The following is a 57671-nucleotide window of genomic DNA, read 5'->3' as shown; positions in this document are numbered from 1 at the left end:
CCCGGCCGCGACCATCACCCGGAAGCTCCAGAAGAGCGGTGCGACCTCGGGGATCGAATCCTTGACCGCCATGCGGATCTGCTCCTCGCTCGCTTGGCTCGGGTCGTCGATATAGCGCTTGAGCAGGAGCCCGTAGCCGAGATCGTCCTTGTGGTCCTCGAAGACCGCGCGGTTCTCCGGCGTGTCTTGATCCCCGCGCAGGCGCTGCAGATAGTCGTAGGCGATCATGCCGCTGCGGATGCGGATCTCGTGATCACGCATCAGATCCTTGAGTCCCTTCACCTCGGTGTCGAGCGATCGCGTCGCGATCAACCCCAGGAGCCAGGGGATCTTGATCGCGCCGTGCGTCTCCTCGTCCTCGTTGCTCGGGAAGCCGATGATCGTAAAGCCGGCCGGCGCGGGCTCGGAATGCCACTCGGCCTCGATCGCCGCGAGCTTTACCTTCTGCACGTCGCCGACCTCGTAGCCGGACTCGTCGCCGAGCAGGATGACCGAGAGGATCCCGGCCAAACCGAAGCCGATCGCGACCGAGAAGGAGCGTTTGGCGAACGCCAGATCCCGCCCTTTGAGCATGTACCAGGAGCTGATGCCGAGCACGAACATGGACGCGGTCACATAGCCGGCGGCCACTGTGTGCACGAACTTGACCTGCGCCACCGGGTTGAGCACGACGTCCATGAAGTTGGTCATCTCCATGCGCATGGTCTCGTAGCTGAACTCGGCACCCACCGGGTTCTGCATCCAGCCGTTGGCGACCAGGATCCAGAGCGCCGAGAGGTTGGACGCCAGCGCCATCAGGAAGGTGACGGTCAGATGCTGGCGTTTGGAGAGTCGCTCCCAGCCCAGAAAGAACAGACCGATGAAGGTCGATTCCAGGAAGAAGGCCATCAGACCCTCGATGGCGAGCGGCGCGCCGAAGACGTCACCGACATAATGGCTGTAATAGGCCCAGTTGGTCCCGAACTGGAACTCCATGGTCAGCCCGGTGGTGACGCCCAACGCGAAGTTGATGCCGAAGAGCTTGCCCCAGAACTTGGTCATGTCCCGGTAGATCTCGCGTCCGGTCATGACATAGACGCTCTCCATGATCACCAGGATCCAGGCGAGGCCGAGTGTGAGAGGTACGAACAGGAAGTGGTACATCGCGGTCATGGCGAACTGCCACCGCGAAAGCTCGATCATGGTGCTGTCAAGCATGGCGATATTCCCGAGGTCGGAGATCAGGAACGCAAGGAGGGCCGTCGGGTGCCGGGCAGTGTGTCGGCGATCCGGGAGATCGCCGACGGTCCGGATCAGGCTGGCCCGCCGGTCGGAAGCACTTAGGCTAGGCCGGTCGGGCGATATCGGAAATGATGAATCGCAAGCTGCTTTCGGCAGGGCCGATTGTGTGCCGGGGGAGGAGCCGACGCCGACCTTGTCGAGGCGAATAAGGGGTTGCGGACAGCGTCAATCGTGATGGTGTGCGCCGTGACCGGCCCCATGGTCATGGGTGTGCGGAGCCGCCGCGGGCAGCGGTTGTCCGGAGAGGATGGCCGACACGGCCTGCAGCGGGTCCGTTGCGCTGGTGGTGTAGACCTGGATTCCGTGGCGGGCCATCCGTTGGAGAAACCCATTCCCGGCGCCCTGCGTCACGATCCCGTTCAGCTTGAGCTCGAACAGCGGGTGATCTTCCCCGTGATACTCATGCAGGGACAACTCCATCGGCAGATCGAGTCGATCGACCTCGGTCGGATTGCCGTTGGCGTCCGCCTCGTAGACGATGAAGCGACGGCTCTTGCCGGCGTGTCCGGTGATGGTTCGAAAGTTCTGGCTGGTCACGGCGATACGCATGGATTTCCCCGTGTTCAAAACGGCGAAGACGCTTCGATTGGTCATGGATTTCGGATCTCGTAAGGTGTGTTTCAGTCGGGTGTCTTTCCGCAGGACTCAGGCCGGAGCCGCCTCTGATTGAGGCAGGCGCATCGCCCAGTCCTCCATCGCCGCGTTCGCCACCGGCATCGGTGATTCAATGAAGGTGATGACGAAGCCGTCGTCGGTCTCGGCGATACCGATCGATCGGGGACGCATCGCGAGTGACTGCGGGTTCGGCAGGGTGATGCCGAAACAGAAGACCAGGTTCCTTGCGGCGCGGATGCCTTCGCCGATCCGTCCGTCCGGCAGGGATCGGGTGTGTCGGAGGTGATCGAATTCGGCGATGAAGACGGCCGACGGATGTGCCTCGATGCAGGCCCTGAAATAACCGCAGACGGCATCGACCGAGTCGAGCGGGGTCTCCTCGCGGTCGATCTCCAGCACGTAGACCGGAAAGGTCTCCTGCAGCACGGTCTGTTTCATGATCTGCACTCCCGGCCTCGGTCAAGCGGCGGTGTTTCACCGCGGAATGCGCCATCATTGGGGGTGAGGGGTGCTCGGGGCATTGAAATCGGTCAACTCGGCTGAACCGCGTCTTCGCTCCGTGCCGACCTGGGTTGTAGATGAAGGCGATGGAGTACACCCGATGTGTCTGCAGGGACGCGGTTCAGGATAGTAAAATCAAACAGCTTCTTGAAACGCGTCTCCACGGCGCTTTCGGGTACGCGCGATGTCGAGCCTCGCCGAGAACACGGCATATCGCACCGGACGCGTTTCAACCCTCCGCGATGCGCTTGAGGTTGGGGATGTCGAGCAGAAAGCGGTTGGGGCTGGTCTCGACCAGAAGGCTCTGGCGTTTGAATTCGGCGATGGTGCGGCTGGCGGTCTCGGTGGTGATGCCGAGCATGGCGCCCATGTCTTCGCGGCTGAACAATTGGCACGCACTGCTCTCGCGATCGCGGACCAGGCGCAACAAGAGCCGGGCGATGCGCTGCCGGGCGGAACCGGTGGAAAGCTCGGTCAGCCAGGCGTCGGCCTCGTTCAAGGCGCGTTGCCAGCGCGAGATCAGCTCGCGATGCAACTCCGGGTTGTTGCTGCCCAGGTCGCGGACCAATCGGGCGGGGAAGCGGCAGACCTCGGTTGGCTGAAGGGCGATGGCATCGTGTTGGTAGGTGCCGCCTTCGAGCATCGCCTCCAGGCCCAGGACATCGGTGGTGCGCGCGATCCGCACGATCCGCTGACTCCCGTCCGGGAGATACTGCACCAATTTCAGGACACCGGTGCGTACGGTGAACATGTGCTCGGCAGCGTCGCCCGTATGGTAGAGGCTGGTGCCGGGTTTTAAGGTGTACTGGTCGATCGGGTCGTGGATCTGCTCGAAATCCGATTCGGCCAATCCCGCGAAGAGGACCGAGGTGCGAAGCGAGCAGTTGAGGCAGTCGGCCTCACCGGACCAGGCTTCCCGCAGCGTGACACTTTTGACCATTTGGCTCGTCTGAATCTCGTCGTTCGGGGCGCCTAAAGCACCTGATGCCCCAGTGTAGCCCATCGAACCGACGAGATCATTTCGCACGCGCGGGGTTGCGCATCGTCGTCGCCCTCTCTAACGTGAGCCACCAACTTGAGCCACCAAGGTGAGCCACCAAGGTGAGCCATCGTTGCTCGCCCGTCCGCCGCGCGCCGTCACTTACACGTTCCCTTCGACCAGGTATCCCGATGACCTTGCTCAGCCTCGACTCCGTCGCCCTCTCCTATGGCCTGCCGCCGCTCTTGGAGGACGTCTCCTTCAGCATCGAGCGAGGGGAGCGGATCTGTTTGATCGGCCGCAACGGCGCCGGCAAATCGACCTTGCTGCGGATCATCGACGGGGAGATCCAGGCCGACTCCGGTCAGATCCGCGCGGCTACGGGGTTGAAGGTCGCGCGCCTGACGCAGGAGATCCCGCGCGGGGAAGAGGGGAGTGTTTTCGAGGTTGTCTCGGCCGGCTTGGGCGATCTCGGGGTGCTTCTGAGCGATTACTTCAAGCTCTCACACGGCTTGGGGAGCGACCCGAGCGAGGAGGACCTGACCCGTCTGGCACGGGTTCAGCAGCAATTGGAGGACGGCGGCGGCTGGGCGATCGAGCAGCGCACCGAGCGCGTCATTTCGCGCCTCGGGCTCGACGCCGAGGCCCGCTTCGGGGCGCTCTCGGGCGGTCTGCAACGTCGCGTGCTGCTTGCCCGTGCCTTGGTGACCGAGCCGGATCTGCTGCTGCTCGACGAGCCGACCAACCATCTGGACATCGATGCGATCGATTGGCTCGAAGACTTCTTGATCGACTTTCCGGGCTCCTTGCTCTTCGTCACCCACGATCGACGCTTCCTGCAACGGGTCGCGACCCGGATCCTGGAGCTCGATCGCGGGCGGATCACGGATTGGCCCGGCGACTACGCCAACTATCTGCGCCGCCGCGAGGAGCGTCTGCATGCCGAGGCCCAGGCCGCAGCGCACTTCGACCGCAAGCTCGCCGAGGAAGAGGTCTGGATCCGGCAAGGCATCAAGGCGCGACGTACCCGCAACGAAGGCCGCGTGCGCGCGCTCGAATCCATGCGCCGCGAACGGCTCGAGCGGCGCGAGCTGCAGGGCACGGCGCGTCTGCGTCTGAGCGAGGCGGATCGCTCCGGCAAGCTGGTGGTCGAGGCCGAGGAGATCAGCTTCGCCTGGGGCGATGCCCCGGTGATCCGCGACTTCAGTACCCTGATCCTGCGCGGCGATAAGATCGGCATCATCGGCCCGAACGGTGCCGGCAAGAGTACGCTTCTGAAGTTGCTGCTCGGTGGCTTGGAGCCGCAGGTCGGCGAGATCCGACGCGGGACCAACCTGCAGGTGGCCTATTTCGATCAACTGCGTGCCCAATTGGACCTCGACAAGAGCGTCCAGGACAATGTCGCGGGCGGCAGCGACAAGATCGAGGTCGATGGCCAGAGTCGGCACGTCCTGTCCTATCTGAAGGACTTTCTCTTTACCCCGGAGCGCGCGCGCCAGCCGGTCAAGGCGCTCTCGGGAGGGGAGCGCAATCGCCTGCTGCTCGCCAAACTTTTCACCCGCCCCGCCAATCTGCTGGTGCTCGACGAGCCGACCAACGACCTGGATACCGAGACCCTGGAACTGCTCGAAGACCTGCTGGTCGAGTTCAAGGGCACCCTCTTGCTGGTCTCTCACGACCGGGCACTGCTCGACAATGTCGCCACCAGCACCCTGGTCTTCGAGGGCGAAGGACGGGTCCGCGAGTATGTCGGCGGTTACGAGGACTGGGTGCGGCAACGCGATCCGCGGCGCTCGGGCGAGTTCAAGACGAAGCCGGCGGACTCCGCGACACCGGCGTCGGCCCCCGCGGGCGGGTCGACTCAACCCAAGGCCGCGTCCAAGGGCGAGAAGCTGAGCTTCAAAGAGACGCGCGAGCTTGCCGAGCTGCCGGCGCGCATCGAGACGCTGGAAACCGAGCAAGCCGAGCTGCACGCACGCCTGGCCGATCCGGCCTTCTATCAAGCCGCCCCGGAGGAGGTGGCTGCGGTGAAGGGGCGTCTGGAGGCGCTGGAGTCCGAGCTCGAGACCGTCTATGCGCGCTGGGAGGCGCTCGAGGCGCGGCGCTGATCGGGCGGGAGCGAGGCCCGACGCACGCAGCCGGGACGACCGCCGGATGTTGTCTCGGTCCCGCTCGGCTCGACCAACCCTGAACCCTGAACCCTGAACCCTGAACGGCGCGTTTGTCGCCGTCCGCGTCCTGAACTAACATCACCGTTCGTCCCGGGTGTGCTTGATCGCGCGTTCCGCATCAGACGGGTATTTCGCAGTCGGTCCGGCCTCGCACGCATCCGCCATCATCGCGCAATGCGCTGTTCAACGCTTGAAATGCTAAACAATTTGAACCGCGTCAGGCACGGGGCTCTCCAAGTGCTCGCGCGGCCGTTTCCCGCCAAACATCGGTTATCACTCAGGACGCGGTTCAATCCATGAAGTTCAAGGTCGATGAATTCCGAAGCTGGAAGCACAAGTGCATCACGCTGCTTGGGATGTCGGGGGTCGGCAAGACCTATCTTTCGGAAATGCTGCGTCGTAACGACTGGTTTCACTACTCCGGCGACTACCGGATCGGGACCCGTTATCTCAACGAGCACATCCTCGACCTGATCAAGGCGCATGCGATGCGCGATCCCTTCCTGCGCGATCTTCTGCGCCACGATTGGGTCGCCATCCACAACAACATCAAGATCAAGGATCTGGGGCCGGTGCTGAGCTTCGTCGGGAAGCTCGGGAACCCCGAGCGCGGGGGGCTGCCGCTCGGCGAGTTCAGCCGTCGCCAGGCCCTGTATCGCGAGGCCGAGATCGCGGCCATGATGGACGTGCCCGATTTCGTGCGAAAGGCCCGGGAGATCTACAGCTATCCGCATCTGATCAACGACGTCGGAGGGAGCCTCTGCGAGCTCGACGAGCCGCGGGTGATCGACCTGCTCGCCAAGCACAGCCTGATCCTCTACATCCGGGTGCCGGAGGCGGACGAGATCAAGCTCATCCAACGCGCACAGGCCGATCCCAAGCCGCTCTACTATCGCCCCGACTTTCTGCGTGCCGCGCTGAAGGACTATTTGTCGGTGCATGGTCTGGACTATGTCGCGCAAGTGGACCCGGACGACTTCACCCGCTGGGTCTTCCCGCGTCTGTTCCATTCGCGGGTGCCGCGCTACGAGGCGATCGCGCGGCCTTACGGCTACACGGTCTCGTCCGAGGACGTCGCGCAGGTGCGCGACGAGCAGGATTTCCTGCAGTTGATCGAATCGGCGATCGGACAGGCCGAGACGCCGGTCTTCGATCCCGAGATGCAGTAACCCGAACGACAGGACCGACCCCATGCCGATCGTCGCCCACAATGAGCTGCCTACGTTCGAGCGTCTGCGCGAGGAGGGTCACAAGATCCTCGAGCCCGATCACGCGCTTCAGCAGGACATCCGAGAGCTGCACATCGGCCTGCTGAACATGATGCCGGATGCCGCACTTGCCGCGACCGAGCGGCAGTTCTTCCGGCTGATCGGTCAGAGCAACCAGATCGCGCAGTTCTATGTCCACCCCTTCACGCTCGACGCGCTCGAGCGCGGCCCCATCACCCGCGAGTATGTCGAGCGCTTCTACGAGCCGTTCGAGAAGATCCGCGCGGAGGGGCTGGATGCCTTGGTGATCACCGGGGCCAATGTCATGGGTCCGGACCTTGCCGGCCAGACCTTCTGGGAGCCGCTGATCGAGGTGGTGGACTGGGCCTATCACAACGTCAGCTCGACCCTCTGCTCCTGTCTGGCGACCCATGCGGTGTTGCAGTTTCGCTATGGTCAGCGGCGCCGTCCGCTGGGCGAGAAGCGCTGGGGGGTCTATGTGCATCGCGTCATCGACCGCAGCCATCCCTTGGTGGGCAGCGTCAATACGCTTTTCGACGTGCCGCATTCGCGTTTCAACGAGATCGGTCGCGACCAATTCGAGGCGGCAGGTCTGCACATCCTCGCCGAGAGCGAGGAGGCGGGGGTGCATCTCGCGGTCAGCCCGGACGGCTTCCGGCAGGTGTTCTTCCAGGGCCACCCCGAGTACGACATCATCTCGCTGCTCAAGGAGTACAAGCGCGAGGTCAACCGTTTCGCTGCCGGAGAGCGCGACCAATACCCGCCGGTCCCCGAGAACTATTTCGGCGTCCAGTCACGCGCCATCTTGGACGAGCACCGCGAGCGGATCCTCGATGCACTCGATCAGGGACGCGATCTGCCGGCCTTCCCCGAGCAGCATATCGTCGACAGGCTCGACAACACCTGGCACGACAGCGGCGAAGGCGTCCTAGGCAACTGGATGGGGCTCATCTATCAGGTCACCCACAACGACCGCAGGCTTCCCTTCATGTCGCATGTAGACCCCGACGATCCGCTTGCGCTGAGTTGGCGCCGACCGCGCGGTTAGGTGATTTCCGGGAATCGTCATCCCGACTGCGCATGCCCGGAAGACCTGTCGGGACTCTAAACCGCGTCCAGAGCGACATGCGTCGTTTTCACGTTGCGTTTGGCTTCGGAGATGTCCTCGACTCCGGCGAGACGCGGTGTAGGGGCGAATGAATTCGCCCCTACACCGCAAGTAGATCCGCAACCAGGAAAAGTGGTCGAAGCCGCCTCCGCGTTGCATCTCGACAACAGATGCGTCTCTCTGTCCTGCAAAGTACCGCTGATCGACTCGATGTTTTTTTCGCTTCCCGTGATCGATTTAGCGAAAAAAAGCGTTTGCCTGGTTGTCGTTTGTTGCGTTTTGATACTAAACTTGACGCATGAGATGCAGTGTGTGACGAAAAGGAAACAGCTTGTTGTCGGCATGTTTCCTTTCGTTGCCGAGCGGGCAGCTCAACCGACTCTCCCGGGCGGGATTATCGGCGTCCAAGCAACAGATTCCACTGAGAAAACCATGTTCGAGCAAACCGAAAACACGATCCGCTACAAATGGGATCCCAGTACTTACACCGGGTTCAAGCTGCGTTACGACGCCGAGGGTGCGGCCAAGGGCGGGCACTGCTGCTTTCACGTCGAGGACTGGACCTTCCGCAGTATCACCAACGAGTGGCCATGCGAAGACCTCGACGAGGCGCTGGAGGTGCTGAACCACTTCTTCGCGATCGACATCACCCAAGAGCGCGAGCGCCTGGCTTCGTGGCTCCCGATGACGCTGGCGGAAGCGGCCTAGTCCGCGACGCCCTTCGGGTCGGGCTCCGGCGCTCGGCCCTCTCGGAACGCGTCAAGACCCGCATCTTCGGGCGCCTATCCCGGAGATGCGGGAGTTCATTCGCGGCAGCAAGGCGGGTCTTTCGCCACTCGCCGTTTCCCGCCGACAGCGTTTTTCATGAGCCCCCCGGTAGGGTGGACTGCGCTGCGCTTGTCCACCCGACTCCCTAGCTTGTCCGCCTGACGCCCCGCTTGTCTTCAACCGCTCCGATTTGCGACGTGGCCCGGTTTCTGCGCGATGCTGCGCCGACAGGCGCCCCATACAACGATCTTTGGTGGTCACCGATTTCCCGGGCCGCCATCAAGTTTGAAACATAGACATCCGCAATATTAGAATGCGGTAATCGTCTGGCTTATTACCTCGCATAAAGGTGCTCACATGCAGGATCCCATTGCTCACTCCGACAGCACGGTCGGGCGAGTCGAGGTCAAGGAAACCACCTGCTACATGTGTGCATGCCGCTGCGGCATCCGGGTTCACATGCGCGACGGCGAGGTCCGCTATATCGACGGGAATCCCAATCACCCCTTAAATAAAGGGGTGATCTGCGCAAAGGGCAGTTCGGGGATCATGAAGCAGTACTCGCCGGGGCGCATCACCAAGCCGTTGCGTCGCAAGGCGGGGGCCGAGCGTGGCGCGTCCGAGTTCGAGACGATCTCTTGGGACGAGGCATTCGACATGCTCGAGGAGCGCCTCGGGCGGTTGCGGGCGGAGGATCCAAAGAAGTTCGCCCTCTTCACCGGCCGCGATCAGATGCAGGCCCTGACGGGTCTCTTCGCCAAACAGTTCGGCACTCCGAACTATGCCGCTCACGGCGGCTTCTGCTCGGTCAACATGGCCGCGGGCATGATCTACACCATCGGCGGCTCCTTCTGGGAGTTCGGCGGGCCGGATCTGGATCGCGCCAAGCTCTTCGTGATGATCGGCACCGCGGAGGATCACCATTCCAACCCGCTGAAGATCGCCATCTCCGAGTTCAAACGACGCGGCGGCCGCTTCATCTCGGTCAACCCGATCCGCACCGGCTACTCGGCAATCGCCGACGAGTGGGTGCCGATCAAGCCCGGCACCGATGGAGCGTTGCTGATGGCGATCTCCCACGAGATCCTCAAGCAGGGTCTGTTCGATCGCGACTTCCTGGTGCGCTATACCAATTCCGCGGAGTTGGTCATCGACGATCCGGCGCGCGACGATCACGGTCTCTTCTATCGCGCCGAGATGCACGTGGAGGAGGGCTGCTTCGATCCGGAGAACAAGCTCTGGTGGGACCGCAACATCGACGGCCCCATCAGCACCCACACCCCGGGGGCGGATCCGCGTCTGATGGGCAGCTACAAGCTCGACATGGACGACGGGATCCCGGTCAAACCGGCGTTTCAGCTCCTCAAGGAGCGGCTTGAGCCATGCACACCCGAGTGGGCCGCCGAGATCACCGGCATCCCGGCCGACACCATCCGGCGTCTCGCCCACGAAATGGGCGTCACCGCGCGCGACCAGAAGATCGAGCTGCCGATCCCCTGGACCGATTGCTGGGATGTCGAGCACCCCTCGGTCACCGGCAACCCGGTCGCCTTCCATGCCATGCGCGGGATGGCCGCCCACTCCAACGGCTTCCAGACCATCCGCGCGCTCGGCGTGCTCATGACCCTGCTCGGCACCATCGACCGGCCCGGCGGTTTCCGCCACAAGGCGCCCTTCCCGCGCCCGATCCCGCCCTGCGCCAAGCCGCCGCATGGACCCGAGGCCGTCCAGCCGAACACGCCGCTCGACGGCATGCCGCTCGGTTGGCCCGCCAAGCCCGAGGATCTGTTTGTCGACGCCGACGGGGGGCCGGTGCGCATCGACAAGGCCTTCTCCTGGGAGTACCCGCTCTCGGTGCACGGCCTGATGCACAACGTCATCACCAACGCCTGGCGCGGCGACCCCTATCCGATCGACACCCTGTTCCTCTTCATGGCCAACATGGCGTGGAACTCTTCCATGAACACCAGCGAGACGCGCAAGATGCTGGTGGACAAGGATGTCGAGGGCAAATACAAGATCCCCTTCATCGTCGTTTGCGACACCTTCTCCTCGGAGACCGTCGCCTTCGCCGATCTGGTGCTGCCCGATACCAGCTATCTGGAGCGTCACGATGCGCTCTCGATGCTTGACCGCCCGATCTCGGAGTTCGACGGCCCGGTCGACGCGGTGCGCATCCCGGTGCTGCCGCCCAAAGGCGAGTGCAGACCCTTCCAGGATGTGCTCATCGAGCTGGGATCGCGCCTGAAGCTGCCGGCTTTCGTCACCGCCGAGGGCGAGCGCAAGTTCCGCGACTACCCCGACTTCATCGTCAACTACGAGACCTCACCCGGCTCGGGTATCGGCTTTTTGGCCGGCTGGCGCGGCAAGAACGGCGATCAGGTCCTCAAAGGCGAGCCCAACCCCAAGCAGTGGGAGATGTACGCCAAGAACGGCTGCGTCTTCCATCACGAGCTGCCGCCCAGCTACCAGTACATGCGCAACTGGAACAAGGGCTATCTGCACTGGGCGCGGGCGCACGGCATGATCCGTTATGCCGAGCCCATCACCATCCATCTCTACTCCGAGGTCCTGCAGAAATTCCGCCTGGCGGCGCAGGGCAAGTGGCCCGGACGACAGCCTCCGGATCGGTTGCGCGAGCGCGTCGAGACCTATTTCGACCCCTTGCCTTTCTTCCATCGGCCCTTGGAAGACCAACTGGTCGACACGGTGCGCTATCCGCTGAACGCGCTGACCCAGCGTCCGATGGCCATGTATCACAGTTGGGACAGCCAAAACGCCTGGCTGCGTCAGATCCACAGCCACAACTATCTCTTCGTCAATCCGCTCGTCGGCAAGAAGCACGGCTTCGCCGACGGTGACTGGATCTGGGTGGAGTCCACGCTGAGCAAGGTGCGCTGCATGTGCCGCTTCTCCGAGGCGGTCGAGCCCGGCACGGTCTGGACCTGGAACGCGATCGGCAAGGCCAACGGTGCCTGGGGTCTGGGAAGCAACGCGGATGAGTCGCGCAAGGGCTTCCTGTTGAACCACCTGATTTCGGAAGAGCTTCCGCCGAATCCGGCAGGCGAGCATCTCTCCAACTCGGATCCGGTCACGGGTCAGGCCGCGTGGTTCGATGTTCGGGTCCGGGTCTATAAGGCCGGTCCGGACGAGCCGCGTGTGTCCTCGCCCCAGTTCGACGCCATGCCGCGACTGCCCGGACAGGAGAAGCAGCGCGGCAAGTGGCAGGCCTACATGGCCGGCGTGTTCGGGAAGAAGTAGCTTCGGCGCTCAGCGGTTTGTCCAGGGTCCGGCGATGAGAGGCATCGCGGGCTCGCAACCCGACGTCCGATCCCGCGGCTGATGGCCGACAACGAAGAGATTTAGACATGACTCAACTCGCCCTGGTCATCGACCTGAACGTGTGCGTCGGTTGCCATGCCTGCGTGACATCCTGCAAGGAGTGGAACACCTCCGGCTGGGCAGGCCCGATGGTGGACCAGAACCCCTATGACGGCAGTCCGACGGGGACCTTCTTCAATCGGGTGCAGACCTTCGAGGTCGGTGTCTTCCCGAATACCGAGACGGTCCATTTCCCGAAGAGCTGTCTGCATTGCGAGGAGCCGCCTTGCGTCCCGGTCTGCCCGACCGGCGCCTCGCACAAGCGCGCCGACAACGGCATCGTGCTGGTCGATTACGATAAGTGCATCGGCTGCAAATACTGCTCTTGGGCCTGTCCCTACGGTGCGCGTGAGTTGGACGAGCAAGAGAAGGTGATGAAGAAGTGCACACTCTGCATCGACCGCATCACCGACGCCACGCTGTCCGATCGCGACCGTCAGCCGGCCTGTGTGCTCGCCTGCCCGACCAGTGCGCGGCTCTACGGCGACGTCCACGACCCGGATTCGGAGGTCTCGGTGGCGATCCGCGAGCGCGGCGGCTATCAGTTGATGCCCGAATGGGGCACCAAGCCGGCCAATCACTATCTGCCGCGCCAGAAGAACCGGATTTACATCAGTCCGGACGAGCTGACGCGTGTCGACAACCCGTTACGCAAAGAGGATCTCACCACCTACACGGGTGAGGAGACCTTGGACGACGTGGCCTGGTAGGGATGCCCGCGGATCGGAGCGCGCAGGACGGGTCGAGTACAGCGACACCCGTCTTCGCGCTGCGAGCCGATCCGGATGAATCCGACTCGCCGACGCGACATTCGTTACAGGACATTGGTTACAGGACAAAGGCATCCACCCATGCACCCCGCATTCTCCGTTATCTTTCTGACCACGCTGCTCGGCGCCGGTCAGGGCCTGTTTTTGGCCATGTTTACCGGCCAACTCTATGCGCTCGCTCGGTTCCTCCCGGCGCAGGAGGACCAGTTCTATGCGATCGGAAGCCTGGTCGCGCTCCTCTTGCTCGTGATCGGACTCGGTGCATCCTTCTTCCATCTCGGACGTCCCGAGCGGGCTTGGCGCTCCGCCGCCATGTGGCGCACCTCTTGGTTGTCGCGCGAGGTCATCATCCTGCCGATCCTCATGGCGCTGGTATTTGCCTACAGCGTGGCGCACTTGATGCATTGGACGCAGCCCTGGTTCCGCATCGGCGAGGCGCTCAACGTGGATGCAACCCTGATCCTGGGGCTGCTCGGGACGATCGCCTCCTTCGCGCTCTTCGTCTCGACCGCCATGATCTACGCGAGCGTTAAATTCCTCGAGGAATGGCACTCGACCTTCACCGTCATCAACTTCACGCTCCTGGGATTGGCCTCCGGGTTCATGCTGGCCGCCGCTTATTCGGCCTACATCGGTAACCCTTTGGTGTCCTTCTTCGGCACCTGGGCCGTGGTGCTGACCCTGGTGTCACTCCTCTCGCGCGGCGCCCATCTCAGGCGCAACGCTCGGCTCAAGCACAAGAGTACCGTGCAGACAGCCATCGGCGTGCGTCACACCGCCGTCGTCCAGAAGGCGCAAGGTGCGATGGGCGGCAGCTTCAACACGCGCGAGTTCTTCCACGGACGCAGTCCCGAGACTGTTCGACTCGTGCGCAACAGCTTCCTCGTCCTGGTCTTCCCGATTCCGATCCTCTTGATCTCCGGCGCCTACCTGATCGAATCGACGACGCTCCCCGTCCTCGCCTTCGTGATCCAGTACATCGGGCTCATCGCCGAGCGCTGGTACTTCTTTGCCGAGGCTAAACATCCGCAGAATCTCTACTATCAGAGCATCTCCTGACGCCGGAAATGGCCTTAAACCGCGCTCGGTGCGGTATGCGTAATTTGGTGGATGGCTTGGCCGCGCCGGCTCCCACGACTGTCGGAGCCGGCGCGGTTTAAAGTATTAAAAATCTTAAATTCTAAACCGCGTCTCACTGAGACCAAGGATATCTCCGAAGCCAAACGAACAATGAAAATTACGCATGTCGCTCTGGACGCGGTTTAGAACCAGCGGCCTTGATCATCGATTGGTCCACTGTTGCTAAGCCGCCACAGGAACGAGGTAAGGCTGCCTTGCCGGGCGCGGTCGTCGTCGGGCCGGTCGGGCGGGCCAGGGCATGCGCTCGAGCACCTGCTCGAACAAGGATGGGTGGGGTTGAGCGAAGAAGCGCTCGGCGGCCGTGGTGCCGTCGGGCCGCTTGATCGCAAAGTTGTGCAGGGCGGTCAAGACCTGCTGCTTGCGCGGACTGAGTCGGTGATGCCCGTGCTGATAGAGCGCGAGGAAGCCGTTGCGTCCCTCGACACAGGAGCTGCTGCGCTGGAACAGATCGGCACACTCCCCGGCGACCTGCTCGAGATGGTGACGGGTCTGCGGATCCAGCGACTGGATCGGGTGCGAGGGCTGCCTCAGCGGGGCGAGACGCTGCGCACTCAGTGCTCGGAGTCGATGACGGGGCTCGGCGCGGGTGCTGCGTGCGGCGACGCGCTCCAGATAAAGCGCCGGGATCAGATCGTCGAGCATCGCCTGCTCGATGGCCGGTGCCAGGTCCAGCGCCTGCACCCGGGTGTTGACCATCATGAAGAAGAAGGTCAGCGTGGCGACGAGGCTTTGAGTCAGGCGCTTCGCCTTGGCCAGATGTGCGCAGAGACGCTCGGAAAGATCCGCTTCCTCGGCGATCGCCTCCAGGCGCGCAAACAGCGTTCCCAGACGCGCCTCCAACTGCTCGGGGGTTTGCGCCTGTCCCTGTTGGATCTCGTAGGGATGATCGACCTCGCTGAACGCACCGATCAGGGCTTTGGCCTCGGCGCGGTGCGCGTGGGCCTGCTCGCGCGCAAGGCTGGCTTGGACGTAAGCGCTCAGCGCCTCGTCGATGCGCGCGGCGAACGCCGGCGGGCGCCCGGGGCCGTGGCGGCGCCGATGATAGGCCTGCTCGGCGGCGCATTCGTCTTGCCAGCGCGCCTTCGCCTCGGTCTCCGCCGTCTCGGCCTGTTGCTCGGCGCGCTTCAGCGACAGACTCATCGCCTGGCTGACCTCATGCTGCAGATGAAACAGGTCCGTGGCATGGTGTGCGCCCAGATCACGCTCGACATGCGCCAACAGCCCCTTGGCCTCATCGCTGGTGCCTTGCACCACCGTGACATTCAGCCCCTCGAGTCCACCCTCGAGCGCCCGTGTCCAGGCCGCCGCCGAGCGCTCATCGCTCCTGTGCTCGAGCAGGATGAAGTTCGAGACCGCATCGATGCCCACCAAACGCATGCCGTCTTTCCACGTCTCATCTTCGGCGATGCTCAGTGTGCGATGGGGCATGGCTTGGGCCAGCGTCCCGCGCAGTTCGGTGGCGGCGGTGACGATCTGCTCCTCCAAGCCGGCATGGAACGCCTGCTGCGCACCGTAGGAGGCGCCGATGAATGCCGACAGCCCACTGCGCTCGAGAAAATCGCAGACCACGCGCACGCCCGCGCCGCCCTGCTCGCCGATGCTCCAGTGCGCGGCAACCAGGATCCGGCGCAGCCACACCACGCCCTCGGGCGTCTCGACGAAGGCCGACAGCGCCGCCGGCGCCGATGGCGCAGGGGACGCGTTCCAGTGACGCAGGGTGCTGCGCGCCACGCCGGCGCCGCTGACCGCCGCGCGTTGACTCTGCCCATCCTGCTGGGCTTGCGCCACCGCATGCAGGTGCTTGGCGCGATCCAAGCGATCGTGGATTGGCGTGGGGCGTCGATCTGCACTAGAGTCGACACAGGCAGGAGCATCGGACAACGGCGTTTCCCTCGGTCAGTTTGCACTTCCAAGGGTACGCCTCCCCGGCGCTCCTGCCACTCCTTCAGGATGCTTGATCGCCTACCGAAACACGCGGTTTTGGACCAACCGATGATCAAGGCCGAACCAGCGTTTAATGCGAAAGAACACCAGCATTCCCAACGCCAGGATCAGCATCAGCCCCAAGAGGCCGAAATAGCCCCAGTGCCATTTAAGCTCCGGCATGTACTCGAAGTTCATGCCGTAGATACCGGCCAAGAACGTCAGCGGGATAAAGATGGTCGCCGTGATGGTCAAGACCTTCATGACCTCGTTGGTGCGGTAGCTGATGCCCGAGAGATAGAGGTCGAGCATCCCCGAGATAATGTCGCGAAAGGTCTCGACCGTGTCGACCACCTGGACGGTATGGTCGTAGACATCCCGCAGGAAGACCCGTGTGGTCTCGCCGATCAGCTTCGAGTCCCCGCGCTGCAGACCGCCGATCACCTCGCGTAGCGGCCAGACCGACTTACGGAGGTGAATCGTTTCACGCTTGAAGTGATGGATCGCCTCCAAGGTCTTGGTACCGGGAGCCGTGAAGAGTTCTTGCTCGAGATCTTCGATGTCGTCGCCGATGCTCTCCAGCGTCGTGAAGTAGCGGTCGACCACGGCGTCGATCAGCATGTAGGCCAGATAATCCGGTCCCATCGCACGGCCATGAACCTGACCGCTCCTCAATCGCTCGCGAATCCCATCGAACAGGGGACCGCTCTTCTCTTGAAACGAGAGAACGAAGCTCGGACCCAGGATCAGACTCAGCTGCTCGACCCGGAATCCATCTGCCTTGTCGTAGAAGGGAATCTTCATCACCAAAAACAGGTAGTCGCCGTAGTCCTCCAGTTTCGGCCTGTGATCGCTGTTGAGGATATCTTCGAGAACCAAGGGATGAAGGCCGAAGCAGGCACCGATGGTCTCGATGTGGCCGACGGCATGGATCCCGTTGATGTTGGCCCAGGAGACGGCGCGACCCTTGTCGAACCCGCAACAGCGGTTGACCTCACGGATGCCGAAGGTGACCTCGGAGAAGTGCTCGGCATCGTAGGTGACGAGATCGAACGTGATGGGCTCCTGACTCGGCTCTCCCACATGCACCAGGGTCCCGGGCGGTGCCCCGATCTTGCGATGCGGACGCTTTCTGAGCAGCTTCTTGCGGGCCATGAGGCGACTCCTCGTGGGGCGGAGCCCGAGGATAGGGCAGGGGGCGCCTCGGGTACAGTTGGTCGTCGTCCGACGCACGGCGGGGCCGAGGCTTATGCCGCGTTCCTCTCGCCGGGGTTGCGGCAGGCGACTCCCAGGAAACCGCATACCCGCGAAGCCACCGCTGGTGGGTCGTGCTTCAGCCCGGCAAGAACGCGCGGATTAGCAAGACGCCGCCGATAGCATTCAGTCCACGCCGGTTGCCCCGTCCAAACGCCGGGGGGATACAGCCTTGGCCGACTACGGCCGACCGAATCGCACCTTGGCGCTGCGCTTCATCCGGGGTAGCCTCCTTGACCATGACCCTCACGCGAGGAGCACCCTTCGATGTTGACGAAGCAGCCCGACCAACCCGCGAGTGCCTTGTCCGAGCTCTACAAGACCGACTTCCATGCCTGGACCCGTCGTGCGGCGGAGCTTGTACGCCAACACAAGCTCGACGCGCTTCATCTAGAGGATCTTGCCGAGGAGTTCGACACAGGACTGTCCCTATGCGCTCGACGAGATCCTCGATCGGACCTTCTATCCCGGCGAGGCTTGAGTCCAGCGTATCGGCACGAGGCGAGCGGCACCTTGATCAGCATCGGACTGCAATAGCGTGACCGCCGAGTCGATTCGTGTCCGTGGCCTGGTCCAAGGCGTGGGCTTTCGGCCCACCGTCTGGCGACTGGCCCGCGCGTGCGGCTTGTCCGGCGATGTACGCAATGACGGCGAGGGCGTCCTGATTCGGGTGTGCCGGAGTGACGACGGCGACGATCCCGGCGTGAGCGGATTTCTGGAACGGCTGCGCGAGGAATGCCCGCCGCTGGCGCGCATCGATTCGATCGAACGCAGTCCGATCGCGGATGTGCAGGAGCTGGCCCACCTCGCGCAGAGACAGGACTTCGTCATCCTGGAGAGCGCGGCGACCGCGGTGCACACCGGGATCGTTGCCGATGCGGCGACCTGCGCGGCCTGTGTCGCCGAGATTCGGGATCCCGCCGATCGGCGTTACCGCTATCCCTTTACCAACTGCACCCACTGCGGGCCGCGTCTGAGCATCGTCGCCGGGATCCCCTACGACCGTGCCCGGACCAGCATGGCGGCCTTTCCCATGTGCCCGGACTGTGCGGCAGAGTACAAGGATCCGGCGGACCGACGTTTCCATGCCCAGCCCAACGCCTGTCCTGTCTGTGGCCCCAAGGTTTGGCTTCAGGATGCCGCCGGGCACCTCTTGGATCCAACGGCGTTCGGTGCCGAGGACGCGATCGCCGCGGCGAGCCGGCTGCTGACCGAGGGGCGGATCCTTGCGATCAAGGGGATTGGCGGTTTTCATCTCGCGTGCGATGCGACCAACCCCGATGCGGTCGCCGAGCTGCGTCGGCGCAAGCGGCGGTATGCCAAGCCGCTGGCGCTCATGGTGCGCGACCTGGATGTCATCCAGGGCTATTGTCGGGTAACGGGGCGGGAGGCGGCGGTGCTTGCGGGTCCGGGTGCGCCGATTGTGCTGTTGGAGCGGGGCGGGGCGGATCGGGGTGGGACATCGGTGGATGATGCGATGGCGTTTGATGGGTTTCGCTGCGCTCTACCGAAGCTGGAATCGGGCCATCCGAGCGGGGGGGATGGGTTTCGCTGCGCTCTACCGGAGCTGGGACTGGAGCATCCGAGCGGGGAAGATGGGTTTCGCTGTGCTCTACCCATCCTACGTGATGGCGCTGGGGCGCTGCGACCCTTGGCGGCGGATGTTGCGCCGGGTCAAACGACCTTGGGGGTCATGCTGCCTTACAGCCCGATCCACCATCTGCTTTTGACGGACTGGGATCGGCCCCTGGTGATGACGAGCGGCAACCTGAGCGAGGAGCCGCAGTGCATCGACAACGCCGATGCGCTCGGACGGCTCGGGCAGCTCGCCGATGTTCTGCTGCTGCACGACCGGGCGATCATCAATCGGGTCGACGACTCGGTGGTTCGGGTGATGGCGGGGCAGCCGCGCCTGCTCCGGCGTGCGCGCGGCTATGCACCCACACCCTTGCCCTTACCGCCCGGTTTCGAGGACGCGCCGCCGCTCTTGGCGCTGGGCGGGGAACTCAAGAATACCTTCTGTCTGGTCCGCGACGGTCAGGCGATCCTCTCCCAACATCTCGGCGACTTGGAGGATGCCAAGACGGCGCGCGAGTACGAGCGAACCCTCGCCCTCTATCTCGACCTCTTCCAGGTCGTCCCCGAGGCGCTCGCCGTCGATCTGCACCCGGACTACCGGTCTAGCCTGATCGGGCGCGACCGGGTGGCGCGCGACGGCCTGCCGCTGATCGGCGTGCAGCATCACCACGCCCATCTCGCTTCGACCCTGGCGGACAACGGCTGGCCCTTGGACGCCGGACCTGTGCTCGGGATCCTGCTCGACGGACTCGGCTACGGCAGCGACGGCACACTCTGGGGCGGCGAGTGTCTGCTCGGCGACTATCTGGACTTCAAGCGGATCGCCCATCTCAAGCCGGTGGCCATGCCCGGCGGGACACGGGCGATCCTGGAGCCCTGGCGCAACCTCTATGCGCACCTGGAGAGCGCGGGCGGATGGGCTGCGTGGCGTGCGCGCTTCGACGGGCTCGAGCCGATCGAGCGGCTCGACGCCAAACCGCTCGGGATCCTGAGCACACTGATCGCACGCGGCCTCAACGCACCGCTCTCAAGCTCGGCCGGGCGGCTCTTCGATGCGGTTGCCTCGGCGCTGGGTGTCGGCGGCGAGGTGCTGACCTACGAAGGGCAGGCCGCCATCGCGCTGGAGTCGCTGGCCTCCGTCGCCATGGATCGGGTCGGCGACGGCTATCCGTTCGGGCGATCGACGGGGCCGACCGGCGAGGTGCTGGACCCGGCCCCGCTCTGGGAACACCTGCTCGCGGACCTCTCCCGCGGCCGTCCGCCCGAGGAGATCGCTGCCGCCTTTCACGTTGGACTCGCAACGGCGCTCGGCACGCTGACCCTGGATCTGGCGAGCCGTCACGGGATTTCGACCGTCGCGCTATCCGGCGGTGTCTTCCAGAATCGACTGCTCCTCGAATCCGTCACGAGCGGACTTGAGGCGGCCGGGCTCCGGGTGCTGTTGCAGCGCCAGGTGCCGGCGAACGACGGGGGGCTCTCTTTGGGGCAGGCGGCAGTTGCGGCGGCGCGGGTATTGATGGTTTTGGGACCTGAGAGCGAGTCAATACCGGGTCTGGGCTCGCTCCGAAGGCGACATCCGAGCTGCCCGCGCCTCGTCCAAAGCCGACGTGCGCCACCGTCATGATTTAGCTCGGAAAGGCAATCGAAGTGAGGTTCATCCCTATGACGAAAGTTTGCGTCGTGATTGACCCTGCAATCGCGGAGTCGCTTTATCAGGGGCGCATCGACCCGGATCGGGTGGACGGAACATTTGAAGCCGAGATCCGTACTCACTAGGTGGTCGATAGCTCAGGGGCGATGCGGGATGCCGCCAAGTTCTTACCTTGAGTGCGAAAGTGCCTGGGATTCAGCCAGGCGGAGCTCTCCGAGTCAGTCGATGTTCCGCTCGACACCATGGTCGTAATCGGGAACCAGCAAGCGTTTGCCAACCGGGGCGGCAACCGTCGTGCTCAAACTGTTGGACTAGGCGTTTGAAGCATCGGTGGAGGAGCCGAGGCGGGAAGGCTCGGATTCGACCCGGAACAGACCTTTTGGCCTGAGGCGCCCATAGGCAGTAAGGTATCGGGAAGCGGTCATGCACCGACAGCGCGGGTGACTCCGACGTCTTGATTAAGGCTGAATATATCTCTTGTCGCCTGCCCTGGTGCCCCGCAAAATCAACGGCGGCACAACTTGGCAAGCGTTTCCTCCCTAGGCAGGTTCCCCGTCACTCATGATCCGTTCTCTCGAATTCGATGGCTACAGAGGTTTTCCCTGCCGTCGCCAGTACGACCGCAGCCAGCCTTTCCAGAGGTTGGACATCGCACCCCTGACCCTCCTTATCGGGAGGAACAACGCGGGCAAGACGAGCGTCGCCACGCTGCTGTACCAAACGCTGGGCGGCCTGGCTGGAATCAATAACGACGCACTACCCCTGACCGTCGGGGGGCGCCCCGTAGCCGAGTGTTTTCAGGATCTGCTTCATGCGAGGGACCTAAGTGCATTCCTGGAACTCGCCGTCTCGACCGAGGGCACGAGTGGCAGTCACCGGCTCGAGACCATCCTCTACCTACCCGGCCTGCTCTACGACGACCCGCGCCCCCGAGCCCGCAGCGTTCGCTGGGATGGGGTCGATTACCCCGTTTCCGACGCCCCCCTCGATGGCATCCTAATTCCTGATGTACCCGAACGAACAACGGTGAGCAAGGAGGCTAAACGGGTACTACATGCCAGTGTATGGCTCGGTCCTTTGCGCAATGGGGTGCCTGAGATTCCACCCCGGCAGGGATTCGATCCCCTGGCACCTCTGATCGGACCGGCAGGTGAGGGGGTGATAGAACTCCTGGCAGAGGACTCGGTGGTCTTCGGCGAAGTCTCGGCTTGGCTCTCCCTGCATGCTGGCCTCTCACTTCGCTGGGAGAAGAACCTTGACTTATGGCGCTTGCAGACAACGCGCGGGGCTGTCCGCAGTGTTCCGATCACTCAGGTGGGTACCGGCGTACATCAGTTGCTTCCGGTGCTGACGCTCGCCAAGTGGCGTTATCGCGATCCCAGCCCAACGCCCTTTATCGATGTTGTCCAGCAGCCGGAGTTGCATCTGCATGATGCACTTCATCCGATGCTCGGCGACCTCTTTCTTGACGTTGCCCGTGCAGGGACCGGAACCACCATCGTGGAAACCCATGCCGAGGGTCTGCTATTGCGGATACGTCGGCGCATTGCCGAGGGAGCGATTTCGCCTGATCTCGTGGCGCTCTATTACGTCGATGACGCACCGGGCGGCAGCGAACTCCGTCGCATCCGCATCCTTGAGACGGGCGAGGTCGATTACTGGCCACCAGGCGTCTTCCTGGAGTCGTACGAAGAGGTCAAGGCCCTTCGGCGCGCTCAACGACTCAAGGAACACTGATGCGATTTGCGATCGAAAGACCGCTGGAAGAGGATACGGTACCGGTCTGGAACGACACGACAGCACTGCAAACTCTGGATCGACTTATCGTCCGCGCCGACGAGGCGGCACACGATGTCCTGCTTCTGGACGCCGACTTGCTCGATGACAGCGAATGGTTCCAGGGCGCTCGACAGACCGCTCACGATCGCCTGTTGGAGCTATGCGAGCTGGCCCGTGCGTCGGCTTGGGACTCCGGGCGCGCAGAGACAACGACCTGGCAGGTGACCACGTCCGCGGAGGCCGGACGGGCGTTGCGCATCGCCAACTCGCCGCTCAAAGTGCTTGTCGAAAGCCGTCTCCGGGATGGGGCTCTGCTCGACGTGGCCGTTCGCCTGCTCGCCCGTGAGCCGGTTCGACGGTTGTGGATAACTCCCCCGATACCGCTAGCCATGGAGGTGCTCCATGCTGGCGGCACGGGCGACATGCCGGGATTCATGGAGCAAGAGGCGAACAATGCCCGAGAAGCGGAACTCCCGCTTCGGTTGATCGTCGTCGTGGATTCCGACCGGACCAGCCCAAAACAGCCACCATCTTCAAAAGCTGCTGAGATCGAGCAGAAGGCACGCGAGCTTGGAGCGAGGCCGTTCACGCTCACAAAGCACGAAGCGGAGAATTACATCCCAGATTTTCACTGGCATGCGGAGTTAGCCAGGGATCCGCGAAATCCGCGATGGGCCAAGGAAATGACCGATATCTTATCTATGCCATCAAATGATCGCGATTACTGTGATATGGAAAAATAGCGATACAAGAAGGTTCCTCACTCCTACGACCAAGAGCGTCCGTACCACTTGGATGTCCTGTTGCAGCGCGTCCGGCAAGAGCGTGAGCCAGCAGTACTCAACGCCATGGCCGCTGATTTGCGCGCCCGGGACCATACGGGCGATCTTATGTCTATCATCGAGCTGATCGACCAGGAGCGCTAGCGCCATGAGTCAGCTAAACAAGGACGATGGTCCGGAAATCAATCCGAGCGTGGTCTTTCTTTTCGATCTCGTGAAATGGGTCAGGCAAGGGCGCATCCGGGTGCCCGCCTTTCAACGTTCTTTCGTATGGTCGCGAACGAGCATGCTGGATCTGTTCGACTCCGTGCGTCGGCGCTATCCGATCGGCACTCTTTTGTTTTGGAAGTCATCCACGAGGACAGCCGGGCCGCTGGGCCGCTTCGGCCCTTTCGACCTCTCTCAGACTCAACCATCGGAAACGCTGCTGCTGTTGGACGGCCAACAGCGGCTTACAACCCTGGCTGGCGTACTACTTCGAGGTTCCGGGCTTCCCGAGTTGTCCGACGACGGTGAAGATAGAGAGCGATGGAACATTTACTTCGACGCGAGTGGCGGCCGGACGGACGAGAAGCGGAAAGAGGATAAGAGCCGCGAGGGGGTATTTATGCACCTACCCTCCGACTCCCAGGCCAAGCCATGGCAGGTACCCCTCCATCAGTTGAGCGATACCAATGAGCTTTTTCGCGCCGGCGCGGCCATTTACAACGCTGACAGTTGAGCGATACCAATGAGCTTTTTCGCGCCGGCGCGGCCATTTACAACGCTGACCCTGCGACCCTCGCGGAGGCGGGCGTTAGCAAAGAGGCGCTGGTCGATCGGCTCCAAGGAGTTGCCAGGGCCTTGCAGTCTTACAAAATCCCCATCGTGGAATTCGTGACCGACGATCTGAACCTGGCGGTGGAGAGCTTTACCCGCTTGAATCGGAAGGGCGTCGCCATCGGCGCGGACGAGATGTTCTCAGCTCTGACTTACCAGGCCGGGGCTCAGGGAGGGCGTTTTCACATCGCCAGCGCGATTGACAGCACTCTGGCCGAGATCAAGCAGACCGGGTTCGGCAAGGTTGACCGCGTCCTTGTCCTGCGGGCATTTCTCGTTGCGGCGGATCTTGACCCTTATCGTACGGACTGGAGCAAGCTTGGGACCGACCGGCGGGAAACCGTAGCCAGCAGGCTGCCGGAAGCCATGCGCCGAGCTCGGGAGGGCTTGTTGCACGGGATCGACCTGTTACGGGATGAGCACATCCACAACGCCCGTATGCTGCCCTATGGGCTTCAATTGGTGGGTCTGAGCGCCTGGCTTGGTGAGGATCCCAACCCAAGTGGCGAGGCCCGGCACCTGCTCCGACGATGGTTGTGGCTCACCGGATTTGCGAGCTGGTTTGGTCAGGGGAATCCATCCCGCTACGCCACGGTTCTCGCCGAGTTGCGCGACCGAGCCCGGGAAGTGCGCAAGAAAGGGGCGGCAGTACCGTCTGAGCTTCGAAATCTTCCTTGGGACACTCGGACTGAACCCTTTCCGGAGCGCTATGACCTACGCAGCGCCCGGGTAAGAACCCTCCTCTGCCTGCTGGCTAGAAAATGCGTTTTGTATCCGGATGGATCGCGCAAAGACGCGCGAGCCATCGCCGACGATTTCGCACGGAACGGCCCCGAAGCCATGCGCACCATTTGGGTTTCGTCGCAATCACTGCTGAGATCCAGCCCTGCCAATCGAATGTTCGATGTCTTTAGAGAGGAGCGCGGTCAGGCCCGCGCCATTTTCCGACGGATCGATTTAACTGATCCCCAGGCGTTTTTCGAATCACATCTGCTGCCCTATCCCCTGGACGATGCCCTGAAGAACCCCGACAGAATGGATGAGGTGCTCAGCCGGCGCTTGGCAGACATGATCCGTCTGGAGCGGGATTTCATGTCCGACTTGGGAATTCAACCACCGGCGTCCGCCCAGCCGGGGGCGAGTATTGTTGATCAAGACGACGACGCTCCCTTGCCGAGCCCGGACGCTGATGAAGTGTGAGATCCCCCCGAAAATTTGGTCGCTCCAACAAACGCATGGGGTCTCACAGGCCATCGACTCATTCACACTTAGGCGAGGGGGCGGAGGTCAATAGCCAGGCGCGGAACGCCCGTCGCGCGTTCGCTGCCGATCGAATCCGAATCCTGTCTCTCCGAAGCGCAGGGTGGGACTCGCGAGCGGCTGAAAGAGAGGACAACCGGGGACGTACCACGGTTTCCGCTACGGTCCCCGATGGTCCAGGAGCTAGCCGCTGCCGGCGAGATCCTGTCCGGCAGTCCGTTCTCGCCGGTGTTACTGATCGGGCGAGGGCAAAAAAGATATGGGTCTCGTATCGCTGACAGAAAGAAATGACTAATCGGCAGGTGGAACCGAGCCAAAAGCGCGCGCACAGCTCCGCGGGTATCCTCTAGGTTGCGCCATCGCGTGGTTCGGGTCGCTCGACTCTTCTCTTAATGCCGGAAACACAAAGAGGTAAACCATGGCCGCTGCGAAAGAAAGAATGGCTGATGTGATCGAGAATCAGCCTGAAGATGCAAGGTATGAAAAAAATTCTCAGAGAGTTCGCGTTTGAGAAAATGGTGTCGTCGGGATTAAACGATTCAAGGGAGAAGAAGATGATCTCGAATGACGAAATGAAGCGAAGGATTGGCGCATGGCGGAAATAAGCTGGACAGAGGAGACTGGCTCCGAAACATCGGGCAAATGGGTCAAGTTTTGCCTCTTGCCTCTTGCCTCTTGCCTCGTCGATGCGAGCTGCGCGCGCGACGCGGTTCGACCCATCGGAATCGCGCCCTTAGCGCCGGCCGTCGGCCAAGCCGGCGGCCGATAAGCCGCGCTTTGCCCGGACTGCAACGAGGCGATTGCGGCCGCCTTTGCCAGCCAGCGGCGGCGCCACGTTGAAGGAGATCGGTGATCAGTACTGCGGGCTCCCCGACGCGCGGATAAACCGCATGGCTCGCCGTCGCGAGATGTCCCTATGTTCGAGTATCCTCCTACCAGCCGATGCCCGTCTCGGGATGGGGCCGATCAGGAATCGCCGTCATTCACTGCATGAGCTTGAGCGCGATGCTTAAGGGGTGTCTACGATGTCAAGTGCAGCGCGTAATTCCTCGGCGGTTTGCGGGATGACCAATCTTGCCGCCGGCGAACCATCCGCATCGAAAACGACCACGACGGCATCCTCCATGCCATGTCTCCTGGCAAATGCCTGCCCATCAGGATGGCCGAGATGGGCCGCAAGAAACGCGATCCTGCCCTCGTAGTCAGACCGAACGGTGTTGATCAGGTCCATCACCTCGCCGCCTGCGAGATAGTTTTTATCACGGGCTACCACCAGTGCTGGAGTCCCCTGGCCGATGCCCGACAGATCCGTAGAAAAGGCCCCGCGAGGGAGCTGCGTTACGAGCAGTGCCAACACACCGACGACCACGCACACGGTGATCAGCACTCCGGGCCAGCGCGGTTTTTTTGGTGTGGGTTTTGTCTTGTTGTCCATCGATCCACCTCTGTATCCGTTGCCTTGAGTTCGGCGGACTGAAGTCCGCCTGCCCCGGGGCCGGTTGAAACCGGCGAACCCGAAGATGGACCCGGCGCTGCACAGCCTACGGCAATCGAAGGTCGGAGTGGGATGCCGACTGCCGCTTCGAGCATCCCACTCCGGACAATCGCTGAAGACCGCGCTCGGGTGCGATAGACTGAGATGGAGTCCGCGCCATCGGGCTTGACGCGACACCCGATCTACGCCACCAACCCACGCCGAGCCTACCATGCCCCGTCCGATCCGTGCCCGCATTCATCTGGATGCGGTCCGCCACAATTATCGCCAAGCCAAGACCCTGGCGCCGGGCGCGCAGGCGCTCGCCGTGGTCAAGGCCAACGCGTACGGGCACGGCGCGGTGGTGGTTGCGCGTGCCCTTGCAGATGAGGCCGACGGTTTTGCGGTCGCCTATCTCGAGGAGGCGATGGAGCTTCGGGAATCCGGCATCCGCGCGCCTATCCTGCTGCTGGACGGGGTCTTCTCGCCCGACGAGATGACGATCCTGGATCGGGCGGGCCTGACCCCGGTGATCCACAGTCGCCTGCAATTGGACTGGCTGCTCGATGCCCGGCCCAAGCGTCCGCTCGATTGCTGGCTCAAGATGGATTCCGGGATGCATCGGATGGGGTTTGCGCCGGAAGACTTCGCCGCTGCCTATGCCGAGCTTGCGGATTGTCCGCATGTGCGTGGCCTGGTTTTGATGTCGCATTTCGCCCGCGCCGACGAGCCAGATCATGACTACACCGAGCAGCAGATGCGGGTCTTCGAGCAGGCGACCGCAGACATGCGCGCGCCCCGCAGCCTCTCCAACTCGGCGGCCGTGCTCGCTTGGCCGCGCGCGCATGGCGACTGGACACGACCGGGGATCATGCTCTACGGCGCCTCGCCGCTGGGCGACGAGCACCCCTCTGCCGCCACGCTTCGCCCGGCGATGACGCTGGAGTCCGCGCTCATCTCGGTGCGGGATCTTGACGCCGGCGAGCCGGTCGGCTACGGCGGACGCTTCGTCTGCAAGCGTCCGACCTGCGTCGGGGTCGCTGCGGTCGGCTACGCGGACGGCTATCCGCGTCACGCCCCGGACGGGACGCCGGTCGCGGTCAGGGGCCGCATGACCCGTATCATCGGCCGTGTGTCCATGGATCTCGTGACCCTTGACTTGACCGGGATCGAAAACGCCGCCATCGGCGATCCGGTCGAGCTTTGGGGCGTACAGGTCTCGGCCAACGCCGTCGCCGAGGCGAGCGGAACCATCGCCTATCAACTCTTCACCAACATCAACAGACGCGTCCCCTTGGTCTACGAGGACGGCTAGCCCCGACGCGAGCTGACGGGCGCGCCTTCGGCGGGCGTTCGACCCGCCCGGTCTAGTCGAGTCTGCCTTGAGGGTCTTGCGACCTGACCGGAAGAATCGCATAATGCGCGCCGCTCTCCGATGATCTATTGCGATAGGGTCCCGAGAGCACGTGTTCGGCCACAGAGGCTTGCTTTTGTATGGACAGTTGGAGTCGACAGCAGACAGGCGTGAAGGTCAGTCGTGACCCGGCGCGCGCGTCGCACCAGCGTCTTTCGGACGAGCCCTCCAACACGGTCATTTGACCCGACACTCGGCTCGACCGGACGTGCGGCGACCTTGCCGGCACGGATGGAAGAGCATCCATCGGATCCAAAGCCAAGCGATCCCTGCCCCGAGACGGCGGACTAGGATCGACCCCGGCATTCCGCTGCAAGCGGTCGTTGGATCTCGCCAGCCGTTCCGGCTCGCCGATCTCTCGCTCTGCTCTACCCGAGACTCCAGCATCCGACTGGGTGCCGGCGGTAGCCGGCTTTGGTTGTCCTGAATGCGCGCGTCGAGCCGCCCGAGGGTCGACGGTCGCCTTTTCAGGCTCAATGGACCTCTGACCGCGCCTTGCAGCGTCGAGGAGAATCCGGTGATGGAGTTGATGAACAACACCTTGAATCCTTCCCAGCAGTTCACCGCCCCCGTGGCGTCCGAATCGCGTTCCGACGAGTCTGCGGAGCAGGTCGCCGTGACGGTGCGTCGCGCCTGCGGTCGCGGCGAGTACGACGCGGCGCGTCTGCGGTTTCTGCGCTTACGCGAACCTTCTCAGGTTCAGCTCCTGGGAGATATCCCGCGCTCCGAGGCGGTGCGACTCGCCGGCGGGCTGCCGTCCTACACGGTGGCGCGTTTGTGCGAGCGGGTGCCCAAGACCTTGCGTCGGGCGATCGTGCAGGCGCTGCCCGAGGGCAAACGGCACGGGGTGTCGGTTATCCTCGACTATCGTCGGCGCATCTAGCACCGATGCAGCGCTTCGTCCCCGGCCAGCGCTGGCTGAGCGAGACCCAAGGCGAGCTCGGCCTCGGTCAGGTAGTCGCCGTCGACGGGCGTCGTGTCGAGATCGCCTATCGGGCGACCGGCGAGGAGCGCATCTATGCCCTGCCGGATCCGCCCTTGGTGCGTCTGGAGCTGACGGCGGGCGAGCATGTGCGTGATCGAGAGGGTCGGGATCTGACGATCCTCTCGGTCGCGAGTCACGCGGGCCTCATGACGTATGAGTGCGAGGATCTCCAGGGCGCTGTCATCACGCTTCCCGAGTCCGAGCTGGACGACCGGCTCAGGTTCAACCGGCCGCATCAGCGTCTCCTGTCCGGGCGGCTCGACCCGGATCATTGGTTCGATCTGCGCTGGCGGACCTGGCTACAGGGGATGCGCGAGGCCGACTCGCCGGTGCGGGGTCTGGTCGGCGCGCGGGTCGGGCTGATCCCGCATCAGCTCGAGATCGCCGCCGAGGTGGCACGACGCGACGCCCCGCGCGTGCTCCTGGCCGACGAGGTCGGGCTCGGCAAGACCATCGAGGCCGGGCTGATCCTGCATCGCATGCTGCTGACCGGGCGTGCGCAACGGGTGCTTGTGATCACGCCCGAGCCCTTGCTCCATCAGTGGCTGGTGGAGATGCGGCGCCGCTTCAACCTGCGCTTCGCGCTCTTCGATCACGAGCGCTTCGAGTCCATCTCCGAGCCCAACCCCTTTCTCGCCGATCAGCAGGTCCTCTGCAGCCTCGATTGGATCGTCCGGTCAGACGCGGCGAAACGGGCGCTCGTCCAGGGTCAATGGGACCTGCTCGTGGTCGACGAGGCACACCACCTGGATTGGTCGGAAGCCGCCGCCAGCCCCGAATATCGTCTGGTCGCCGACCTGGCCGAGCGCACGCCGGGCGTACTGCTCCTGACGGCAACACCCGAGCAGCTGGGCCGTGCGGGTCACTTCGGCCGGTTGCGGCTGCTGGATCCGCAGCGTTTCCGGGACTACCCGTCCTTCCTCGCCGAGGAGGCGGGCTATGCGCCCGTCGCGACCGCCGCCGCGCACCTGCTTGAAGGGCGGGTGCTCGACGACGCCGATCGGGCCCTGATCGCCTCTCTTTTGGGCGACCTGGACGGGTTGGACGCGGAGACCATCATCCAGCGTCTGCTCGACCGCCACGGCACCGGGCGGGTCATGTTCCGCAACACCCGTGCGGCCATCCCGGGGTTTCCGGGGCGCGATCTGCTGCCCTATCCCTTGCCGGAGCCTGCCGCATACCGGGCGCTTGCGAGCCACGCGGCCGAACGGCTCGCACCCGAGCGCACGCACGGATCCGCCTGGTCGGACGTCGACCCGCGCGTCGATTGGCTCATCGAACTGCTCCGAGGGCTCCGCCCCGCGAAGCTGCTGCTCATCTGCACCGCGGCCGACACGGTCCTGGATCTGCGGGATGTGCTGTTGCGTCGTGCCGGCATCCATGCGGCCGTCTTCCACGATGAGATGGAGATCCGCGAGCGCGACCGGGCGGCGGCCTATTTCGCGTCGATCGATGACGGGACCCAGATCCTGCTCTGCTCCGAGATCGGCAGCGAGGGGCGCAACTTTCAGTTTGCCCATCATCTGGTGCTGTTCGACCTGCCGCTGGATCCGGACCTGCTCGAGCAACGCATCGGTCGGCTCGATCGGATCGGGCAAACCCGCCGGGTGCAGATCCATGTCCCCTATCTCGCGGGCGGTCCTGGCGAGGTCCTGTTCCGGTGGTATGCCGAGGGCCTGCACGCCTTCTCGACCATCTGTCCCGCCGCGCCGGCCGTCTACGCGCGGCTGCGCGAGGACCTGATGGCGGCGCTGGCGGATCCGCAAGGCACCGACGCCTTGATCGCGGAGGCCCGAGCGCTGAGTGCACGCATCAATGCCGAGCTGGCCGCGGGGCGCGACCGTCTCCTCGAGCTGCACTCCCACCGTCCCGAGCGCTCCGCCGCCTTGGTCGAGGCCATCGAGCATGCCGATGCCGACGAGGACTTGGCCGACTATCTCAAGCGTTTCTGGGACGGTTTCGGCGTCGAGCACGAGTCCGCGCCGAGCCAAGCGTTGGTGGTGCGCCCGGGGGCGCACATGCTCCAGGAGACCTTCCCCGAGCTGCCCGAGGAGGGCGTAACCCTCACCTTCGACCGCGCGACCGCACTCTCGCACGAGCACTGGGAATTCATGACCCGCGAGCACCCGATGGTGCGTGCGGCGATCGAGCTTCTGAGCGCATCCGACCTCGGGACCTCCGCCCTGACGATCGTCCGTGACGTGCGCTTCAAACGCGCCAGCCTGCTGCTCGAGGCACTTTATATCGCCGAGTGTCAGGCCCCGGCCCATCTGGAGGCAGGCCGTTTCTTGCCGCCGACCCTGCTGCGGCTTCTGATCGACGAGTCCGGCGCCGATCTGGCCGAGACGATCCCGCACGAGGACCTGCAGGGGCATTGTCTCAACCATAACCACAAACTCGCCCGCACACTGCTGGAGTCGCGGGGCGAACGGCTGGTCTCCATGATCGAGACCGGCGAGCATTTGGCGCGCGAAGCCGTGTTCGACCTGCGCCGGGATGCGACCGCACGGATGCAACATCTCCTCGGCGAAGAGCTGGACCGTCTGCGCGCCCTAGCGCGGGTCAACCCGAACGTGCGCCCGGACGAGATCAACACGCTCGAAGACAGACGCGAACAGCTCGCCCAGGCCCTGGCGAAGACCCATCTGAGACTGGACGCGCTACGCCTGATCGTCACCGGTTGAACCGCGCCCGGCGCGTCCCGCAATTCCAGTGCCGGTCCGCGCCGGTATGTCGAATTGCAGTCGACCCGCCGGTCGTCAAACCGGGCGGAATCCCAATCGACGTCGGGATCGCCGCGTCAACGGTTCGGACCGAAGTCGAACCCTAGGCATCCTTTTGTTTCAACAGCGCTTTGAGGCGTTCGACCTCGGCGAGGGCGGCTTCCTTGGCCTGGGATTCGATCTCCTTTGCCCGGAGCGCGGCTTCCTTGGCCCGGGATTCGATCTCCTTTGCCTGGAGTGCGGCTTCCTTCGCCCGTCGCTCGGCCTCCGTAGCCTGTCGCTCTGCTTCCTTGGCGGCCCGCGCCTCGTCGAGCTCACGTTGGATCCCACGCTGCTGACGCAGGAATTCCTGACGCGCCTGATAGGCGTGATAGGCGCGTTCTTTCTCGGAGAAGGCGTTCAAGGTACTCATGGCTTGCCTCATCTCGGTGGTGTGCATCCACTCGGGCAGCGTGGTCTCATCGAAGCGCTCGGCTTCCTTGAAGAATTTTAGCCAACGTTCACGCTCGGTTTCGACCTGTGCAGCCGCAAATTTGTTCACCTCCAAGACCCAGATGCTGCCGTGGTCGATTAGATCGTATCCCCGATCGTCGCGCATGCGGTAGCGGCACGCATAGGCGGCATCATCCCGCCGCAGCGATTGATCGAGAATCCAGATCGCATACGTGGGCTTGAGCTCGCGATGGTCCTGTCCGCTCTGAAGCTGTTGGCTGTACAGATCGGCCCAGCCGTAGAGAATGCGCGAGGCGAGATCCGCGAAGACCAGCAACTGGATCTCGATCTGGAACAGTCGCCGCGCCGCATCGCGGGCCTTCACGTCGACGATGGTCAGCTTGTCCGAGAAGCTCTCGCGCTCGTTGTACGGATTGAGGATCTCGACCTCGATGATCGGAGCGGGCAGATCGTCGATCAGCACGGCATTGAGAAAGTGGATCAACAGCGCACGGTTGTCCTCCGAGCCGAGTAGGGCCTTGAAGACGCAGTCGACTTTGGGATCGATGGGGTGGCGCATGGCGCGAGTGTAAGGCGCCGAACCCGCGTTTACAAATCGTGTCCGCGAGCGGTTCGCCTCCCAACCCTGGGATCGTCGACTTGCAGTCGACTCCCCGGCCGCCAAGCCGGCGCCGCCCGCCGATGACCTCGCGGCGACAGATCGCGCCCACCCAAACCCGGTACGCATTCCGCACCCCATGATCCTAACGCCCGTTCCGGATCGCGCCAATTGCCTGCACCCGACGAGAAAGTTTGGCACAATGCCCAACGACCCAAGCCGAGCAGGCGCCTGTTCAAAAGCGGATGGAACTGCGATGGACCCGAAAACGAAACCCCCGCGGCCACCCGATCCCGGCCAGTCCCCGCATCCTGCGTCACACGACGGCAGCGAAGGCGCGGACGACGGGTTCAGCGCGTCCTGCCGCATCGGCGCTCGGGTCATGATGGCTTCACCGGAATGCATCGCGGATCCCCGGTGCCGAACCTGACGCACATCCCGCTCAAGCTCACCTACCGCACCGGTCGCGACGACCTGGTGCACGACTTCTTCGTCCCCTGTCTTGAAACCGCGTTGCTCTACCGCCGCGCGGCGGGCTACTTCACCAGCGCCGGGCTCGCCCTCGCGGCCCGCGGAGTCGCGAGCCTGGCACTTCGGCGCGGACACATGCGCCTGGTCGTCTCCCCGCACCTGGAGCCCGACGACTGCGCCGCCCTGGAGCGTGCCCAAGAGAACTCCGCCGCCGTTTTGCGCACGATCGCCGCCCGCAGTTTGGCGGAGATCGAAGACGTTCTGATCAAGGATCGGCTCAACGCCTTGGCCTGGCTCGCCGCGGCCGGATTGTTGGAGAGCAAGCTTGCCATGCGGGTCAATCACCAGGGCGGTTATGCCCGAGGACCTTTCCACGCATCGTTTCGGCCACATCGGCAGTGTCCAGGTCGCCGACCGCGACCGCACGGGTACGCCGACTTTAGTCGGCCCCCCGAGCACGCCCGCACGGCGGACTGAAGTCCGCCTCCCCGGGGGCCGACTGAAGTCGGCGTACCCGGGTGTGGGGCCGAAGTCTTGCGTCCGGTTGGGGAACCCAAGAGGCATGTGACGAGAGGATGGCCAAAGCCTCGTTGTCGTCATCGGATTCCGGACGAACACGACAACGACAACGACAACGACAACGACAACGACAACGACAACGACAACGACAACGACAACGAAAAATTCTGCGACGCTTTGCTCAAGTCTGGCGGCATCAAGGACTCGATGCCTTCCAGGCACTCGCTGCCGGGATGACTATTGGGCGTTCTTCGGTCTTGTTGCTGGCGGTAGATGTAAGCATCCCAAGCGTCGGGGACGAAACGGATCCCGCGCACGATCAACCGCCGTCCGTGTCGAGCAAGGCTCGTGGCTGGGCCTCGCACGCCTGATCCTGCCGAATCGCGCAGGCCAATGCCTCGGAATTGGCGGGTGTCGAGGGAAGATTCAGGGTCTCCACCAGGCTGTTGTAGTGGTCGAGGGACATCACCGCGGCATCGCCTTCGGCATCGCGACGGCTGATAATGGTCACGTCCGCATCCCGAACGACATCATCCAGCATGGATTTCAGGGCGTTGCGCGCATGGGAGTAGGCGACGACTTTCACGGCATCAGACCTGTTCAAGAACTTGGTCAAGTCTACCGTCCTCGCGGCAGAATCGGCGAGAGTCGGAGTCTTCTCGGTTTAAGGCGTTGAATAATAAGAACTTCTAAACCGCGTCTCCAGTGAGGCCGAAGAAGTCGCCGAAGCCAGACACAGAATGAGAACGACGCATTTCACTCTGGACGCGGTTTAGATCCGGCATCCTCCCGACGAGCGTGGCACGCCCGCCTTCACCCCGTCGCCGACGGTGGATCCGTCGGCGATCGGGCGACCCGCCTATCCGCCCGCCTCGGTGGCCTTGGTCTCGGCCGTCGGCTGCAGGCCGGGGTCTTCATCCGCGTCCTCCGGTTTCGACTGGATCCAGGCTTGTCCTTTTTCGCCGAGCCACTGGAACATGACGTAGAGGGCGGGGATGAGCAGGATGCCGAAGATCACGGCGAAGAGCATGCCGCCGAGCACGGTGGAGCCCAGGTGAATACGGGCGTTGGCGCCCGCGCCGGTCGCGAGCACCAAGGGCAGCAAACCGATGATGAAGGCGAGCGCGGTCATGAGCACGGCGCGAAAGCGCATGTGCGCTGCGATGAGGGCCGCGTCCAGCAGGCTCTTTCCGCCTTCGCGCTGCTCCTTGGCGAACTCCACGATGAGGATGGCGTTCTTGCCGGCGAGGCCGATCAAGAGGACCAGGCCGATCTGGGTGTAGAGGTCGTTGTCGAGCCCGGCGAGCCAAAGGGTCACCGCGGCGCCCAGGATGGCGACGGTCACCGAGGCTAAGACGGCGAAGGGGATGGACCAACTCTCGTACAGGGCGACCAGGAAGAGGTACCCGAAGAGGACGGCCAAGCCGAAGATGGCGATCTCTCCGCCTGCACTCTGTTGGGATTCCTGCAGGGACAGGGCGGTCCATTCGAAGCCGTACCCCTCGGGGAGGGCCTTCTTGGCGGCCTCCTGCATGGCGTCCATGGCGTCGCCCGCCGAGTGTCCGGGGGCTGGACTGCCGCTGATCATCGCCGTGAGGAACTCGTTGTAGCGGAAGACCAGGTCTGTTCCCAGCTGCTCGCGGATGGTCGCCAAGGTGCCGATGGGGACCATGGCGCCGCTGGTCGAGCGAACATAGGCGCCTGCCAGATCGTCCACCGTCATGCGTGCATTTTGGTCGGCCTGGACGTTGACCTGATAAGTCTGCCCCTGATAGGTGAAGTTGTTGACGTAGGTGCTGCCGAAGGTGGCCTGGAGGGTGTTGAAGACGTCGGCGACCGGCACGTCCATGTACTGCGCCTTGGTTCGGTCAAGCTCCAGGTAGAGCTGCGGGACATCGGCGCTGAAGGATGAGTAGGCCCGCCCGATGCGCGGGTCCTGTTGGGCCGTGGCGATTAGACCCTGCAGCGTCTGGGTCAGCTCCATCGGGGACTGCCCGCCGAGGGCCTCGAGCTGCATGGTGAAGCCGCTGGCCTGGCCGAGGCCGGGGATGGGCGGCGGCGGGAAGAGGAACACCGTGGCCTCGGGGATGGCGCTCATCTGCCCTTGGAGGCTTTCCAGAAGCCCCTTGATCCGCAGCTCCGGGGTGGTGCGCTTGTCCCAGGGATCCAGGACGATGACGCCCATGCCGCTGTTGGACGAGGGGGCGCTGGTGAGCATGCTGTAGCCCGAGACCGTCATGACGTTGGCGACACCGGGCGTGCGCGCGGCGATCTCCTGGACTTGGGTGAGCACATCCGTGGTGCGCGGCAGGGCGGAGCCGCTGGGCAGGCTAACGTCGACGAAGAGCACGCCTTGGTCTTCGTTGGGGATGAAGCCGGTGGGCAGGCGGTCGAGGAGCAGCACTGCCGCGGTCCCGATGAGGATGATCAGCAGGCCCGCGATCGGGGCGCGCCGGGCGAAGATGCCGACGATGCCGACATAACCGTCGCGGGTCTTGTCGAAGCCTGTGTTGAACCAGGCGAAGGGTCCGCGTTTCGCCGCCTTCGGCTTGCGCAGCACGAGCGAGCAGATGACCGGGGAGAGCGTCAGCGCGTTGAGCGCGGAGATGGCCACTGCCGCGGAGATGGTCAGCGCGAACTGGCGGAACATCTCGCCCGAGATGCCGGGCAGGAAGGCGACCGGCGCGAAGATCGCAAAGAGCACCAGGGTGGTGGAGATGATGGGGCCGGTGACCTGCTCCATGGCCTTGAGGCTGGCCGCGCGTCGGTCGAGCCCTTCTTCGAGCATGAGACGCTGGACGTTCTCCACCACGACGATGGCGTCGTCGACGACCAAGCCGATGGCTAAGACCACCGCGAAGAGACTGATGGTGTTGGCCGAGAATCCCGCCGCGAGCAGGACGACGAAGACACCGATCAGAGACACCGGGATGGTCAAGGCCGGGACGATGGTCGCGCGCAGGTCCTGCAGAAAGATGAAGACGACCAAGAGCACGATCACCGAGGTGATGCCCAGCGTGAAGATGATCTCCTGGATCGACGCCTTCACGAAGAGGGTCGAGTCGTAGATGACCTCGGCCTCCACACCGGCCGGGAAACGGGTCTTCAATGTTTCGAGCTCGGCGCGGACCGCCTCGGCGACGTCGAGCGCATTGGCCTGGGGCGATTGGTAGATGCCGATCGCGGCGGCGGGCTTGCCGTTCAGATAGGAGATCTGGGTGTAGGCCTCGGCACCCAGCTCGACCCGGGCGATGTCCTTCACGCGCACGATGGCGCCGTCCTCCCCGGTACGCACCACGATCTGCTCGAACTCGCTCGGCTGGACGAGCTGGCCTTCGGTCACGATCGCGTACTGGAGGACCTGATCGTCCGCGATGGGCGGTCCGCCGATCTGTCCGAGTGCGGCCTGCAGGTTCTGGGCTTGGATGGCACTGATGACGTCGCTGGGAGCGATCCCGAGCGCGGACATCAGCTCGGGCTCGAGCCAGATGCGCATGGAATAGTTGAGCGGGCCGAAGAGGCTGGCCTCGCCGACGCCCGGGATGCGCGCGACCTCGTTTTGGATGTTGATGGTCGTGAAGTTGGACAGAAAGATCGGGTCCTTGCTGCCGTCCGGGGAGAAGACGTTGATGAAGAGCAGCAGGTTGGTGGACTCGGCCTGCACCGTGATGCCCAGCGCCTGGACCTCTTGGGGTAGCTGCGCGAGGGCTTGGGAGACCCGGTTCTGGGTGTTGACCTGGGCGATGTTCGGGTCCGTGCCGACCTCGAAGGTGACCGTCAGGTTATAGGTGCCCGCGGAGGAGGCGGTCGATGACATGTAGATCATGCCTTCCACGCCGTTGACCTGCTGCTCGATCGGGCTGCCGACGGTGTCGGCGATGGTCTGGGCGTCCGCGCCCGGGTAGCTGGCCGTGACTTGCACCACCGGCGGGACGATGTTCGGATACTGAGAGACCGGGATGTTGAAGATCGACAGCAGTCCGGCCACCACGATGATGGTCGAGACCACTGCCGCAAGGCGTGGTCGATCGACGAAGACCTTGGAGATCATGGTCAGCTCCCCGTCTTCGGCGCAGTTTGAGGTGTGGTCTGATCGGCGGAGTCCTTATCAGTCTTGGCAGGCTCTGGCTTGGCAGGCTCGGTGTTCTCCGGCTCTGTCGTCTCGGGCTTGGTGTCGGCGGCTTCGCTCGGGGGTGTCTTGCCGGACGGGGCGTCGCGTGTGCCTTCGCTCTTGGTGCCTTCCGCGTCTTTGGGTGCAGCCGCTTGCGTCGGCGTCACCACCATTCCGGGCTTGATCTTCTGAATGCCCGAGACGACGACGATCTCGCCCTCCTTCAATCCGGCATCGACAACGAAGTCGGTCCCCATCTGGCTGCCCGTTTTGATGGTGCGCAAGGTCACCCGATTGTCGGACCCCACGACATAGACCTGTTTCCCGTCCTTGGTCTGAATCACCGCTCCGGCCGGAATCACGGGCTGGCGCTTCTGCTCGGCGGTGTGGATGAGTGCCGTGATGAACTGGCCCGGCAGCAGCACGCCTTCCGGGTTGGGGAAGTCCGCATAGATGGCGATCGAGCCGGTGCTGGCGTTGACCTGGTTGTCGACGAAGGCGATCGTCCCTGTCTCCCCGTAGGTCGCGCCGGTCGGGAGGATCAGCTCGGGCACGTAGTCTGCGAAGTTCTCTCCCGGGGTGCCGGCCTTCTCCGTGACACGCACGAAGTCCGCGCTCGGGATCGAGAAGACGGCGCGGATCGGATCGAGCTGCACCACGGTGGAGAGGACCTTGCTGTTCGGCCCGACGAGGTTGCCGACGGTGTAATTGGTCGCACCGATGCGCCCGTCGATCGGGCTGGCGATGGTGGTGTATCCGAGGTTGATCTGGGCGGTCTTGATCTGTGCCTGAGCTTGAAGCTCGGCGGCTTTGGCCTTGTCGACGTTTGCCTGGGCCATGTCGCGCTGAGCCCGCGACCGATCGAATTCTGACTGGGAGGTATCGCCCTTCTTCACCAGCGCAGAGAAGCGTTCGAACTGGGCCTGGGCGTCGAGGAGATCCGCTTGCGCTTTGGCGGTCTCGGCGACGGCCGATGCCAACTCTGCGTTTGCCGCATCGAGCTGCGCCTGGAACGGGGGTTGCTCGATCTGGTAGAGGAGCTGTCCGCTCTTCACCAGCGAGCCCTGGTCGAATGCGACCTCGTCCAGGAACCCCTCGACCCGCGCCTGGACGTTGACCTGTTGGATCGCCTGAATGGTCCCGATGAAGCGCCCGTGATGATCCACGAGCTTGGACTCGACCGCGGCGACCACGACGGCCGGCGGGGGCGGGGCCTTCTCGGCGCTACCGTCCGGCGTGTCTGCAGCGAGCACCGTCGAGCCGACCGTCAGGGTCAGCACCGAAGCGGTCAGCGCCGGCAGTGTCGCGTCGAGCCACGAGCCGGCGCGTCGGCCGGATGTTTTGGAATGCGTCGTTCTCATGGGCGATGCCTCTCCTTGGGGGCACGGGGGTATGCGCCGACATCCTCATCCGGGATGCGGGGGCGGCTGGGGGCCAGGCTGGGTGCGGGGCAAGGCGTCCCTGTTCGAGCATCGAGCGATGCCGGGCCGCATCCGTTGGGGTGTCGGCACGGTGACGGGGATGCGGTCGGTCATGATGCTCCGGGAGATGCCTCGGACGGCTGCATGGTGCATGTCGCGATGGCCTGGATTGTACAGCGCAGCAGCGCGGACGGGGACTGAGAGACGCCGAATCATGCGCGGAATGCGATGCGCTCGACAGCTTCGTGCATGCGCAACGCTGATTGTCGCGCGCGAGTGTGCCGCCGGACGGGGCGCTCCTCTGTCGGAGCGGCCCCGGCGATGGTATAAACGCGCCTGTCGATCCCTGATCCCGGCGGGATCGACCGGGCCAATGCAGCATCGCGCCCCGCAGCAGGAGTAGCGCCGCGTTTTCGCGCGCCGCGGTCACTTGATCTCAACCTGTTTCGGCGAGGACATCGATGTCCCCTCAATTGCGCTACCGTTACATGTGGTTCCCGATGCTGCTCGTGCTCGGCCTGGCGCTCTCGGCCGGACGCGTCGCGGCGGCGAGCGAGGAGACGGGTGGGTCTGATTCGCCACCGGCGGCAAAGCAGCCGACCCTTGCCGAGGCGCTGGATCTTCCTTCGATCCCGAACGCGCGCTGCCTGAAGTGTCACAACGACGAGGACGAGAAGACCTCCGAGCGCGAAGACGGCACCGTGATCAACATCTATGTCGATCGGGAGCGCTTCGAGCACAGCGTGCACGGCAGCCAGCCCTGCGTCGGTTGCCACAACACGGTTAAGAAGGCGATCCACGAGATCCCGCTGCCCAAGAGCATCGGCTGCGTGGCCTGCCATCTCAAAGTAGCCGAGATGCAACACGGCAGCTCGGATCCCGAGTACCGGCGGCTTGACGTGGTGCTGTCTCAGATCGACGGCTACATGGCTTCGGTACACGCCCGTCCCAACCTGCTGGATCAGTCCAAGACCAACGCCACCTGCTACGACTGCCACGACGGTCACGACATCGGCACCGTCGGAAGTGCTGCGCGCGCCGAGCATCGGGGCCGGATTCACGAGGTCTGCGGCCGCTGCCACGAGGAGGAGAAGGAGCGCTACGCGACCTCCGTCCACGGCACCGCCGTCATCGAGAAACAAAACGCCGGCTCCGCCATCTGCTCGGACTGTCACACCCCGCACAACATCGACTCGCCCGAGCGGACCAAGGTCAAGCTCGCCATCACCGAGAACTGCGGGAGCTGTCACCAAAAGCAGGTCGAGACCTACGAGAAGTCTTATCACGGCCAAGTGGTGCGTCTGGGCTATACGCACACCGCCAAGTGCTACGACTGCCACGGCAGTCACGGGATCATGGATGTCGATGACCCGGCGTCGAAGGTGCATCCGAACAATCGGTTGGAGACCTGCCGCCAGTGCCACGAGGGCGCGCCCGAGGGCTTCCTCGGCTTTCACGCTCACGGCGACGCCAACGATTTCAAGAACTATCCGGAGATGTGGATTGCCGCCCGGTTCATGGAATTCCTGATCGTCGCGGTTTTCCTCTTCTTCTGGACCCACATGCTCTTGTGGATCTATCGCGAATGGCGCGAGCGCAGGCAGGGCAAGGGCTATCGTGTCGATCCGGCCAATCCGCCGCAGGTCTATTTCAGACGCTTCAGCGGAGGCTGGCGGCTTGCCCACGGTGTGCTGGCGATTGCCGTCATGGTCTTGGTGCTGACCGGCACGGCGGTGCTGTTCGCCGAGCAGGCGTGGGCGCAGTACGTGATGAACCTGCTCGGCGGACCCAAGGTCGCCGCCGTAATCCACCGGGTTGCCGCCGTGACCTTCGCGACCGTCTTCTTCGGTCATCTGATCGTCGTGATCATCAACATCCTACGCGCCGGCAAGGGCTTCCGGTGGTTCGGTCCGACCTCGATGGTGCCCAATCGGCAGGACATCCGCGACATCGGCGCCATGTTCAAATGGTTCTTCGGAATGGCCCCGCGGCCGAAGTTCGACCGCTGGTCCTATTGGGAGAAGTTCGATTACTGGGCGCCGTTCTGGGGCATGATGATCATCGGCCTGAGCGGCCTGATGCTCTGGTTCCCGACCGTGACGGCGTCCTTCCTGCCCGGATGGGTGTTCAATATCGCGACCATCGTGCATGCAGAGGAGGCGATTCTGGCCGCGGTCTTCCTCTTCACCGTGCACTATTTCAACGTCCATTTCCGCCCCGAAAAGTGGCCCATGGACATCGTCATGGCGACCGGCGCCGTGCCTCTGGAGGAGTTCAAGCACGAGCATGCGCTCGAGTACGAGCGGCTTAAGGCGAGCGGTGAGCTTGAGAAGTATCTGATCAAGCCGCCGACCGAGCGGGCGCGCCGAGCCGGGCGCAAGGTCACCGGCTGGATGATCATCATCGGCCTGATCTTGGCGGGGCTGGTGTTGAAGGGTTATTTCGACGTTTTAAGCGGGCACTGAAGGGGCCTTAGGCGGGTCGTCGCGAAGCGGCGACACCCTCGGGATAGACGACTTGCAGTCGTTCTCTTCAGCCGGACCGACGGCCCGCCAGGTCGCGTTCGACGTGACGAACTCGAGAACCGCGCTGAACGCGCTTTGTCGGCTTGCTCGCACCGACCATCGTGGCGCAGAGCGCCAGAGGGCATGCGTGACACCGCAGAGCGGGTGTCACGAGCGACCGAAGGTTTGACGAACTCCGGATCGGTCTCAGATCCCCGGCGAGCGCGCGATGCGGAACCCGATGCTGCGATGGTTGAAGCCGGGGCCGACGCGGCAGCGGTAGGCCGAGCGCATGTAGCCGGCGTAGCCGTACCAGGAGCCGCTTCGCATCACCCGGTGTGCGCAATTGCCTTCCAGCCAGGCGCTGCCGTCGGTGGGTGCGCCTTCGAAACCGCCGTTCCAGCAGTCTTGGGTCAGCTCGTTGACGTTGCCGTGCATGTCGAGCAGACCCCACGGGTTCGGCGGATAGCTGCCGGTCGGCGCCGTGCGGCCCAGATTGACGTCGGTCGGTTGACCGCAACCGGCATACTCGAAGGTGCCGTCGTAGTTCGCCTGGTCGGTACTGATGCAGGCTCCGGTGCTGAAGGGCGTCGTGGTGCCGGCGCGTGCGGCGTACTCCCATTCCGCCTCGGTTGGCAGTCGGTAGTCCTGGCCGGTGAGGCGATTGAGCCAGCGCAGATACTCCTGAATGTCGTTCCAGGAGACATTGATCACGGGGCGATCGCCGCGTCCCCAGCCCTCGTCGGACGGATCCTTGGTGCAGCCGTGATCGAGCACGCAGGTATCCCAGTCCGCGAAGGTGACCTCGCGTTTGCCGATCTCGAAGGCCGGAACACAGACCTCGCGTTGGGGTCCCTCGTCGTCGTCGCGCTCGGGCTCGTCGGGCGGACTACCCATCAGAAAACAGCCGGCGGGGATCGAAACCATGGCGATCTCCGGGGCGAGGCTGAGCTGTAGGGTTTGCTCGGTTCCGGCGGCGACGAAGACCTCCTGCGCGGCCGGGTCGAATCCGTCTCGGCGGGCCTCGATGCGATACTCGCCCGGGGCGAGATGGATCAGGAAGGTCTCCCTGGCCGTGCTCGGCGAGGTGCCTTTGCGCTCGCCGTCGACAAACAACTTCGCGTCTCCGGGGATGGTGAAGATACGCACCGCGCCGGTGGCCTCCGCCGCGAGTGTCGCACCTGGCAACAGCGCGGCCGCGCCCAAGAGCAGGATCGTTGAGTAGCGCACGGGATGGATCCCTCGTGTTCGGGTTGGGGGGGATTGAACCTAGTGCAGCAGGGCAGAGGTGTCGGGACCGTTCGTTGTCGTCATCGATCATCGATACGACAACGACAACGACAACGACAACGAGAATGATCTCGGACGGTCTCGGGATCTCTGCACCGCTCCAACGCTCCACCAGGTTAAATGCGGCGGTCTACCGCCGGCGAACCGGACTGCGCGGCATCACGACGTGCTGATTCTAAACCGCGCGTCTTCTTGCGTCTGTGCCTGTGCGATAATCCGGCGCGATTTTCGATCTTCACATCAGCTCGGATGACGACTGGCGATATGAGCTTTCCCGAGGTCAAGACCGGCAGCCGGCGTTCGCTGTCCTGGCGCGAGCGTCTGCATGCCTATGTGTTGCTGGTGCGCCTGCATCGGCCGATCGGCATCTTCCTTTTGATGTGGCCGGCGCTTTGGGCCTTGTGGCTGGCCGGGGATGGTCAGCCGCCCTGGCAGGTGGTCACGGTCTTCGTGCTCGGGGTCGTGTTGATGCGCTCGGCCGGATGCGCGATCAACGATTTCGCCGATCGCGACTTCGACGGGCATGTCGCGCGCACCCGTGAACGGCCGTTGGCGACCGGCGCGGTCTCCCCGCAGGAGGCGGTGGCGATCTTCGTGATCCTGTCGCTTGTCGCGTTTGGGCTGGTGCTCTTCATGAACTGGCAGACGGTGGCCCTGTCGGTGGTCGCCGCCGCGCTGACCCTGATCTATCCCTTCATGAAGCGCTTCACCCATGTGCCTCAGTTGTTTCTCGGCGCGGCCTTCGGCTGGGCGATTCCGATGGCCTTCACGGCCGTGACCGGTGGTATCCCCGGATACGCCTGGCTCTTGTTCGTCGCAACCCTGATCTGGGCGCTGATCTACGACACCCAGTATGCGATGGTCGATCGCGAGGACGATCTGAAGATCGGGATCAAGTCGACCGCGATCCTCTTCGGCGAGCGGGATCGGCTGATCATCGGGCTGCTGCAGCTGTTGATGCTGGCGCTCTTGGTCTGGATCGGGCTGCTGGCCGAGCGCGGGTTCTTCTTCTTCGGCGGTCTGGCAGTCGCCTCGGGGTTGGCGCTCCATCAGCAGGTCTTGATTCGGGAGCGGGCACCGGCATCCTGCTTCAAGGCGTTCCTGAACAACAACTACTTCGGAATGGCGATCTTCGTCGGACTGGTGCTCGACTACGCCTTTGCCACCGCGGCTTGATCCCGGCCGGATCGGTCGGCCGTGACCAAACGCCGAACTCACTCGAAAGTGAGCATCTCGCTCTGGACGCGGTTTAATGGGATGCCTGGGGATCATCCTCGATGACCCGCGCCTCCGCGTTCGGGAAGCGCGCGACGACCCAATCCGGGAGCTTGGCCTGATTGGCGTGATAGAGGGCATCGGACTCGACGATGATCAGCACGAGCACCGTGGCCATCACGGGGAGGATCCCGATGCCGATCACCAGTGCCCAGACCGCTTCCTTCATCATCCCGCCGTAGGTGTATCCGACCCAGCCGAGCACGACCGCGGTGAGGAGCAGGCTGAGCATCACCAGGAAGATCCGGCTGCGTTTCGCGCAGACCTGCCAGTGACACATGACGTACCAGGAGTCGCGTCCGATACCGCGCTTCGCACGCCAAAGCGTGAAGCCCAGGATGCTGAAGGAGATCGCCGGGATGATGGCCATCACCCAGGGAAAACTTCCGGCCAAGCCGCCCATCGCGACCGCGAGCAGGATGTGGTTGGCGATCAGGTTGGTCAGGAATAATTCGTGCGGGATGTTGGCCTTTTTGATCTGATCCGGGCTGATTTCGAAGCGCATGAGACGGGTGACCTATTCGACTGCTCGGTTGGAAAGACCGGCCGCGCCGGTCTGCGATGATGGGTGTCGATTGCCGCATCGGACTGCAGCGTATCGGCGCGGTTTACACCTGCGTAATGGAACAGACCGGGCAGCTCGGATCGGAAGGCAGGCGTAGGCTTCGCCACTGCATGAGCGCCGCATCCAGCAGCAGGAGGCGCCCGAACAGGGGTTCGCCCAGTCCGGTCAGGATCTTGATCGCCTCGGTCGCTTGAATGCTGCCGATAATGCCCACCACCGGGGCGAGCACGCCGTTGGTCGAGCAGGTCTCGTCGATGCTGGCGTCGCGCGGGTAGAGACACTCATAACAGGGTCCGCCGGGTTGGCCGGAGAACGCGGTGACCTGGCCCTCGAGACGGATGGCCGCGCCGCTGACGAGCGGGACTCCGGCAGCCACGCAGGCTGCGTTCACGGCAAACCGGGTCGCGAAGTTGTCGCAGCAGTCGAGCACCAGATCCACCTCGGCGACGATGTCCGGCAGCGTTTCCTCCACGAGACTGCGCTTGACGGTCACCAGATCCACACCCGGGTTGAGCGCGTCGAGCGCGACGCGGGCGGATTCCGCTTTGGGTCGTCCGATCTGCGCGGTGGTATGGATGATTTGTCGCTGGAGGTTGGACAGGTCAACCGCGTCGAAGTCCGCCAGTACGAGCCGACCGATACCGGCCGCGGCGAGATACATGGCGACGGGCGAGCCCAGTCCGCCGAGCCCGACCACCAGGACGCTGGATGCCCGCAGCCGCTCCTGACCCTCGATCCCGAAGTCGGGCAGCAGGATCTGGCGGCTGTAGCGCAGAAGCTCGGCGTCGGTCATTCGGAGCCTCCGGCTCCGAGCCGCCAGCCGCCAGCCGCCAGCCGCCAGCCAGGGTCGGCTTGGAGCTGCTTCCGGCCGAGGAGTCCCGCTCGGGCCGCACGCTGTCGAGCGATCAGGTCGTTCGCATCAGGTACGACTCTCTTGCTGGCGGAAATCAGGGCGCTGGCTGCGGTCGACATGCTGGAGGCTGGAGGCTGGAGGCTGGAGGCTGGAGGCTACAAATACCGCCGCCAATGCTCCGGTCGATCGTCCCGACATCCGTGCTCGATCAGCTCGTAGCGCTTGGCGAAGACCTTTTTGGTGCAGTTGCTCTCGCCCTGCGGGCAGCCGCAGTTGGCTCGGAGCGTTTCCTCGGTGTAGTAATAGAGTGCCCGTCGGACGCGGTGCATCAGACGGTTGTCCAGGTGCAGACCCAGCTCGGTGAGGGCTTCCTCGATCTCCTGGAGCGTGGTGACAAGCACGTCGTAGGACACCCGAAGCAGGATCGGTCCGGCGGGGTTGGTCTCGAGGATGCCGTCCACGTCCGTGAGGAACCGCGCCGCGGTGACGGCTTGGTGCGGGTCCGGATGGATCTCGTGGAAAGGGATCTCGCGAGACTTGATGCGGTCGACGTCTGAGATGTGCATGGTACCCTTATGCTAATCGCGGCACTCGAATTCTCAAAGCGGAAAACCGGCGGTTCGAGCATTGCTCGGTCGCGCCGGCATCTCGCTCCGGTCGGCGCTCGACGCAGAGCCGTGCGGAGCCGAGTTGTTCTGCCTCTGTGAACGCCCGGCCGGGTTTGTGCTTGAACCCATGTGACGTGCCGAGGCCATCCGTAACCCGTCATGGAACAGCGCATGACCGAAAGAGATCTTTCCGACGCGGATACTGTACTCCGGCAGGCGCCGAGTCCCGAGCGACCGGAAGCATCCGGTCCGGACCTTCATGTGGGGCGCCCGGTCGGTCTCGATATCCGGCTTCGCAGCATCCTCTTCTTCGTACTCTACAACCTGATGGGGATCTTCCACAGCCTCGCCTCGTTTGTCGTGGCCCCGTTTCAGACCTTCGAGCAGCGTTATCGGTTCGTGAACCTCTGGTCGCGAGCGACCATGTGGTTGCTGCGTCGGCTCAACGGTGTCGAGATCGAGGTCAGCGGGCTTGAGAATATCCCGCAGGGCGAGCCGGTGGTGGTCTTGGCCAATCACCAAAGTCAGTGGGAGACCTTCTACCTTCAGTTGCTCTTCACGCCTCAGGCAACCGTGCTCAAGCGCGAGCTGCTTTGGGTGCCTTTCTTCGGTTGGGCGCTCGTCCTGCTGCGACCGATTGCGATCGACCGAGGCCAGCCGGGGCAGGCTTTGAAGACGATCTTGCGAGTCGGTCAGGAGCGGCTCGCGCAGGGCATCAGCGTGGTGATCTACCCGGAAGGCACGCGCCAACCGCCGAGGCGTATGGGGCGATTCAATGCCGGCGGCGCCATGTTGGCCTGTCGTGCCGGACGACGGGTCGTCCCGATTGCCCACAATGCCGGTGACTGCTGGCCGGCGCGGTCGCTGTGGCGTTTCCCCGGCACCATCCGGGTCGCGATCGGAGAGCCGATCGATTGCTCGGGCGAGACCGCGAAAGCGGTGAACGAGAAGGCCGAGGATTGGATTCGCGCGACGCTCGAGCGCTTGTGAGGGGCGGGCGGTCGCCACATCAATGAAAAAGGCCGGGTCGCTGGAAAGCGGCCCGGCCTTGATATCGAAGATGCGACGCGGTCAGTTCGTGACCGGTACGCGCCCCTCGATAACCGCAGCGTAATAGGCGCTGGTCTCCAAGAGTGCGATCACGCGCGGATCCGCCAAGGCATGGGCGATCTGCTCCAACTCGGCGCTCGCGAATCGACCGCTCGGCGAGACGTCGCCCCGGATGCTCGCATCGGGCACGACCTCGTCGGACGACTCATGCAGCCGTGCCAGCATGTGCTCCGCCATGAGTTCGGCAGCGATCAAGCGCTGTTGCTGGTACCAATCGTGACCGGCCTGTGTTGCGAAGCTGCGTTCGTTCTCGAAGCTGCCGTCGAGACCGATTGCGAGAGGACGGGCGTCTGCGACGACGGCGGACGAGCCGACCAAAGTAGCGATCAAGAGGATCGAGGTTGATTTCATGAGTCTTTGCTCTGTCATAAATTAAGTTAATGCTAATATACTGACGAACAGAGTCTGAGTCAAGGGGTCGGGAAATGGGTGGGTCGTCAGCCTCCAGCCTCCAGCCTCCAGCCTCCAGCCTCCAGCCTCCAGCCTCCAGCTTCCAGCCTCCAGCCTCCAGCCTCCAGCTTCCAGCCTCCAGCTTCCAGCCTCCAGCCTCCAGCCTCCAGCTTCCAGCCTCCAGCTTCCAGCCTCCAGCCTCCAGCTTCCAGCCTCCAGCCTCCAGCTGTCAGCTGTCAGCTGTCAGCTGTCAGCCCAAGGCTGTGATGTGGGTAGGGGTTTTCTGCAAGTAGGCTCCAATGAGGCTAGCGAGCTGCAAGCCACTAGCATCGGCAGTCCAGCCACGGCTTCGGATGCAGGTTGAGCATCGGCTCATTCACCCATCGATCGACCGTCTCGCAAAAATACCGTTGGTCACGCCGTCAATGGTTGACGGAAGTCCGGGCGCTGATAGCCAGCTTCCAGCCTCCAGCCTCCAGCCTCCAGCCTCCAGCCTCCAGCTTCCAGCCTCCAGCCTCCAGCCTCCAGCTGTCAGCTGTCAGCCCAAGGCTGTGATGTGGGTAGGGGTTTTCTGCAAGTAGGCTCCAATGAGGCTAGCGAGCTGCAAGCCACTAGCATCGGCAGTCCAGCCACGGCTTCGGATGCAGGTTGAGCATCGGCTCATTCACCCATCGATCGACCGTCTCGCAAAAATACCGTTGGTCACGCCGTCAATGGTTGACGGAAGTCCGGGCGCTGATAGCTGATAGCTGATAGCTGATGGCTGATAGCTGATGGCTGATAGCTGATGGCTGATAGCAGGAGGCAGGAGGCAGGAGGCAGGCTGCAGGAATCAGGCGCGAGCGAGGGTCAGTCGATCGTGGCCGCCGAGATCACGTCGTGTGGTCGGCGCCTTTAAACCGATATCGGCAAGGATGCGGCACACGTCGCTGCCTTGGGCATAACCATGCTCGAGGATCAGCCAGCCGCCGGGGCGCAGGCAGCGGCGTGCATCGACTGCGATCGCTCGATAGGCATCCAGGCCGTCGCCGCCGGGGGTGAGGGCCTCGCGCGGCTCGTATCGGAGATCGCCGCGGACGAGATGCGGGTCGCCGGCCGCGACATAGGGGGGGTTGCTGACGATGGCATCCAAGCTGGCGGGCGCGAATGCGTCAGACCAGTTTGCCCTGAGCAGGGTCACGTTTCGCAGGCCGAGCCGCACCCTGTTCTCGCGAGCGACCATGAGCGCGGCGGGCGAGAGATCCGTCGCGAAGAGCTGCCATGCGGGTCGCTCGGTGGCCAAGGCGGCGGCGATGGCGCCGCTGCCGGTCCCGAGGTCGGCGATCCGCAGGGGCGCGTCGGCGAGGAGTGCCTCGAGTGCCGTCTCGACCAGGAGCTCGGTCTCGGGGCGCGGGATCAGGGTCGCGGGCGTGACGCGCAGCTCCAGGCTCCAGAACTCCTGGCGACCGCGGATGTAGGCGATGGGCTCGCCGGCTAGGCGGCGGGCGAGGAGTGCGGCGAAGCGTGCGAGGTCATCGGGTGCAACAGGGTGGTCGGGCCAGGCGAAGAGACGCGTGCGGGGCCAGCCTGTCGCTTCGGTCAGGAGCAGTTCGGCCTCCAAGCGAGGCGTGCCGTCGGGTAGGGTTGCGAGGGCGGTCGTCGCGTCCCGAAGGACGGCAGCGACGTGCAGCTCGACTGTGCGCGCCGTTCCGGGGTCTGTTGTCGAATCCGAGCCAATCCCGTCCGAGCCAGCACCCTCCGAACCGGTCCGCTGTGATGCGGCTCCGTCCGATCCGGTCTCAGCCATGCATCATCGCGGTCAGCTCCTCGGCCTGATACTCCTGAAGGAGCGGGTCGATGACCTGATCGAGCTGGCCCGTCATGATCTCGTCGAGCTTGTAGAGCGTCAGGTTGATGCGGTGGTCGGTCAGTCGGTTCTGGGGGAAGTTGTAGGTGCGGATCCGCTCGGAGCGGTCGCCGCTGCCGACCTGGAGCTTGCGCGATTGCGCCTGCTCGGAGGCTTGGGTCGCGCGTGCGCCCGAGAGCAGTCGGGCCTGGAGCAGCGACATGGCCTTCGCCCGGTTCTTGTGCTGGGAGCGTTCCTCCTGGCACTCCACGACGATCCCGGAGGGCAGGTGGGTGATGCGGATCGCCGAGTCGGTCTTGTTGACGTGCTGACCGCCTGCACCCGAGGAGCGATAGGTGTCGATGCGCAGCTCGCTCGGATTGATCGCGATGGAGTCGATCGAATCGGCCTCGGGCATGACGGCGACGGTGCAGGCGGAGGTGTGAACACGGCCTTGCGACTCGGTCTCGGGGACGCGCTGCACCCGGTGCGCACCGGGCTCGAATTTGAGACGCGAGAAGACACCGTTGCCGATGATGCGCACGATCACTTCCTTGTAGCCGCCAAGCTCGCCGGCGCTCTCCGAGATCGGCTCCACCTGCCAGCGCATCAGCTCGGCATAACGCAGGTACATTCGCAGGAGGTCTCCGGCGAAGAGTGCGGCCTCGGCTCCGCCGGTGCCGGCGCGGACCTCGAGAAAGACGTTGCGCTGGTCGTCGGGATCCGGCGGGACGAGGAGACGATAGACCTCGGGTTCGAGCTGCGCACGCCGGTCGCTCGCCGCGGCCATCTCCTCGCGCGCAAGTGCGGCCATCTCCGGATCGGCGAGCATCTCCTCGGCAGCAGCCAGGTCGAGCTCGGCGCCGCAATAGCGGTTGTAGGCGGCGATGAGGGGCTCGAGCTGGGCATACTCGCGACTTAAGTCGCGGAAGCGATTCTGATCGGACTGGGTCTCGGACTCGGCAAGCAAGGCAACCACCTCGCCGAAGCGCTCCGAGAGGCGCTCCAGCTTGCCCCGGATCGATGGATTCATTGGGTGGAGACGGCCCGGTTCGGGTCGAGCTGGAAGAGCTCGTTGGCTGCCACCAGGATCTCCGCCTCGCCCTCGCGGGCGGCTTGGCGCAAACGCGAGCTGGGCGCATGCAGCAGTTTGTTGGTCAGGGTGTGGGCGAGGTAGTTGAGGACCTCGGTCGGGGACTTGCCGGCGTCGAGCTGGCGCTGAGCGCGGGCCAGGACATCATCGCGCAGCTCTTCGGCGCGTTGGCGATAATCCTGGATGAGCCCGGCGGCATCCAGCGAGCGCAGCCACGCCATGAATTCGTCGGCGTGGAAGGCGATGATGTCCTCGGCCTGAGCAGCGGCGGCCTGGCGCGAGCGCAGGCCCTCGTCGATGACGCCCTGCAGATCGTCGATCGTGTAGAGATAGACGTCGCTGAGCTCCCGGACCTCGGGCTCGATGTCGCGCGGCACCGCGATGTCGACCATGAACATCGGGCGGTGCTTGCGCTTTTTCAGCGCGCGTTCGACCGTGCCTTTGCCGAGCACCGGCAAGGGGCTCGCGGTGGAGGCGATAACGATGTCGGCCTCGGCCAGATGGTTGCCGATCTCGGCCAGGGCGATCGCGTACCCGTCGAACTGCGAGGCCAGCTCATGGGCGCGCTCGACGGTCCGGTTGGCGACGATGATGCGGCCGATGCCGGCGCGGTGCAGGTGGCGGGCGGCCAGCTCGATGGTCTCCCCGGCGCCGATCAGGAGCGCGGTCTGTTGGGAGAGGTCGCTGAAGATCTGGCGTGCGAGATTCACCGCGGCGAAGGCGACCGAGACCGGGCTGCTGCCGATCGCGGTCTCGGTGCGGACGGTCTTGGCGACCGAGAAGGCATGCTGGAAAAGACGTCCGAGCAGCTTCCCGGTGGCGGTACAGTCCGTCGCGGTTTGGTAGGCGTTCTTCACCTGCCCCAGGATCTGAGGCTCGCCCAGGACCATGGAGTCGAGCCCGCTGCAGACGCGCAGCAGATGGGTGACGGCATCGCGTCCGATGTGGGCGTAGAGAAAAGGCCCCACCCGCTCGTGCTCGACGCCGTGGAAGCGGCTCAGCCAGTGCCGGGCCGCCTCCTCGGAGCAATCCTGCACCGCGCAGTAGATCTCGGTGCGGTTGCAGGTAGAGAGCACGACACCCTCGGCGATACCGTCGCAATTGGTGAGGTCGCGCAAGGCGCCGACGATGATGTCGGGGCCGAAGGCGAGCCGCTCGCGGACATCGACCGGCGCCGTCTTGTGATTGAGTCCGAGAACAAGCAGCTTCATAGTTCTGAGGATGTCAGGTGGTGATCCTCGCGATTGTCCGACTTTCGGGGGGCAATGAAAACCCACCGACGTGGATCTTGTGGTTTTTCGGTTGTCGGACTGAGGAACTGCTTCGCTATACTGGGCTCTCACGATCACAATCGTCGTCGGATTGGCTCTTGCCGGATCATACACATGCCACGCTCGTTTCTGCTTTTCACTCTCGGCGGGTTCTTTGCCGTCTCGGCGCTCATGTCCGCGGGTGCGTTCGCGCAGATCGCTGACCCGGCATCGCGTCCCGCGTCCAGCCCGGCATCCAGCCCCGCGTCCAGCCCGGCATCGAGCCCTCTGCAACCCGATCGATCCGTCGGAACGCCGGCCGACGACCCCGAGGTCGATGCAGCGGGTCTTGCGGACGGCTTGAGCGCCGATCAGATCTACGCCGTCTTGGTTGCCGAGATCGCCGCACGTCGCGGCGATCTGGACACCGCGTTTGCCTACTACCTGGAGGCGGCGGACCTCACGAAGGATCCCCGCCTGACCGAGCTGGCCGTGCGTGCCGCCATCACGGCGGGCAACGATGCGGCCACCGAGCAGGGTTTGCGGCGTTGGCTGGATCTGGATCCGACATCGACCGGCGCGCATCAGATGGGCGCCTTCTCCCGCATCAAGGCGAACGACCATGAAGGGGCGCTCGTGCATCTGATGCGTCTCGTGCAGCTCTCGCCCGATGATCCGGAAGCGGCATTCGGACACGCCGCCGCCATCGTTTCGCGTGCGCCGACGCCGGCGGCGCGTGTCGGACTGATGCAGGCATTGGCCGACCAGTTTCCGCAGAGTGCGTATGCGCAGCAGTCGCTCGCAATGGTGGCGGCCGGCGCGTCGCAGCTCGAGATCGCCGATGCCGCCGCGCGCCGGGCGCTCGAGCTGCGCCCGGAATGGAACACGCCGAGACTTTTTCTCGTGAGGCTGCTGATCTCCTCGGACAAGCGCGGTGAAGCACGGTCCTTGCTGGAGGAGTATCTCGCACTGAGTCCCGACGATCAGACGTTGCGGATGCTCTACGGTCAGTTCCTCGTCGAGGAAGAAGAGTTCTCCAGCGCGCGTGATGTCTTCCAGCGTCTACTGGATAATCGTCCGAAGGAGCCGGATGTCCTGTTCGCCGTCGGGATCCTGTCGTTGCAGCTCGAGGACACGGAAGGAGCGCGCATCTACTTCACGCGTCTGTATGAGACCGGGGAGCGTCGAGACGACGCGGCCTTCTATCTGGGGCAGGTCGAGGAGCGTGCCGAAAATCCCGAGGCTGCTCTCGTGTGGTACGGCAAGGTCAAGGGCACGAATTCGGTCGATGCGCAGATCCGCACGGCCTTGTTGAGCGCGAAGGGCGGCGACGTTCGACGTGCGCGCGAGATCCTCCAGCAGCTGCGCGACAGAGGACCCGACAACGCCGTTCTGCTGTATATGGTCGAGGCTGAGATCCTCGAGTCGGTCGGCCGACCGGACGAGGCGATGGCGATCTTCGACAGCGCGTTGCAGGCATTTCCGGATGACGAAAACCTGCTCTACGCGCGGGCGCTCTCGGCGGTGAAGCTCGATCGGATCGTTCTCGCCGAGCAGGACCTGAGGCGGATCATCGAGATCGATCCCGAGCATGCCGATGCCCTGAACGCACTCGGCTATACCTTGGCGGATCGCACCGACCGCTACGCCGAGGCCAAGATGTACATCGAGAAGGCTTATGCGCTCAAGCCGGACGAGCCGGCGATCCTCGACAGCATGGGCTGGGTGCATTACCGTCTCGGCAATTACGAGACCGCCCTGGATTATCTCAGGCGTGCGCTCGAGCACATGAGTGACGGGGAGATCGCGGCGCACCTCGGCGAGGTGTTGTGGGCCATGAATCGTCGCGAAGAGGCTCTCGAGGTTTGGGAGGCCGCGGCCAAGGAGCATCCGGACCACGACTATCTCAAGGAAGTGATGGGGCGACATCGCGCCTCCGGCGCCGACCCGACCCGATGAGCCAGACCCCGATGAGCGAGACGTTCATGTTCGAGCCTACCCCTGCGTCGTTTTGGCCCGCGCCCGCCAAGCTCAATCTCATGCTGCGCATCGTCGGGCGTCGGCCGGACGGTTATCATGAGCTGCAGACGGTCTTCCAGTTCATCGACCGTTGCGATCGGCTCCGGTTCGAGGTGCGCGAGGATGGACTGATCCGTCGTCTCCTCGACGTGCCGGGTGTGGCGCCGGAGGACGATCTGACCGTCCGTGCGGCCCTGACCCTCCAAGATGCGACCGGCTGCCGCCTCGGGGCGACGATCCGCTGCGAGAAGCTGCTTCCGATGGGCGGGGGGCTCGGGGGCGGTAGCTCCGACGCGGCGACCACGTTGGTTGCACTGAATCGACTCTGGTCCACCGGTCTCGACGAGGACGCCCTCGCGGAGCTCGCCTTGCCACTGGGCGCCGATGTCCCGGTCTTCGTGCGCGGATTTGCAGCTTGGGGAGAGGGTGTCGGGGAGCGACTGACACCGGTCATGTTGCCCGAGCCTTGGTACCTGGTGCTGTCTCCGCCCTGCTCGGTCTCCACGCGGGACGTGTTTATGCATCCTGAGTTGACACGGGATTCGGTGCCCGCCACACTAGCGGACTTTGTTGCCGGCGACGTCTTGAACGATTGCTTGAGTGTCGTGCGACGCGAATATGCTCCGGTGGAGGAGGCCCTTGAGTGGCTTTCGGGCTGGGGCGGTGGACGCTTGACCGGAACCGGGGCCTGTGTGTTTGCGGTCTTCGAAGATCGCTCGCAAGCGCTCCGCGCGCTTGAGCACTGTCCGCCCGCGATGCGCGCCTTCGTCGCCCGCGGGTTGAATCGATCGCCGTTGCTCGCGTACATGGACACGCTAGCCTGACCCGGTGTCGTGCCAAGCGCGTGATGTCGAGGTCCAGACCCGTTTTTTTGGGGCGTAGCCAAGCGGTAAGGCACCGGGTTTTGATCCCGGCACCCCCAGGTTCGAATCCTGGCGCCCCAGCCATACCCCGTCGGGCCACGGTCCGCATGACGTTCGCCGAGTCTCTCGAGAGCGGTCGAGACGGGACATCGGCCGATGTCGCGGAGGTCAATCGAGCGCGGAACCGCGTGTGTCCGGAGCGACCCTGCACCGGTTGAAGCCTCCCTGCACCGCGCCTGTTCACCGAAGAGTCGTCGCTTTTCTTTCGAGTCCGGGTATTGTCATCCCCCCAGCAAGACGTCAGGAAATCGCCAGTGCCTGCCAGCCATTTGATGGTTTTTTCCGGGAATGCCAATCCGGAGCTCTCGGTCGAGATCGCCGGTTATCTGAGCGTCCCGCTCGGTAAGGCCGTCGTCGGTCAGTTCAGCGACGGCGAGGTGATGGCCGAGATTCAGGAAAACGTGCGCGGGCGCGATGTCTTCGTCGTGCAGCCGACGGGGGCGCCGACGAACGATAACCTGATGGAGCTGCTGGTGATGATCGATGCCCTGCGCTGGGCGTCGGCCAAACGCATCACTGCGGTGATTCCGTATTTCGGCTATGCCCGGCAGGATCGCCGCCCCCGATCCGCGCGTGTTCCGATCACGGCGCGATTGGTCGCGAAGATGATCGGCCAATCCGGCGCCGATCGTGTTCTGACGGTCGATCTGCACGCGGATCAGATCCAGGGGTTCTTCGATATCCCGGTCGACAACGTCTATGCCTCGCCGATTCTGCTGGGTGATGTGTGGCGAAAGCGCTACGACGATCTCATGGTCGTTTCGCCGGATGTCGGCGGCGTGGTGCGTGCGCGCGCGCTCGCCAAGCGGCTCGACGATGCGGATCTCGCGATCATCGACAAGCGTCGTCCGCGGGCCAACGAGGCGAAGGTCATGAACATCATCGGCGATGTTCGGGATCGCTCCTGCGTCATCGTCGATGACTTGGTCGATACGGCCGGAACCCTCTGCAGTGCCGCCGGTGCGCTGAAAGACGCCGGCGCTTGTCGGGTTGTGGCCTATTGCACCCACGCGGTGCTCTCGGGACCGGCCGTCGACAACATCTCGGCATCCCGACTCGACGAGCTGGTGGTCACCAATACCATTCCGTTGCGTCCGGCGGCGAAGGCTTGTCCCAAGATCAGACAGTTGAGTATCGGCGAGTTGCTTGCCGAAACGATGCGTCGGGTCTCGAACGAAGAGTCCGTCAGCTCGCTGTTCGTCGACTGATGTCCATCCATTGCGGCGTTGTGATCCTGGTCGCGGGATCCGGCGCGTTTTTGTCGTCAATATCAACCGGAGAACGCCGATGAGCGTCAGTTTCGAGATCAACGCGCAGACCCGCGCACTTGCAGGAACGGGTGCGAGCCGCCGCCTGCGTCGCACGGGGCAGGTGCCCGCCATCGTCTACGGTGGTCATCAGGAGCCCGAGATGGTCTCGGTCGGCCATAACGAGCTGCTCAAGCACCTGGAGAACGAAGCGTTTTACTCGCATGTTCTCGATCTGAAGATCGGCGAGCGCTCGGTGAAGGTCGTCTTGAAAGACCTCCAGCGCCATCCCGCCAAACCCTTCGTGCAGCATGTGGACTTTCTGCGGATCACGCAGGACGAGAAGCTGCGCATGAGCGTGCCTTTGCATTTCATCAACGAGGACCGCTCCAAGGGCATCAAGATGGGCGGACAGGTGTCCCACAACATCACCGAGCTCGAGATCGTCTGCCTGCCGAAGGATCTCCCGGAGTTCATCGTCGTCGACATGGGCGATACGGATATCGGCCAGATCATCCATCTCTCGGAGATCCAGATGCCCGAGGGTGTGAGTCTTGCCCATACCCCCGATTCGGACGAGGCGGTCGCTATGATTTACGGCCCGCGCGGTGGCGGAGACGACGAGACGGAGGAGGAAGAGGAAGGCGCCTGACATCACCGGACGCCCGACGCGACCGACGACCGTGCCGACGCTCTCCTCTGAAAGACGCTTTTTCGGCGCCGACTGGGTGCTCGATGGTCGCTTCTGCGGCCGTCGGTGCCCGTGTCGAGCGTCGGTCGGCGGTGTCCGGTGAGTGATCCCGCCGGCATCCGTCTGATCGTCGGTCTCGGCAATCCCGGCGAGCAGTACGAGGCGACACGTCACAACGTCGGCTTTTGGCTTGTCGATCGGATCGCCGAAGATTTCCGTGAGACGTTCCGCGCCGAGTCCAAGTTCTTCGGCCAGCTCGCCCGAATTCGCGTCACCGGCGCGGATCTGCGTCTGCTCAAACCATCGACCTACATGAACCGCAGCGGTCAATCGATCGCCGCGGTTGCCCGCTTCTATTCCATTCCTCCCGAGCAGATCCTCGTTGCTCACGACGAGCTCGACCACCCCGTCGGCCAGGTACGCCTCAAGCAGGGCGGCGGTCACGCCGGGCACAACGGGCTGCGTGATACCATCGCCGCGCTCGGGGGCAGTCGTGATTTTTGGCGTCTGCGGATCGGGATCGCCCATCCGGGCGACCGCACCCTGGTGACCGGCTATGTTCTCGGGCGTCCGTCCAAGGACGATGCAGAGCAGATCAACACAGCCCTTGCCGATGCCGAGCGGATCCTCGACGACCTCGTTGCCGGTCGCTTTCAGATCGCCATGAATCGTCTCCATTCCCAACGGAGCGATTGAACGGCGTTCGGTTCACATGCCCAGTTCGCGCGGGCACTTGACCCCGCATGAACCGAGCCAGTGAAAGCCACGCCTGAAATCCTTTAAGATCTTGATTTTTATTTCCTAAACCGCGTCAGCGACAGCGTCGATCGATGTCGGCCGAGTTTGAATCGTCCTCACGCGTCGATCGTT

At 63.9% G+C, this 57671-nt stretch carries 44 protein-coding genes and 1 tRNA gene (1 of these 45 running past the window's edge); 26 read left to right on the top strand and 19 right to left on the bottom strand.

Annotated features, from left to right (window positions below):
• The 4 genes from BDD21_RS01285 to BDD21_RS01270 all read right to left on the bottom strand — a co-directional run.
• On the bottom strand, nucleotides 1-1197 hold the 5' portion of the coding sequence (locus tag BDD21_RS01285; RefSeq protein WP_120795605.1) for a cytochrome ubiquinol oxidase subunit I. Its footprint begins 423 nt before the window's first position; the window shows 1197 of its 1620 coding nt (coding positions 1-1197); its start codon is at nucleotides 1195-1197; the stop codon falls past the left edge of the window.
• A gap of 249 nt (nucleotides 1198-1446) precedes the next feature.
• On the bottom strand, nucleotides 1447-1875 hold the full coding sequence (locus BDD21_RS01280; protein ID WP_120795604.1) for a NifB/NifX family molybdenum-iron cluster-binding protein: 429 nt from the start codon (nucleotides 1873-1875) through the stop codon (nucleotides 1447-1449).
• Nucleotides 1876-1926: 51 nt separating this feature from the next.
• Nucleotides 1927-2334 (bottom strand): DUF6858 family protein, encoded by a 408-nt coding sequence (locus BDD21_RS01275; protein ID WP_120799675.1) that lies wholly within the window; start codon nucleotides 2332-2334, stop codon nucleotides 1927-1929.
• A gap of 292 nt (nucleotides 2335-2626) precedes the next feature.
• Nucleotides 2627-3337, bottom strand: coding sequence for a Crp/Fnr family transcriptional regulator (locus tag BDD21_RS01270; RefSeq protein WP_120795603.1), 711 nt, complete (start codon nucleotides 3335-3337; stop codon nucleotides 2627-2629).
• 230 nt (nucleotides 3338-3567) lie between these two features.
• Between BDD21_RS01270 and BDD21_RS01265 the strand changes: the two genes are divergently transcribed.
• From BDD21_RS01265 to soeC, 7 genes are all read left to right on the top strand, one after another.
• Nucleotides 3568-5484, top strand: coding sequence for an ATP-binding cassette domain-containing protein (locus BDD21_RS01265; protein WP_120795602.1), 1917 nt, complete (start codon nucleotides 3568-3570; stop codon nucleotides 5482-5484).
• 359 nt (nucleotides 5485-5843) lie between these two features.
• On the top strand, nucleotides 5844-6716 hold the full coding sequence (locus tag BDD21_RS01260) for an ATPase (protein ID WP_120795601.1): 873 nt from the start codon (nucleotides 5844-5846) through the stop codon (nucleotides 6714-6716).
• A 22-nt stretch (nucleotides 6717-6738) separates the two neighbouring features.
• On the top strand, nucleotides 6739-7824 hold the full coding sequence (gene metA / locus BDD21_RS01255) for a homoserine O-succinyltransferase MetA (protein WP_120795600.1): 1086 nt from the start codon (nucleotides 6739-6741) through the stop codon (nucleotides 7822-7824).
• Between the two features lie 492 nt (nucleotides 7825-8316).
• A complete protein-coding gene (locus tag BDD21_RS01250) occupies nucleotides 8317-8592 on the top strand; it encodes a hypothetical protein (RefSeq protein WP_120795599.1) in 276 nt (91 codons plus the stop codon).
• Between the two features lie 417 nt (nucleotides 8593-9009).
• The gene (soeA, locus tag BDD21_RS01245; RefSeq protein ID WP_120795598.1) at nucleotides 9010-11913 is read left to right on the top strand and encodes a sulfite dehydrogenase subunit SoeA; all 2904 of its coding nucleotides are present in this window, start codon (nucleotides 9010-9012) and stop codon (nucleotides 11911-11913) included.
• Nucleotides 11914-12020: 107 nt separating this feature from the next.
• Nucleotides 12021-12743 carry a sulfite dehydrogenase subunit SoeB gene (soeB, locus tag BDD21_RS01240; RefSeq protein WP_120795597.1) on the top strand — a complete coding sequence of 241 codons (723 nt, stop codon included), beginning with the start codon at nucleotides 12021-12023 and terminating at the stop codon, nucleotides 12741-12743.
• A 141-nt stretch (nucleotides 12744-12884) separates the two neighbouring features.
• Complete coding sequence (gene soeC / locus BDD21_RS01235; protein ID WP_120795596.1) at nucleotides 12885-13862, top strand: sulfite dehydrogenase subunit SoeC; 978 nt, start codon at nucleotides 12885-12887, stop codon at nucleotides 13860-13862.
• Nucleotides 13863-14105: 243 nt separating this feature from the next.
• On the opposite strand, the gene BDD21_RS01230 is transcribed toward soeC, so the two are convergent.
• Both BDD21_RS01230 and corA read right to left on the bottom strand, forming a co-directional pair.
• Entirely contained in the window at nucleotides 14106-15758 is a 1653-nt protein-coding gene (locus BDD21_RS01230; protein WP_120795595.1) for a DUF6399 domain-containing protein, read from the bottom strand.
• A gap of 147 nt (nucleotides 15759-15905) precedes the next feature.
• Complete coding sequence (gene corA, locus BDD21_RS01225) at nucleotides 15906-17021, bottom strand: magnesium/cobalt transporter CorA (protein WP_120795594.1); 1116 nt, start codon at nucleotides 17019-17021, stop codon at nucleotides 15906-15908.
• A 366-nt stretch (nucleotides 17022-17387) separates the two neighbouring features.
• On the opposite strand from corA, the gene BDD21_RS01220 reads away from it, so the two are divergent.
• From BDD21_RS01220 to BDD21_RS01195, 6 genes are all read left to right on the top strand, one after another.
• Nucleotides 17388-17657, top strand: coding sequence for a DUF29 family protein (locus tag BDD21_RS01220; RefSeq protein ID WP_120795593.1), 270 nt, complete (start codon nucleotides 17388-17390; stop codon nucleotides 17655-17657).
• A 1-nt stretch (nucleotide 17658) separates the two neighbouring features.
• The gene (locus BDD21_RS01215) at nucleotides 17659-20322 is read left to right on the top strand and encodes a carbamoyltransferase HypF (RefSeq protein WP_120795592.1); all 2664 of its coding nucleotides are present in this window, start codon (nucleotides 17659-17661) and stop codon (nucleotides 20320-20322) included.
• Nucleotides 20323-20910: 588 nt separating this feature from the next.
• Nucleotides 20911-22086, top strand: coding sequence for an AAA family ATPase (locus BDD21_RS01210; RefSeq protein ID WP_120795591.1), 1176 nt, complete (start codon nucleotides 20911-20913; stop codon nucleotides 22084-22086).
• A complete protein-coding gene (locus BDD21_RS01205; RefSeq protein WP_120795590.1) occupies nucleotides 22086-22871 on the top strand; it encodes a hypothetical protein in 786 nt (261 codons plus the stop codon). Before BDD21_RS01210 ends, BDD21_RS01205 begins: the two co-directional genes overlap by 1 nt.
• A gap of 187 nt (nucleotides 22872-23058) precedes the next feature.
• Nucleotides 23059-23631 (top strand): DUF262 domain-containing protein, encoded by a 573-nt coding sequence (locus BDD21_RS01200; protein WP_120795589.1) that lies wholly within the window; start codon nucleotides 23059-23061, stop codon nucleotides 23629-23631.
• A complete protein-coding gene (locus BDD21_RS01195; RefSeq protein ID WP_120795588.1) occupies nucleotides 23628-24929 on the top strand; it encodes a hypothetical protein in 1302 nt (433 codons plus the stop codon). The genes BDD21_RS01200 and BDD21_RS01195 overlap by 4 nt, the downstream gene beginning before the upstream one ends.
• 1069 nt (nucleotides 24930-25998) lie before the next feature.
• Here BDD21_RS01195 and BDD21_RS01185 read toward each other — a convergent pair.
• Nucleotides 25999-26424, bottom strand: coding sequence for a hypothetical protein (locus tag BDD21_RS01185; protein WP_120795587.1), 426 nt, complete (start codon nucleotides 26422-26424; stop codon nucleotides 25999-26001).
• Nucleotides 26425-26695: 271 nt separating this feature from the next.
• On the opposite strand from BDD21_RS01185, the gene alr reads away from it, so the two are divergent.
• The 3 genes from alr (at nucleotide 26696) to rapA (ending at nucleotide 31546) form a co-directional block, all read left to right on the top strand.
• On the top strand, nucleotides 26696-27778 hold the full coding sequence (gene alr / locus BDD21_RS01180; RefSeq protein ID WP_120795586.1) for an alanine racemase: 1083 nt from the start codon (nucleotides 26696-26698) through the stop codon (nucleotides 27776-27778).
• A 619-nt stretch (nucleotides 27779-28397) separates the two neighbouring features.
• A complete protein-coding gene (locus BDD21_RS01175) occupies nucleotides 28398-28760 on the top strand; it encodes a hypothetical protein (RefSeq protein WP_120795585.1) in 363 nt (120 codons plus the stop codon).
• 5 nt (nucleotides 28761-28765) lie between these two features.
• Complete coding sequence (gene rapA / locus BDD21_RS01170; RefSeq protein ID WP_120795584.1) at nucleotides 28766-31546, top strand: RNA polymerase-associated protein RapA; 2781 nt, start codon at nucleotides 28766-28768, stop codon at nucleotides 31544-31546.
• A 142-nt stretch (nucleotides 31547-31688) separates the two neighbouring features.
• Here rapA and BDD21_RS01165 read toward each other — a convergent pair whose 3' ends face one another.
• On the bottom strand, nucleotides 31689-32597 hold the full coding sequence (locus BDD21_RS01165) for an Rpn family recombination-promoting nuclease/putative transposase (protein WP_120795583.1): 909 nt from the start codon (nucleotides 32595-32597) through the stop codon (nucleotides 31689-31691).
• Between the two features lie 456 nt (nucleotides 32598-33053).
• On the opposite strand from BDD21_RS01165, the gene BDD21_RS01160 reads away from it, so the two are divergent.
• Nucleotides 33054-33584 (top strand): phospholipase D-like domain-containing protein, encoded by a 531-nt coding sequence (locus BDD21_RS01160; protein WP_211334953.1) that lies wholly within the window; start codon nucleotides 33054-33056, stop codon nucleotides 33582-33584.
• Between the two features lie 361 nt (nucleotides 33585-33945).
• Here the strand turns inward: BDD21_RS01160 and BDD21_RS01145 are convergent, their stop codons facing one another.
• The 3 genes from BDD21_RS01145 to BDD21_RS01135 all read right to left on the bottom strand — a co-directional run bounded on the left by BDD21_RS01145 (nucleotide 33946) and on the right by BDD21_RS01135 (nucleotide 39098).
• Nucleotides 33946-34242, bottom strand: a complete 297-nt coding sequence (locus BDD21_RS01145; RefSeq protein ID WP_425470200.1) for a type II toxin-antitoxin system Phd/YefM family antitoxin — start codon at nucleotides 34240-34242, stop codon at nucleotides 33946-33948.
• Between the two features lie 243 nt (nucleotides 34243-34485).
• A complete protein-coding gene (locus tag BDD21_RS01140) occupies nucleotides 34486-37677 on the bottom strand; it encodes an efflux RND transporter permease subunit (protein ID WP_120795582.1) in 3192 nt (1063 codons plus the stop codon).
• A gap of 2 nt (nucleotides 37678-37679) precedes the next feature.
• Nucleotides 37680-39098, bottom strand: coding sequence for an efflux RND transporter periplasmic adaptor subunit (locus BDD21_RS01135; RefSeq protein ID WP_120795581.1), 1419 nt, complete (start codon nucleotides 39096-39098; stop codon nucleotides 37680-37682).
• 521 nt (nucleotides 39099-39619) lie between these two features.
• Between BDD21_RS01135 and BDD21_RS01130 the strand changes: the two genes are divergently transcribed.
• Entirely contained in the window at nucleotides 39620-41623 is a 2004-nt protein-coding gene (locus tag BDD21_RS01130; RefSeq protein WP_120795580.1) for a cytochrome c3 family protein, read from the top strand.
• Between the two features lie 246 nt (nucleotides 41624-41869).
• Here BDD21_RS01130 and BDD21_RS01125 read toward each other — a convergent pair whose 3' ends face one another.
• The gene (locus BDD21_RS01125) at nucleotides 41870-42892 is read right to left on the bottom strand and encodes an SUMF1/EgtB/PvdO family nonheme iron enzyme (protein ID WP_120795579.1); all 1023 of its coding nucleotides are present in this window, start codon (nucleotides 42890-42892) and stop codon (nucleotides 41870-41872) included.
• Nucleotides 42893-43216: 324 nt separating this feature from the next.
• Here BDD21_RS01125 and ubiA point away from each other — a divergent pair, with 324 nt between their 5' ends.
• On the top strand, nucleotides 43217-44128 hold the full coding sequence (ubiA, locus tag BDD21_RS01120; RefSeq protein WP_120795578.1) for a 4-hydroxybenzoate octaprenyltransferase: 912 nt from the start codon (nucleotides 43217-43219) through the stop codon (nucleotides 44126-44128).
• A 73-nt stretch (nucleotides 44129-44201) separates the two neighbouring features.
• Here the strand turns inward: ubiA and BDD21_RS01115 are convergent, their stop codons facing one another.
• The 3 genes from BDD21_RS01115 to BDD21_RS01105 form a co-directional block, all read right to left on the bottom strand.
• The gene (locus BDD21_RS01115) at nucleotides 44202-44732 is read right to left on the bottom strand and encodes a hypothetical protein (protein WP_120795577.1); all 531 of its coding nucleotides are present in this window, start codon (nucleotides 44730-44732) and stop codon (nucleotides 44202-44204) included.
• Between the two features lie 103 nt (nucleotides 44733-44835).
• A complete protein-coding gene (locus tag BDD21_RS01110) occupies nucleotides 44836-45585 on the bottom strand; it encodes a HesA/MoeB/ThiF family protein (RefSeq protein WP_120795576.1) in 750 nt (249 codons plus the stop codon).
• 215 nt (nucleotides 45586-45800) lie between these two features.
• Nucleotides 45801-46211 carry a hypothetical protein gene (locus tag BDD21_RS01105; protein WP_120795575.1) on the bottom strand — a complete coding sequence of 137 codons (411 nt, stop codon included), beginning with the start codon at nucleotides 46209-46211 and terminating at the stop codon, nucleotides 45801-45803.
• Between the two features lie 213 nt (nucleotides 46212-46424).
• Here BDD21_RS01105 and BDD21_RS01100 point away from each other — a divergent pair, with 213 nt between their 5' ends.
• Entirely contained in the window at nucleotides 46425-47243 is an 819-nt protein-coding gene (locus BDD21_RS01100) for a lysophospholipid acyltransferase family protein (RefSeq protein WP_245969352.1), read from the top strand.
• An 81-nt stretch (nucleotides 47244-47324) separates the two neighbouring features.
• Here the strand turns inward: BDD21_RS01100 and BDD21_RS01095 are convergent, their stop codons facing one another.
• The 4 genes from BDD21_RS01095 to hemA all read right to left on the bottom strand — a co-directional run bounded on the left by BDD21_RS01095 (nucleotide 47325) and on the right by hemA (nucleotide 51882).
• Nucleotides 47325-47714 (bottom strand): hypothetical protein, encoded by a 390-nt coding sequence (locus BDD21_RS01095; RefSeq protein WP_120795573.1) that lies wholly within the window; start codon nucleotides 47712-47714, stop codon nucleotides 47325-47327.
• Nucleotides 47715-48585: 871 nt separating this feature from the next.
• Nucleotides 48586-49539, bottom strand: coding sequence for a peptide chain release factor N(5)-glutamine methyltransferase (gene prmC, locus BDD21_RS01080; RefSeq protein WP_120795572.1), 954 nt, complete (start codon nucleotides 49537-49539; stop codon nucleotides 48586-48588).
• Nucleotides 49532-50611, bottom strand: a complete 1080-nt coding sequence (gene prfA / locus BDD21_RS01075) for a peptide chain release factor 1 (protein ID WP_120795571.1) — start codon at nucleotides 50609-50611, stop codon at nucleotides 49532-49534. The genes prmC and prfA overlap by 8 nt, the downstream gene beginning before the upstream one ends.
• Nucleotides 50608-51882 carry a glutamyl-tRNA reductase gene (gene hemA, locus BDD21_RS01070; protein ID WP_120795570.1) on the bottom strand — a complete coding sequence of 425 codons (1275 nt, stop codon included), beginning with the start codon at nucleotides 51880-51882 and terminating at the stop codon, nucleotides 50608-50610. The genes prfA and hemA overlap by 4 nt, the downstream gene beginning before the upstream one ends.
• Before the next feature lie 174 nt (nucleotides 51883-52056).
• Here hemA and BDD21_RS01065 point away from each other — a divergent pair, with 174 nt between their 5' ends.
• From BDD21_RS01065 to pth, 6 genes are all read left to right on the top strand, one after another.
• Complete coding sequence (locus BDD21_RS01065; protein WP_120795569.1) at nucleotides 52057-53880, top strand: tetratricopeptide repeat protein; 1824 nt, start codon at nucleotides 52057-52059, stop codon at nucleotides 53878-53880.
• 11 nt (nucleotides 53881-53891) lie between these two features.
• Nucleotides 53892-54764, top strand: a complete 873-nt coding sequence (gene ispE / locus BDD21_RS01060) for a 4-(cytidine 5'-diphospho)-2-C-methyl-D-erythritol kinase (RefSeq protein WP_120799672.1) — start codon at nucleotides 53892-53894, stop codon at nucleotides 54762-54764.
• A gap of 48 nt (nucleotides 54765-54812) precedes the next feature.
• A tRNA-Gln gene (locus tag BDD21_RS01055) sits at nucleotides 54813-54887 on the top strand.
• A gap of 230 nt (nucleotides 54888-55117) precedes the next feature.
• Nucleotides 55118-56071 (top strand): ribose-phosphate diphosphokinase, encoded by a 954-nt coding sequence (locus BDD21_RS01050; protein ID WP_120795568.1) that lies wholly within the window; start codon nucleotides 55118-55120, stop codon nucleotides 56069-56071.
• A 79-nt stretch (nucleotides 56072-56150) separates the two neighbouring features.
• On the top strand, nucleotides 56151-56762 hold the full coding sequence (locus BDD21_RS01045; RefSeq protein WP_120795567.1) for a 50S ribosomal protein L25/general stress protein Ctc: 612 nt from the start codon (nucleotides 56151-56153) through the stop codon (nucleotides 56760-56762).
• Between the two features lie 138 nt (nucleotides 56763-56900).
• Complete coding sequence (pth, locus tag BDD21_RS01040; protein ID WP_120795566.1) at nucleotides 56901-57497, top strand: aminoacyl-tRNA hydrolase; 597 nt, start codon at nucleotides 56901-56903, stop codon at nucleotides 57495-57497.
• Nucleotides 57498-57671 lie beyond the last annotated feature (174 nt).

The organism is Thiocapsa rosea, assembly GCF_003634315.1.
Taxonomy (GTDB): domain Bacteria; phylum Pseudomonadota; class Gammaproteobacteria; order Chromatiales; family Chromatiaceae; genus Thiocapsa; species Thiocapsa rosea.
The sequence above is the reverse complement of the archived record's forward strand: the minus strand, read 5'-3'. Positions and strand labels throughout refer to the sequence as shown.

Excerpts from the sequence above, each read along its gene's own strand:
- BDD21_RS01280 (WP_120795604.1), bottom strand. The coding sequence starts at position 1,875 with ATGACCAATCGAAGCGTCTTCGCCGTTTTGAACACGGGGAAATCCATG.
- BDD21_RS01275 (WP_120799675.1), bottom strand. The coding sequence starts at position 2,334 with ATGAAACAGACCGTGCTGCAGGAGACCTTTCCGGTCTACGTGCTGGAG.
- BDD21_RS01270 (WP_120795603.1), bottom strand. The coding sequence starts at position 3,337 with ATGGTCAAAAGTGTCACGCTGCGGGAAGCCTGGTCCGGTGAGGCCGAC.
- BDD21_RS01265 (WP_120795602.1), top strand. The coding sequence starts at position 3,568 with ATGACCTTGCTCAGCCTCGACTCCGTCGCCCTCTCCTATGGCCTGCCG.
- BDD21_RS01260 (WP_120795601.1), top strand. The coding sequence starts at position 5,844 with ATGAAGTTCAAGGTCGATGAATTCCGAAGCTGGAAGCACAAGTGCATC.
- metA (WP_120795600.1), top strand. The coding sequence starts at position 6,739 with ATGCCGATCGTCGCCCACAATGAGCTGCCTACGTTCGAGCGTCTGCGC.
- BDD21_RS01250 (WP_120795599.1), top strand. The coding sequence starts at position 8,317 with ATGTTCGAGCAAACCGAAAACACGATCCGCTACAAATGGGATCCCAGT.
- soeA (WP_120795598.1), top strand. The coding sequence starts at position 9,010 with ATGCAGGATCCCATTGCTCACTCCGACAGCACGGTCGGGCGAGTCGAG.
- soeB (WP_120795597.1), top strand. The coding sequence starts at position 12,021 with ATGACTCAACTCGCCCTGGTCATCGACCTGAACGTGTGCGTCGGTTGC.
- soeC (WP_120795596.1), top strand. The coding sequence starts at position 12,885 with ATGCACCCCGCATTCTCCGTTATCTTTCTGACCACGCTGCTCGGCGCC.
- corA (WP_120795594.1), bottom strand. The coding sequence starts at position 17,021 with ATGGCCCGCAAGAAGCTGCTCAGAAAGCGTCCGCATCGCAAGATCGGG.
- BDD21_RS01220 (WP_120795593.1), top strand. The coding sequence starts at position 17,388 with ATGTTGACGAAGCAGCCCGACCAACCCGCGAGTGCCTTGTCCGAGCTC.
- BDD21_RS01210 (WP_120795591.1), top strand. The coding sequence starts at position 20,911 with ATGATCCGTTCTCTCGAATTCGATGGCTACAGAGGTTTTCCCTGCCGT.
- BDD21_RS01205 (WP_120795590.1), top strand. The coding sequence starts at position 22,086 with ATGCGATTTGCGATCGAAAGACCGCTGGAAGAGGATACGGTACCGGTC.
- BDD21_RS01200 (WP_120795589.1), top strand. The coding sequence starts at position 23,059 with ATGAGTCAGCTAAACAAGGACGATGGTCCGGAAATCAATCCGAGCGTG.
- BDD21_RS01185 (WP_120795587.1), bottom strand. The coding sequence starts at position 26,424 with ATGGACAACAAGACAAAACCCACACCAAAAAAACCGCGCTGGCCCGGA.
- alr (WP_120795586.1), top strand. The coding sequence starts at position 26,696 with ATGCCCCGTCCGATCCGTGCCCGCATTCATCTGGATGCGGTCCGCCAC.
- BDD21_RS01175 (WP_120795585.1), top strand. The coding sequence starts at position 28,398 with ATGGAGTTGATGAACAACACCTTGAATCCTTCCCAGCAGTTCACCGCC.
- rapA (WP_120795584.1), top strand. The coding sequence starts at position 28,766 with ATGCAGCGCTTCGTCCCCGGCCAGCGCTGGCTGAGCGAGACCCAAGGC.
- BDD21_RS01165 (WP_120795583.1), bottom strand. The coding sequence starts at position 32,597 with ATGCGCCACCCCATCGATCCCAAAGTCGACTGCGTCTTCAAGGCCCTA.
- BDD21_RS01140 (WP_120795582.1), bottom strand. The coding sequence starts at position 37,677 with ATGATCTCCAAGGTCTTCGTCGATCGACCACGCCTTGCGGCAGTGGTC.
- BDD21_RS01135 (WP_120795581.1), bottom strand. The coding sequence starts at position 39,098 with ATGAGAACGACGCATTCCAAAACATCCGGCCGACGCGCCGGCTCGTGG.
- BDD21_RS01130 (WP_120795580.1), top strand. The coding sequence starts at position 39,620 with ATGTCCCCTCAATTGCGCTACCGTTACATGTGGTTCCCGATGCTGCTC.
- ubiA (WP_120795578.1), top strand. The coding sequence starts at position 43,217 with ATGAGCTTTCCCGAGGTCAAGACCGGCAGCCGGCGTTCGCTGTCCTGG.
- BDD21_RS01115 (WP_120795577.1), bottom strand. The coding sequence starts at position 44,732 with ATGCGCTTCGAAATCAGCCCGGATCAGATCAAAAAGGCCAACATCCCG.
- BDD21_RS01110 (WP_120795576.1), bottom strand. The coding sequence starts at position 45,585 with ATGACCGACGCCGAGCTTCTGCGCTACAGCCGCCAGATCCTGCTGCCC.
- BDD21_RS01105 (WP_120795575.1), bottom strand. The coding sequence starts at position 46,211 with ATGCACATCTCAGACGTCGACCGCATCAAGTCTCGCGAGATCCCTTTC.
- BDD21_RS01100 (WP_245969352.1), top strand. The coding sequence starts at position 46,425 with ATGACCGAAAGAGATCTTTCCGACGCGGATACTGTACTCCGGCAGGCG.
- BDD21_RS01095 (WP_120795573.1), bottom strand. The coding sequence starts at position 47,714 with ATGAAATCAACCTCGATCCTCTTGATCGCTACTTTGGTCGGCTCGTCC.
- prmC (WP_120795572.1), bottom strand. The coding sequence starts at position 49,539 with ATGGCTGAGACCGGATCGGACGGAGCCGCATCACAGCGGACCGGTTCG.
- prfA (WP_120795571.1), bottom strand. The coding sequence starts at position 50,611 with ATGAATCCATCGATCCGGGGCAAGCTGGAGCGCCTCTCGGAGCGCTTC.
- hemA (WP_120795570.1), bottom strand. The coding sequence starts at position 51,882 with ATGAAGCTGCTTGTTCTCGGACTCAATCACAAGACGGCGCCGGTCGAT.
- BDD21_RS01065 (WP_120795569.1), top strand. The coding sequence starts at position 52,057 with ATGCCACGCTCGTTTCTGCTTTTCACTCTCGGCGGGTTCTTTGCCGTC.
- ispE (WP_120799672.1), top strand. The coding sequence starts at position 53,892 with ATGAGCGAGACGTTCATGTTCGAGCCTACCCCTGCGTCGTTTTGGCCC.
- BDD21_RS01045 (WP_120795567.1), top strand. The coding sequence starts at position 56,151 with ATGAGCGTCAGTTTCGAGATCAACGCGCAGACCCGCGCACTTGCAGGA.